The organism is Demequina sediminis, assembly GCF_039545075.1.
In the GTDB taxonomy this organism is placed as follows: domain Bacteria; phylum Actinomycetota; class Actinomycetes; order Actinomycetales; family Demequinaceae; genus Demequina; species Demequina sediminis.
In genome coordinates, this window is the sequence record NZ_BAABRR010000005.1 from 1 (window position 1) to 56,033 (window position 56,033).

A 56,033-nucleotide genomic window follows, 5' to 3' on the forward strand; every position below is an offset into this window, starting at 1 on the left:
CCGCTCACCCCCGCCCGACCGTGCCCGCTCGGCCGCGACCCAGCGCCCCAACAAGGCCTCACCCACGCCGATCTCACGCGCCACCGCGACGATCGTGCGCCCGGTATCGATCACCAGCCGCGCAGCCTCACGCCGATACTCCGGCGTATACGTCTTCCTCTTCTTCGTGCCCATCACGGACATCCTCCCCGACAGGCACTCGCTCACGCGAAACCCGTCTGGTCAGTGTCCGGAATCCGGGGTCAACCCCAGGGGACACCCACCGCGGCCACGGAGGGAGAGCCGAACGATGACGAGTACTGCGAGCTCGTGATCGGCGCCGTGACGCGGTACAACGATGCGCTCGCCACGTATGTCGAGGACGCCTTGGCTGCGGTGACCGCCGCGGGCCTCGCCGGCGACATGTCGGGGGTCAACGCCTTGGGCACGACCGTCAACGACCTCGGCCTCGACGCGCGCGATGCGCTGTACGACGCCGTCGAGCTCGCGGATGACCCGGCCGCGCGAGACGGCCTGGCGGGGATGATTGCCTACGTGGACTCCTACCTGTCCCCCGTCGCGCTCGTGATGATCGCGGCCACCGACTTCGCCTCGCTGAACGAGGATCTGGTGAGCCTCACCCAGTCACGCATGGACCTCATCGAGGCACAGTCGGGACACGCCGCTGCCGTCGAGGCCTACACCGAGGATCGCTGCGGAGTCGAGATCGACGTCATGACGGCCGCGTAGGCGTCGCGCCAGCCCGGTGCGGCGCGCATCGGTTGACCCTCATGCGGGACCACGTGCTATCACCGTCCTATGTCCCCTGCAGCGCGAGCGAACGAGCCGTCCGCCGCGGAGTACGAGAGCCTGCTCGCCCTGCTCTCGGAGGCGGCGGCCACCACGACCAGGCACGACTTCGGGGCGGTGGTGTGCGAGGGACTCCTCGGCCTGCTGGAGCCGGCGGTGTCGGTGTCCTACAACGAGATCGGCAACGACATCGACCGCACGGCGGCCGTCATCCGGCCGGACCCTGGACCGGACTGGTTCGCCGAGCACCAGGGCTTCTACGAGGCGCACATGCACGAGAATCCGCTCGTGGCCCTCGCTGCGACCGAGGGCCTGCCCGAGCCGCGTGACTGGGTGGACGTCGACCCAGACCGCCGCTTCGAGACCACCCCGCTCTTTCGAGGCTTCTATGCTCCGCTCGGCATTCGCAGCCAGCTGGCGTTTGCCTTCCCCGGCGACGGCACGATCGTCGGAATCGCCGTCAACCGCGACGGCACGCCCTTCTCGGACCGGGAGCGCAGGCTGATGGGCCTCGCGGCGCCGCTGATCGCGCTCGCGCATCGCCACGCCGTCGGGACCACCGCGCCGCTGCTACGCCCGGCGGGAGCCGGACTCGGGGACGCCTGGACGCCTGCGGATCAGGCGATCGACGTCATGGTGAGCCGGCTGCGCGGGCGCGGCCTGACGGACCGCCAGGCACTCGTGGTGGCGCACGCCGCCGTGGGCGCGACCACGCGACAGCTCGCGCGCACGCTCGGCATCTCGGATGGCACCGCGCGCAAGCACCTCGAGAATGCGTATGCACGGCTGGGGGTCACCAACAGGGTCGCCGCGGCCGCGGTCGCACTGGGGCACGCGGGTCACGAGCGCTCCGCGCCCTCTCACACCTGAAGCATGACCCACGCCAGCGCCGCGATGCAGAGCGCGGCCGTGCCGCCCGCCACCAGCGACTGCCTCACGAGCGCGTGACCGATTGCGGCGGGGCGGCGCAGGACGTGGCCGTGCTCGTCGATGGTCGCCACATACGCCGACACCGACGCGTGGACCGCGAGCGCGAGCCCCACCCCGGCGGCGCCGGCCGCGAGCATCCACCACCCGAAGTCATCGGTGAGCATCCTCGCGATGGCAAGCGCCGCGAGCGCCACCTGGAACGTCGTGCGGCGCCACGACAGGACCGTGAGGTCGACCGCGTACAGATTCTGACGCCTGACCCGCCTGCCCTTCACGTGAGCACCCAACCCACGAGCAACAGCATCACCGCACCCCCCACGCCCGCCGCGATCCACAGTCCCGATCTCAGCTCGGGAATCTCCTCGCCATTGCGCAGCGCGCGATCGTTCACGCGCCAGCTCACGAGGGCCTGAGCTGCGTTCGCGATCGCGAGGAGCAGCAGCACACCGGCGGCGGCAAGCCGCCACCCGATGTCGATCGGCAGGTCGAACGCGACCAGCGCGACCCCCGTGACCATCAGGGCGAGCGCAGTGCGTATCCAGGACAGGAACGTGCGCTCGTTGGATAGCAACACCTGCGCCTCGGCGGCGCGATCACGGTCCTCGTGGGGCATCGGTCCTCCCGGGGTGGAACTCCTCGTCTCGACCGTACTCCGACCGTCGCGGCTCGTCCCGGGCGCATCCGGACTAGAAGAGCGTCACCGGCTCGGCGTGGCGCGCCGCGATGTCCCCCGCCGTGTCGGGATCGGCCGCGCGGGTCCTCCGCCACTCCCCGTTGGCGTCTCGCGCGGTGGCGCGGGACGACACGGAGCCGGTGTTGGGGTCCTCGGCGGCGCGCTCGAGGCCGTGGGCCGCGATCAGCGGCTTGATGCGGTCGGCGAGCCACCGCCGGTATTCACGCGGCGCGTAGGAATCGTCTCCGTAGAGCTCGCGGTAGCGCGGGATGAGGTCGGGGCGGTTGCCGTGGAGCCACTGGGCGAACCATTCCTTGACGCCGGGGCGCAGGTGGAGGGCCGAGTAGGTCACCGAGGTCGCGCCCGCCTCCTTGATGCGCGCGAGGGCGGCGTCGAGGTGGTCCTCGGAGTCGGTGAGAAACGGCAACACCGGCATCATGAAGACCGCGACCGAGAAGCCAGCCTCCGCCGCCGCCGTGACCGTCGCGAGGCGCGCCTGCGTCGTGGGCGTCCCGGGTTCGATGGCCTGCTGGAGGGAGTCGTCGGCGATCGCGATGGACATCCCGAGATCCACGGGGATCGACCCCCGTGCGGCGGTCAGCAGCGGCAGGTCGCGGCGCAGCAGCGAGCCCTTGGTGAGGATCGACAGCGGGGTCCCCGCGTCGGCGAGCGCCCGGATGATGCCGGGCATGAGCCGATACCTACCCTCGCAGCGCTGGTACGGATCGGTGTTGGTGCCCAGCGCCACGTGTTCGCGATTCCACGACGGCCTCGCGAGGTCCTTGCGCAGCGCGTCCGCGATGTTGATCTTGACGATCACCTGCGAGTCGAAGTCGGCGCCCGCATCGAGCTCGAGGTAGCGGTGCGAGGGGCGCGCGAAGCAGTAGACGCACGCATGAGTGCATCCGCGATACGGGTTGACGGTCCACGTGAACGGCACCGCGCTGCCCGGTCCCACGCGGTTGAGCGCGCTCTTCGCGAGCACCTCGTGGAACGTGACGCCCGCGAACTCCGGCGTGGTCACCGTGCGCACCAGGTTCGACATCTTCGCGAGCGCGGGCAGAGCATTCTCCGCTGGCGCGCTCAGCGCCTGTCCCTCCCACCGCATGCGCCCATTCGAACACGTGTTCGAATACCGGTCAAGCGGGCGCGCCCGTCACCGCCAGTTCGATCGTCGGAATCGCGCCCGGATCGGCTTCGAAGAGGAAGGACATCACCACGAGGTCCCACTCCTCGGGACGGGGCACCGACCACGAGGCCGACTCCCCGCTCGCGGGGCCCAACCCCACCGACTCGTCACATGAGCCGACCATGACGAGGGGAGGCGCCGTCAAGGCCTCGCCCAGTGCGACGGAGGTCGCGGGCAGGGTTGTCGTACACGCACCCGTCGCCGGATTCGAGGCAAGCGACGCCCCATCCCCGCGCGCACCCGCGAACGCCACCGAAAGGTCCACCACCCCTGGCGCGTCATCGCGACCGTCCCACGGCCACCAGTAGTCGGAGCGCTCCGCCGTGCTCCACGCGGAGGTCACGAGCGCCACATACGCATCCGCCTGCGCGCTCGAGCCCGCCACGTCCCGATACAACTCGACGCACACGTCGACGGTGCCCGCGAAGCGTTGCGAGAGCGCCTGCCACGGGCGCGCATGCACGGACTCCCATGGAACATCCTCGCGGCAGTCGGTCGCCACCTGGTCGAAGTCTCCCGTGACGACCGGGAGCGGGGCGGCCTCGATCGCCCGCACCTCGGGAGCGGTGGCCACGGTGTCGCCGCGCCACCACAGCCAGCCGCCGATCGCAAGCGTGATCGCCAGCAGAGTGATCACCACGGTACGCATCGGCCCCCCTCGCGCCAGAGGGCCCATCACCAGGCCCGATGCGAGCATACGGCGCCTGCCGCCGCACGCGAAGGCGACGCGAGCATCGTCCCCTCACCATACCCGTGACCTACGTCCCTTTTACCCTTCCTTTGGGAAAGGCAGACTCACGCTGGAGGGAGCACCGCAGGCGTGCCCCCGTCCGCATGACGAAGGAGCCGAGCGTGACCGACACCTTGACGTACCTGGACCAGTTGACCCTCGCACCCGAGGTGCGCGCGCTCCTCGAAGCCGCGCCCTCGGTCACGGTGCCCGCGACGCGGGCGGAGCTCTACGCCCTCTCGCTCGGCCCCGAGGGGGGACCCGTGTTCTCCGTCGACTACGACGTCGACGGAGAGGTGGTCACCGAGGCCACCGTCACGCGCTGCCGCAACGGCATGGCGGTCAACTATCCCGAGGACTACATGCGCAGGCGCGACCCGCAGTGCATGGTGATCGCGGACGACCGCCCCACGGACAAGACGCGCTTCGTGGATCGCTTTGGCCACGGCTTCGCCGACACCCGCGCGGACACGCTCGCATGGCTCGCGCGCCAGGACCTCGTGGTCGTGCCGTTCAAGGCGGGTGGACTCACCTACGGCTCGCCGTCGCTCGCGATCGTGCCCGTCAACGCCGGCTTCTTCGCGACCGCGCTGGTGGACCTCCAGGGCTGGGTGACCTTCGAGGAGCTCGGGGCCTACGAGCCGCGCTCGATCCTCTACGTCGCGCCGCCGTTCCGGCACACGCACTTTGACGGCCGCCAGGTGGTGGTCCACGACCGCTCCGAGACGCTCCACGAGATCTTCGCCTACAACCTCTACCCGGGTCCGAGCGCCAAGAAGGGCGTGTTCTCGGTGTTGCTCGACATCGGCGAGCAGGAGGGCTGGATCACGGCGCACGCCTCCGCGGTGCGCGTCACGACTCCGTACGACAACGAGACCGTGATCATGCACGAGGGCGCCTCGGGAGGCGGCAAGTCCGAAATGTGCCAGGACCTGCGCCGCGAGGACGACGGCCGCATCCTGCTCGGTACCAATGTCGTGACCGACGAGCCCTACCTGGTGACCCTCTCCGAGACCTCGGATCTGTCCCCCGTGACCGACGACATGACGCTGTGCCATCCCGCCGTTCAGGATGGGTCGGGCCGCATGGTGGTCGCGGATGCCGAGGACGGCTGGTTCGTGCGCGTCGACAACCTCACGACGTACGGCGAGGACGTCCAGTTCGAGCGCGCCGTCATCCACCCCGACACGCCGCTCGTGTTCTTCAGCATCGACGGCGTCGCCGACGCGACCGCCCTGCCGTGGGAGCACACCCCCGACTCGACCGGCAAGCCGTGCCCGAACCCGCGGGTGGTGATTCCCCGTCGCATGATTCGCGGCGTGATCGACCAGCCCATGGGCGTCGACGTGCGCACGTTCGGCGTGCGCATGCCCGCGTGCACCAAGGACAACCCGACCTACGGGATCATGGGGCTCACGCACTTCGTGCCCCCCGCGATCGCGTGGCTGTGGCGTCTCATCGCCCCGCGCGGCGACAAGAATCCCTCGATCGGCGAGGCGGCCGATGCCGTGCGCACGCTCGAGCACGGCGGCATGGTGTCCGAGGGCGTGGGCTCATACTGGCCGTTCTCGACGGGAACCAAGGTCGAGGCGGCCAACCTGCTGCTGCGCCAGATCGTGGACTTCCACCACACGCGCTACGTCCTCACGCCCAACCAGCACGTGGGCGCCTACAAGGTCGGATTCTCGGCCGAGTGGCTCACGCGCGAGTGGCTCGCCCGCAAGGGTGCCGGCCGCATGAGGGCCGATCAGCTCGAGCCGGCGCGCTGCGCGCTGTTCGGCTACGCACCCAAGGAGATCACCCTCGACGGCCAGCCGGTGCGCCGCACGCTGCTGCGCCCGGAGCTGCAGTCGCAGGTCGGCACCGAGGCGTACGACGCCGGCTGTGCGATCCTCACCGGCTTCTTCAAGGAGCAGTTGCGTCAGTTCATGACCGAGGACCTCGACCCGCTGGGCCGCCAGATCATCGAACTGTGCCTGCGGGACGCGAGCGTCGAGGAGTACGAGGCGCTCACGCCCATGTACTACTAGGGGCCGTGCGAGAGGGGACGATGCCCCGCCCGGGTGGGTGGGGCATCGTCCCTTCTGCGTACGGCGGGCCGGGACTTCAGGGTGGTGCCCACGTCACGCGCGCCCGCTAGCGTGGCGGGGTGACTCAGGACATGCCCACCCCGGACCCCAGCCGCACCGAGTACGACAAGCTCCAGGCCGACGAGTGGTTCCGGTACCGCGCGGGCCCGGAGCTCGCGGACATGCAGCGCGCGACCCTCGCTCGCCTGCGCGACCTCAACGGCCGCTACTACGAGGACCCCGAGGGCTCGACCCGTGCGCTCTCGGAACTGGTCGGCGAGTGCGGCCCTGGGCTCGACTTCCGCCCCCCGGTGTACCTCGAGTACCGCGAGCGCGTGCGCTTCGGCGCGAACGTCTTCATCAACGCGAACCTCATGATCGTCGGCTCGGGCACCGTGACCATCGGCGACAACGCGCTGATCGGGCCCGACGCGCGCTTCTACACCGTCAACCACGTGCTCGACGTCGAGCTGCGCCGCGAGGGCTGGGAGCGCGGCCTTCCCATCACGCTCGAGGCCGACGTGTGGCTCGGCGGATCGGTCGTGATCTGCCCCGGGGTGACGATCGGCCGCGGGTCGGTCGTGGGCGCCGGCTCCGTGGTCACGCGCGACGTGCCGCCCGGCGTGGTGGTCGCGGGCAACCCCGCCCGCGTCATCAAGGAGATCTGAACCCGGGCATCGTCCCCGACCCGACCCGCCCCACCCTCCCGCCTCCGCTCAGGTGCGCAAGTCACACATCTGAGGCCACGTGCGACCGGATCCCCGTTCAGCGCCGCCACACCGGTCACCAGATGTGTGACTTGTGAAAGCTCAAGGTCGACGATGCCGGCCCAGCACACACCGCTCAGCGCGGGGTGGCCGCGATCACCCCGGCGTATGGGCCCAGGAACGGCGTGGGATCCGGAGCCCCCGACACCCACAGCTGCGAGATCTGCCCATCGAGATACAGCGCGTCCTCGACGCCGAGCTCGTCGCGGAACATCACGGCAAAGTCCCACAGGTTGACGTACGTCCTGGTGATGACCAGGTAGACCGTCCGCCCGTCGGGGCTCACGCCCACTCCCGACCGCAGCGCGGTGTTCGAGCTGCCCTCCGTGAACTGGGGGTGGACCTCGCCATCAAGCAGCAGCGCAGGGCCCGACTGGGTCGCCTGCTCGACGCCCGCGCCGGTGTAGGCCGTGGACTCGACGACCGCGGCCGTGCCGTCAGCGCGGACCTCGAACACCGCGTTGGGCATGAGGTGAAAGTTCCCCGCGCCCTCGGCCAGGTTGAGCGCACGCAGTTCCTCTCCATCGGACACCAACAGGCCGCCCGGCGACAGGTCCTCGCTGAAGATTCCCGCGTTGGTGAGCACCGCGACCTCGGGATGGGCCTCGAGATACTCCGCGAGGTCGGTGCCCTCCGGGTCCTGCGGCCAGTCGACCCGCACGTCCCACGCGTCGAGGTCGAGCTCGACCACTCCGTAGGAGCCCCGCTCCCCCAGATTCAGGACCCGAGTCGGCACGTCGACGGGCGGCGCGACGGTGGGAGGGGACGATGCCCCGGGCGCCGGAGTCGACGGCGCCACGGTGGTGGGCACGGCAGTCGAGGGCGCCGCGGTAGCGGGGATAGCGGCGGGCGAGGAGCCGACCGAGCACCCGACCACGAGGCCCGCCATCGCAACTGCGACGAGGACGAGGCGACGAGACACCCCTGCAGGCTACCCGCGGCGTAGCCTGGCCACGTGGACCATCACCTGAGGATCGCGACGGCCGCGGACGCGGAGAGCGCGGCGCGCCTGCTCGTGGACTTCAACCGAGAGTTCGACTCCCCCGCGCCCGAGGCGGCGCAGATCGCGCCGCGCCTCGCGGCGCTGCTCGAGTCCCAGCACACCTTCGCGGTGCTCGGCGGCGAACCACCCGCCGGCATCGCACTCGTCACGCTCCGGCCCAACGTGTGGTTCGACGGTCCCGTCGCGCTGCTCGACGAGCTCTACGTGCGACCCGACCTCCGCTCCCACGGCATGGGCACGGCCTTGGTCGACGCCGTCGTGACGCATGCCCGGTCCCACGGGGTCGCTCTCCTCGAGGTCAACGTCGACGAGTCCGACACGGACGCCCTGCGGTTCTACGACCGCCACGGCTTCGCGCTGCGCCAGCCCGACACGGGTGAACGCGCCTTCTACCTGTCGCGCGCGATCAGCTGACCATCACGCCAAGAATGGGCCACACGACCACCAGCGCGACCGCGGTGACCGCCGCTCCCACTCCCCACACCGCGCCGTTCGGCAGCCGTACCCGCATCGCCAGCCGGATCGCGACGGCGTAGACGCCCAGCGTCACCACTCCCGGAACCAGGAAGAGCCCGTTGTTCCACCCGCCGGAACTCGACATCGCGGCCGCGACCAGGCTGATCACGGCGGCACCACCCCACGCCCACCACGGCGACCATCGCAGGCGCCGCTCGGACCTGGTGTACACCACGGCGCGCACACCCGCGAAGGCTCCCAGCGCGAGCATGTGTAACGCAGTCACGACGATCCCGACCACGACGTAGACCAGCCCCAACCAGGCATCGGGCGGCTCCTGCTCGATCGTGGGCAGAATCAGCATGCCGGGAACCACCCATCCCAGGACCGATCCCAGCAGGAGACCGGCGGCCATGACCACCGTCTCGGACCCCAGGGTGGGACGCGCATCGTCGCTCATGAGGCAAGACTGCCGCACGGGACACCCATTCCTTGGCGCCACGCTTCACCTATACTCGTCGCCATGCCTGACGGTCATAGTCCCGAGCGCCGGCCCGGAGCAGCCCTGCTCCCCCCGGCGCCTGCCCCCGTCCGCCGCGCCCATGAGGGAGGCCTCTCGTGACAGAGGCATGGCTCCTCCTGCTGCTGGCGCTGCTCCTCATCCTCGCGAACGCGCTCTTCGTCGCCGCGGAGTTCGCCTTCGTGACGGTCGACCGCCCCACGGTCGACCGTGCCGCCGCGGGCGGCGACAGGCGCGCGCAGTCGCTCCAGGCCGGCCTCAAGAAGCTCTCGACGGAGCTGTCCGGCGCGCAGCTCGGCATCACGGTCACCTCGCTGCTCGTCGGCTTCATCGCCGAGCCTTCGCTCGCGACCCTGCTGCGCAGCCCCCTCTCCACGCTCGGTCTCCCCGAGGGCAGCACGGTGGCGGTGTCGCTGACCCTCGCCTTCGTCATCGCGACCGCCACCCAGATGGTGATCGGCGAGCTCATCCCCAAGAACTGGGCGATTGCCGAACCGCTGCGCGTGGGCCGCGCGGTCGCGGGCGCCCAGCGCGGCTTCACGTGGTTCATGGGGCCGCTGATCCGCTTCCTCAACGGCTCCGCCAACCGCATCGTCCGGTCGTTTGGCATCGAGCCGCGCGAGGAGCTTGCCTCGGCCCGCTCGGCCGGCGAGCTGCAGTCGATCGCGGAGCGCTCGGGCCAACAGGGCACCCTCGAGCCGCGCGTCGCGCAACGCCTCGCGCGCGCCGCGGAGATGCGCGACCGCACCGCGTCCGACGCGATGACCCCGCGCACGCGCGTGCACTTCGTGAGCGCCGATGCCCCGGTGGCCGAGGTCCTTGACCTCGCCTCCCGCACGGGTCACGCACGCTTCCCCGTCATGGGCGAGAGCGTGGACGAGATCGTGGGCGTGGCCCACTTCAAGCGCGCCCTCGCGCTTCCCGCGCGCCAACGCGCGACGACCCCGATCTCGGAGATCGCGATGCCCGTGGACTCCGTGCCGTCGACCATGCCGCTCAGCGCGGTGCTCGAGACGTTGCGCCAGGGCTCGCAGATCGTGGTCGTGGTCGACGAGTACGGCGGCACCGATGGCGTGGTCACGCTCGAGGACCTCGTCGAGGAGATCGTCGGGGAGATCGAGGATGAGCAGGACCGTCCCGTCAGCCGTCATCGCCGCCTCAGCGAGAACCGCTGGTCGCTGTCGGGCCTGCTGCGCCCCGACGAGGCGGGCGAGCTGATGGGCCTGGACCTTCCCGAGGGTCGCGAGTCCGACACCCTGGGCGGCTTCCTCACGGAGCGCCTCGAGCGCTTCCCCGTCGTGGGCGACACGGTCGACTTCGAGGCGCGCGACGAGGCACACCGCGACGAGGACGGCATCCCGGTGCCGGTCACCGCGCGCATGACCGTGGTGCGCCTCGACGGCCACCGCGTCGATCGGGTCCTGGTCGAGGTGGTCCCGCCGCCGGACCCCGATGCGGCATCCGAGCCGCGCTCCGACGCATCGTCCTCTCGGAAGGAGTCCGGCCGTGAGTGACCTCACCGCAATCCTCATCGCCGTCGCCCTGCTGGCAGGCAACGCATTCTTCGTGGGTGCCGAGTTTGCGCTGATCTCGGCACGCCGGACCCAGATCGAGCCGCTCGCCGCGGCGGGCTCGCGCCCGGCACGCATCACGCTGCGCGGCATGGACCGGGTCTCGCTCATGATGGCGGGAGCCCAGCTGGGCATCACGGCATGCTCGCTCGGACTCGGTGCGATCGGCGAACCCGCGGTCGCGCATCAGCTCGAGAAGCCGCTCGAGGCGATCGGCGTGACCGGCCCGTGGCTGCACGGCATCGCCTTCACCATCGCCCTGCTCATCGTGGTGTTCCTCCACATGGTCCTGGGCGAGATGGTGCCCAAGAACATCGCGATCGCCGGCCCCGAGCGCTCGGCGCTCATCCTCGGTCCCGTCCTCTACGGCATCGTCTGGATCCTCAAGCCCGTCATCTGGTCCCTCAACTGGATCGCGAACATCGGCCTGCGCCTCCTGCGCGTCGAGCCGCGCGACGAGGTCACCTCGACGTTCGCGGCCGAGGAGGTCGCGGGACTGCTCGCCGAGTCGCGTCAGGAGGGCCTTCTCGACGAGCACGAGCACCGCGTGCTCACGGGCTCGCTCACGCTGAGCTTCGAGACGGTGCGGGACGTCATGACGCCGCGCGAGGAGCTCGTCACGCTGCCCGTGGACGTCACGCCGCAGCGCGCACAGAAGGAGTGCGTGCGCACCGGCTTCTCGCGCTTCCCGCTCGTGGACGCCGCGGGTCACTTCGTGGGCTACCTGCACCTCAAGGACTTCGCCTCGGTGGCCAGGGGCCACGCCACCAAGCCCGTGCCGTCGACCGCGGTGCGCCCGCTCAGCGAAATCTCGCCCGAGGCCTCGCTTGAGGAGGCGCTCACCGCGATGCAGGCGCGCGGCACCCACCTCGCGCTGGTGCGGGATCCAGAGTCGGGGGAGGTGCTCGGCGCCGCGATGCTCGAGGACGTGATCGAGCGCCTCGTGGGCGAGGTCGTGGACGCGACACAGGCCGTGGGCGCGTAGGCGAGCGGACGGGACGGCACCCATGGACGAGCGCGGCTGGCTGCCGGAGGACGAGTGGCAGCCGGCACGCCGGCCGGTGCCGCCTCCTGCGCCACCCCAGGTGCCGCCGCCAACGCCCCGCCTGCCGGCGGCGGGCTGGCTTCCGGACCCCAGCGAGACCGGGCTCGAGCGCTACTGGGACGGCACCCGCTGGACCCGCCGCATACGGGACCGTGACACGAAGGTCGAGAGGGGCATCGTCCCTCCTGCCTACGCGCTGGCGGCGGCCGAGGCCGAGAGGGCGAGTCGCCGCGAGCGCCGCGGGCGTCGGTGGTTCGGCGCGACGCTGACGGTGCTGGTCCTGGTGCTGGCCTCGAGCTTCGCGAGCAGCGCGGGGCTATTGCCCGAATGGGGCAACCCCGGTGCCGCGGCCTCGGCGGCCCTTGCGCAGGCGATCGCGGAGGCGCCGCCGCTGCCCGAGGACGTCGCGTTCCCGGTGTTCGGATCCTCCGCCATGGTGACGAGCCTCGCCGCGGGGATGGTCGCCCAGCAGGACGACATCGACGTGACCGCGTGGGTGCGCGAGCAGGGTGACGCCGCGGTAGATGACGCGATGCGCGAGGCCCTCGCGCAGAACCCGTATGCGTTCGTCAACGGCTGGACCGTGACGGACTACGGCGCACGCGTCGAGATCTCCCCCGACTACACGTACGACGCGGCCGAGGCGGAACGGCGCCGCGAGCTGACGATGATCGGCGTCGAGGCGGGTCTCGCGGCCTCGGGAGCCCTCGAGACCACCGACCAGGCGGAGCGCGTGCGCCTCATCAACGACTACCTCACGGCGGTGGCCGTCTACGACGATGCCGCGTTCGAGGCGATCGACGCGTCCGGGCAGGCGCTGCCGGGCACCGAGGAGCTCGTGGCCCGCAGCCAAGAGGCCTACGGCATCCTCGTCGACGGCACGGCCGTGTGCAACGGATACGCGATGGCCTTCCTCGCGATGGCGCATGAGGCCGGTCTCGAGGCGGTGATCGCGACGGGATCCGACTCCGCGGGCGTGACAGGCGGGCTGCATGCGTGGAACAAGGTGCGGGTCGACGGCCGGTGGCTGCTCGTGGACGTGACGTGGAACGACGGCTCTCCGCCGAACGAGGACTACCTCCTCATCGAGGACGACTCCAGGGTGCTGGCGACGCGCACGTACGACGCGGAGTGGGTGGTCGACACCGCGCTCGGCAACTACTCGAGTGGGGCGTAGTCGGGCACCACGGTGTCCTCGCCGCCATCGGGCAGGTGGCCTGCCTCGGGCCGGCGTGCCAGGAACACGATCGACGCCACCAAGCCTCCCCAGATGATGGCCATCACCACGATCATCAGGACCAGGGCATCGGCATTCATCGCGGCCTCCCTTCGGGCTCGTACTCGTCGTGCGGATGGTCGGGAAGGCCCAACTGGGCCCGCGTGGGCCACACGTGGAATCGCGCGATGTTGCGGCGCCACCGCAGCAGCGGCATCGCGAGAGCGGCCGCCAGCAGGAACGCGAGCGTCCCCCACCCGAAGACGGCGAGATACCAGCCGGGATAGCCCTCATATCCGTCGTTGATGAGCGTGGTGGTCTTCTGCACGAACATGGAGAGGAGCAGCAGCGCCACGACGTTGACCAGGATCAGCCAGCCGCGCCCGGGACGCAGCGTCGACACCGCCGCGAGGTGGCGCTGAAGTTCGCTCGAACGACCCGCGAACCACAGCGACGCGGCGATCATCGCGACCGCTCCCGCCACGATCCCCAGCTGGTTGGACCACTGGTCGACCACGTCAAGCAGGAACAGCCCCGTCGTGGTGCCGAATCCGATCACCGAGAGCACCGCGGAGACGATACCCACCGCGACCGCGGAGCCTCGCGGGTGCCAGCCGAACTTGTCCTGCAGCGCGCTCGAGACGGCCTGCAGCACGGAGATGAGCGACGTGAGGCCCGCGACTACCAGCGAGCCGAAGAACAACGCGCCAAAGATCTGACCGCCGGGCATCTGGGCGATCACGGTGGGGAACGTGATGAAGGACAACTGCACGCCGGTGAGGCCCTCGAGGTCCGCGACCGCGATCCCCTGCTGGTGGGCGAGGAAGCCTAGCGTCGCGAACACCCCCACGCCGGCGAGGATCTCGAACGAGCTGTTGCCGAACGCGACGACCAGACCGGGCGCGGTGATGTTTGAGCGACGGCGCCGGTACGACGCGTAGGTGAGCATCACCCCGTACGCGAGCGACAGCGAGAAAAAGACCTGCCCGTAGGCCGCGATCCAGACCTGAGGGTCGCGCAGCGCGGAGAAGTCGGGAGTGAAGAGAGCCTCGACTCCCTCGGCGGCGCCGTCGAGCATGAGCGCACGCACCACGAGGATGCCGAACGTCACCACGAGCAGCGGGATGCCCACCACGTTGAGTCGCTCGACGCCGTTGTGCAGTCCGAGCGCGAGGATCACGATCGTCACCACCCAGACCGCGACGAGCGGGATGAGGACGCTCGGCACGAACGTGAGGCTCACCGTGCCCGGCTCCCCCAGCTGGAGGAAGTCCCGCGCGAAGAAGGTCGCCGGATCCTCGGCGTAGTCGAGGTTGAAGCTGAAGAAGAAGTAGCTGACGGCCCATCCGATGATGACGGTGTAGTACAGGCCGATCACGAAGCAGATCGCGACGTGGAACCAGCCCACGCCCTCGGCCCGCCGGGCGACGCGGCGCATCGCGAGCGGCGCGGAGCCGCGGAAGCGGTGGCCGATCGCGTTCTCGAGGAACAGGATCGGGATTCCCGCGGTGAGCAGCGCGATCACGTAGGGGATCATGAACGCTCCCCCGCCGTTCTCGTACGCCTGGCCGGGGAAGCGCCAGATGTTGCCCAGTCCCACCGCGGAACCGATGGCTGCCAGGATGAACGCGGTCTGCCCGCTCCAGTGCTCACGCTTCTCGTGAGTGCCGGGGGGCGTGGCTGGCTGCTCGCTCAAGGTGACCTCCGGGTGGGTGCGCCGATGCGCTTCACGCTAGTCCCGGCAGGAACGTCTCGCCTGGTGAGGAGGTCCCAAGGGTCGGGGACGATGCGCGGGTTGACTACACTCGAGGTGGCACCCGATGCCCCATGGTCCTCCTCGACGCCGAGGGGGGCCATTGCCTCATCCCCCGTCAGGAGAGCCCCCATGACCGCCCTGAGCGAGACCCTCATCCCCATCTTCGACGACGTCGTCAAGCGCAACCCTGGCGAGGACGAGTTCCACCAGGCCGTGCGCGAGGTGCTCGAGAGCCTGGGTCCCGTGGTGGCCAAGCACCCCGACTACGCGGACGCGGGTGTCATCGCGCGGCTGTGCGAGCCGGAGCGCCAGGTGATCTTCCGCGTGCCGTGGATGGACGACTCCGGCCGCGCCCAGTTCAACAGGGGCTTCAGGGTGCAGTTCAACTCGTCCCTGGGCCCATACAAAGGCGGCATTCGCTTCCACCCCTCGGTCTATTTGGGCATCGTGAAGTTCCTGGGCTTCGAGCAGATCTTCAAGAACTCCCTCACCGGACTGCCGATCGGTGGCGGCAAGGGCGGGTCCGACTTCGACCCGAAGGGCAAGAGCGATGCCGAGATCATGCGCTTCTGCCAGTCCTTCATGACCGAGCTGTCACGCCACGTGGGCGAGTACACCGACGTTCCCGCGGGAGACATCGGGGTGGGCGGACGCGAGATCGGCTACATGTTCGGCCAGTACAAGCGGATCACCAACCGTTACGAGTCGGGCGTGTTCACCGGCAAGGGACTCGCGTGGGGCGGCTCGCAGGTGCGCACCGAGGCCACCGGCTACGGCACGGTTTTCTTCGTGAACGAGATGCTGCGCACGCGGGGCGACTCTCTCGACGGCAAGCGCGTGGTCGTGTCGGGCTCCGGCAACGTGGCGATCTACGCGATGGAGAAGGTGCATCAGCTGGGCGGCACCGTGGTCGCGTGCTCGGACTCGGACGGATACGTGGTCGATGAGGCCGGCATCGACCTCGACCTGGTGAAGGAGATCAAGCAGGGCCGTCGCGGCAGGCTCAGTGAGTACGCCGAGTCCCGGGGCGCGAACCACCGCACGGGCGGTTCGATTTGGGACGTGCCGTGCGACATCGCGCTGCCGTGCGCCACGCAGAACGAGCTCAATGCGCGCGATGCGGCCACCCTCGCGGGCCACGGATGCGCGATCGTGGCCGAGGGCGCGAACATGCCCTCCACCCCCGAGGCGGTGCGTGTGTTCCGGGAGTCGGGCATCCGATTCGCTCCGGGCAAGGCCGCGAATGCGGGGGGCGTCGCCACCAGCGCGCTCGAGATGCAGCAGAACGCGTCACGCGACTCGTGGAGCTTCGAGCACACCGAGCGTCGCCTGCAGGACATCATGAGCGGCATTCACGACCGCTGCCTTACGACCGCCGACGAGTACGGGATGCCAGGCGACTACGTCGCGGGGGCCAACATCGCCGGCTTCACCAAGGTGGCTGACGCCATGCTCGCGCTGGGGCTCGTGTAGAGGCGTGAGGGGCGTGCGGAGCAGCCGCCGCACGCTCCGCCCGCTCCGCACGCTCCGCCCGCTCCGCACGTGCCCCCTATGGGACACCTATGGTCGGTTTGAGGAGTTCTCGGCGCGCTATGGGACACCCATGGTCGCGCGACCCACCCAGCCGCTCTAGGTCCTGCCTTCCCGGCGAAGCGACCCTCAGCGTCCCATGGCAGGCACACACCGACGTAAACCGACCATGGGTGTCCCATAGCGCGCAAGGTTGGTCAAGGCGAGCGCAAGGGTGGTCAAGGCGAGCGCGCGGGTGGGTAAGGGGGGCGCGCGGGCGCGCGGGCGCGCGCGGCAAGCGTGAGCCGAGCAGGCAGTGCGAACGTGCCGCGGCTTAGCGCAGCACCGCCCCGCACTTCTCCCCCGCCGCCGCGATGATCGCGCGCCGCACCTCGAGGACCTCCTCCGCGGTGAGCGTGTGGTCGAACGCGCGCATGCGGACGTTGATCGCGAGCGACTTCTTGCCCTCGCCCACCTGCGGACCCGAGTAGACATCGAACACGCGTGCGTCCTCGACCACGCCCTCACCCGCCGCAAGCACCGCCTCGACCAGGGCCCCGGCGGGCACCGCGGCGTCGACCACGAACGCGAAGTCCTCCTTCGCGAGCACTTGCTGCGACACGGGGGACGCCGTCACCAACACGCCCTCGGACACCGCGATCATCGGGTCGAGCAACAGCTCGAACGCCACGGTCCTGGCCGGCAGGCCCAGGTTCTCGCACACCTTGGGGTGCAGCTCGCCTGCCCCGCCCACGATCTGCCCCTCGAGGCGGTAGATCGCCACGCGGCCGGGGTGGAACGGAGAGGTCGAGAAGCGCTCGCCCGCGTCGGGAGAGACCTCAAGCACCACGCCGCATGCACGCTCGACGCGCTCGACCATCGCCAGGGCGTCGGTCCAGTCCCACGCCGTCGCGTGCCCGTTCCAACCTGCGGCGACCCTGTTGCCCGTCATGATGCCTGCGACGCGTCGCACCTGGCCGGGGATGGCCTTGTTGAGCGCCTCGACATCGTCCGGCGTGATCGATCCACCCGAGTAGGTGGCGGGCACCGCGCCCACGAGGCGACCCAGATACGCGCGCCCCGTCTCGTAGACGGCCACGTCCTGGGCACCGCGGCCCAGGTTGACGCGCACCGCGTCGACCAGGGTCTGCAGCAACGCGGTGCGCAGCAGCGGCTGCTCGGCGCTGAGGGGGTTGGCCAGGCGGATGACGTCGCGGCGCTGGTCGTAGGCGGGCAGCAGGACCTCGTCGAGACGCGCCTCCGAGATGAAGGGGTACGTGAGCACCTGCGTGAGGCCCGCCTCGGCGAGCGACCGCGCGACGGACTTCCGCGCGATCTGCGAGTGGGTGTAGCCGCGGCCAGGAGGGGCGACGGGCAGCACCGAGGGCAGCGCCTCGAGGCCCTGCAGGCGCGCGACCTCCTCGACCAGGTTGATGGGAGCCACCAGGTCGGCACGCCACGTGGGACGGGTCACCACGAGCACCTCGCCGTCGCGCTCGACCTCACACCCGACCTGCTCGAGGGCGTCGATGACCTGCTCGGCGGTGTACGGCACGCCCACGATTCGCGCGGGGAAGTCCACATCCATCTCGATGGGCTCGATCGCAGCGACGTTGTTCACATCCGTGTAGACGTCCTCGATCACGCCGCCGCCGTGCTCGACCAACAGTCGCGCGGCGCGCTCGACGGCGACCGGAGGCAGCGAGGTGTCGACCGCACGCTCGAAGCGCCGTGACGCCTCGGACCCGAGCCGGTGCCTGCGCGCCGTCCGCGCGATCGAGATCGGGTCGAAGTGCGCGCCCTCGAGGAGCACCTCGGTCGTGGCGTCGGAGACCTCAGTGAGGGCACCGCCCATGACACCCGCGATGCCGATTGCGCGCTCGCCGCGTCCGCCCTGCGAGTCCGCGATCACCAGGTCCTCGCCGTGAAGCACGCGAGTGACGTCGTCCAGCGTGACGATGCTCTCGGCCGGTCGCGCGCGACGCACGACGATCGGCTCGCTCACGCGTGCGAGGTCGTACGCGTGCAGCGGCTGACCCAGCTCGAGCATGACGTAGTTGGTGACGTCGACCGCAAGCGAAATCGAGCGCATGCCCGCCGCCTCGAGGCGCGCCTTCATCCAGGCCGGCGACGCGGCCGTGGGGTCGAATCCGCGCACGATGCGCGCGACGAACCGGTCGCACCCCACCGTGCCGCGCACGGGGGCCTGGTCCTCGATCTCGACGCCGAAGCCCGCGCCGGGAGCGCCCGACACGTCGATCGCCGCGGGGTCGCGGAAGGTCTGTCCCGTCGCGTGGGCATATTCGCGCGCGACGCCACGGATCGCGAAGCTGTAGCCGCGATCCGGGGTGACGTTGATCTCAATCGTCGACTCGTCGAGCCCCAGCAGCGCGATCGCGTCCTGTCCGGGCGAGAGGTCGGCCGCGGCGAAGCCCATCTCGGTCAGCACGATGATGCCGGTGTGGTCCTCGCCCAGGCCCAGCTCGCGCGCCGAGCAGATCATGCCGTCCGACCAGTGGCCATACGTCTTGCGCCCCGAGATCGGGAACGGCCCGGGCAGCTCGGCGCCCGGCAGCACCACCACGACGTAGTCGCCCTCGACGAAGTTATGCGCGCCGCAGACGATGCCGCGCGAGGGCGGGAAGGTCTCCTGGTGGTCGGGCTTGTGGCCACGCACCAGGCCATCCGGACCCGCGGGGTCGTTGAACTCCCCCACGTCGACGCGGCAGTAGTTGATGGTCTTGCCGTTCGACTGCGCCTCCTTGACGAGCGACAGGACGCGACCGACGACCAGCGGCCCCTTGACCGGAGGACCGTAGAGCCCCTCCTCCTCGAGGCCCACGCGCGCGAGCGCCGCCGCGACGTCCTCGGGGGACGAGCCGGGCACCAGGTCGACCGACTCCGCGAGCCAGCTAAGCGGAATCTTGGGCATCAGATCTCCATCCCGAACTGCTGTGAGAAGCGCACGTCGCCCTCGACCATGTCGCGCATGTCGGTGACACCGTGGCGGAACATCAGGGTGCGCTCGATCCCCATGCCGAACGCGAAGGCCGTGTAGCGCGTCGGGTCGATGCCCGCGGCCACGAGCACGTTCGGGTGCGTCATGCCGCACCCGCCCCACTCGATCCAGCCCGTGCCACGGCACGTCCGGCACGCGGCGTCCTCGCCGCCGCACACGAAGCAGCGCAGGTCCATCTCGGCGGAGGGCTCCGTGAACGGGAAGAAGGACGGGCGCAGGCGCGTCACGGCCTCGGGCCCGAACATCGCCTTGGCGAAGTGGTCGAGCGTGCCCTTGAGGTGCGCCATCGTCAGGCCCTTGTCGATCGCGAGGCCCTCGATCTGGTGGAACACCGGAGTGTGGGTCGCGTCGAGCTCGTCGGTGCGGAAGGTCTTGCCCGGACACACGACGTAGATGCCGCGGCCCTCGTTCTCGAGTGCCTCGCGACGCTCGAGCGCGGCGCGCACCTGCACGGGCGAGGTGTGGGTCCGCATCAGCAGTCCCGAGCTCGGCGGGTCGATGAAGAACGTGTCCTGCATCTCGCGCGCCGGATGATCGGGGTCGAAGTTGAGGGCGTCGAAGTTGAACCACTCCGCCTCCATCTCGGGGCCCTCGGCGACCTCCCAGCCCATGCCGACGAACACGTCGCACATGCGCTCCTGCATGGTCTCCAAGGGGTGGCGTGCGCCGGGCGCCTGACGCGAGACGGGCAGCGTGACGTCGACGGCCTCCTCGACCAGCACGCGTGCGTCGCGTTCGGCCTCGAGCTCCGCCGTCCGCGCCTCGAGCGCAGCGCCGATGCGTCCGCGCGCCGCGCCCATCGCCTTGCCCGCCGCGGCCTTGTCGGCGGGGGCCAGATCCTTGATACCGCGGTTGGCGAGCGTGAGAGCCGCCTTGTCGCCCGTGTGAGCCAGGCGCGCGTCCTTGAGCTCGTCGAGCGTCGTGGCCGCGGCGAACGCGGCGAGCGCTGACTCGACGGCGGACTCGACGCCCGCGGCGTCGAGCGGGGAAAGATCAGTCATGAGTGGCCCTTCGCAGCCTCGGAAACCTCCGGAAGTCTACCGGTCGCGCGGGGGGCGTCCTGAAGGAGTGAGGGGGGACGATGCAGGCGCGGCGGTCGCTGTCAGGCCCGGCGGTTCTCCCCGGGCCTAGATAAAGAAGCGCACGGCGGCGCGGCCTGGACGGCGGCGCGGGCTCGTGGACATGCCCCTCACCGTAGCAGGCGCCTCAGCCGTGGGCGCCCTCGTATGCCGCACCCTTCTCGGTGCGTCGCCCGGACACCATGGCGTGGTCGGCGGCACGCACGAGGTTCGACAGCCGGTACTCACCTCGCGACGTGTCGACCCACCCCGCGCTCACGCCCACGTCGAAGCGTTCCCCCACCGCCTCCTCGAGCAGGTCCTGCGCGCACGTGCGCATGCGCTCGACGTGCCTCTCGGCATCGTCGTGCGAGGCCATCCACAAGACCGCGGCAAACTCGTCTCCGCCCAGGCGCGCGACCACGTCGCGCGGACCGGACGCCTCGACGAGGCCGTCGGCAACGGCGCGCAAGGCGGCATCGCCGATCTCGTGACCGGCGCCGTCGTTGACTGACTTGAAATTGTCCAGGTCGAAGACGGCCACCACCACGCGCGCCGACCTTCGCCTGGCCGCCTGCAGCACGTCGTGGCCGCGCACCTCGAAGTGGTGACGGTTCGACAGGCCCGTGAGGGCATCGGTGCGTGCCCGGGCCGAGAGCTCGCCCGCCGGGAGCCGCAGCACCCACAGGATGAGGCCCAGCACAACCGCGAGCGTGAGGACAAAGATGACGAAGGTGAGCATGGTCCGCTCGAGCGTCGCGATCGTGGGGAGGACGGCGTCGCCCTCGACCTGCACCGCGAGCGTCCAGGGCAGCGACGCGTCGACGGGGCGTTCGTAGTAGACCGAGGTCCCGTGGGGGATCACCGCCCCCGAGCCTGTCGCAACCCGCGTCCCTGCGGGAGGCTCGACTGCGGAGTCGCCCGCGAGGAGCACGCCGTCACCCGTGACCGCCGCCGTCCCGAACCTCACCCCTGAGGACGCGGCGAGCGCGTCCTCGATCACTCTGGAGTCGGTCACCGCCACGACCGCGCCGACGACCTCGCCGGTGCGGTTGCGCGCGGCGAGTGCCGCGTGGAGGAGCGTGCGGCCGTCGTCGGCCACGACGGGCGCCGTCCACACCACCCCGGGCTCGGCGCGCGTGAGCGCGATCCACTGCTCGGGCGCGAGGGCCTGGCGCTGCGTCACGGCGATGTCTCCGCCGGCCTCACGCCGCACCTCCTGGACGGTGCCGTCCCGACCCCACACCTGAATCGCGTCGATCGAGGGATGCGAGGCCAAGGGCGGCCCGGCAAGAGCGAGCACGCGATCGGCGTGTGCGGCGAGCGACGCATCGGCCCCGAGGGATCCCGCGATTGTCCGCAGCGTCGCCTCGGCGGGGCGGGTGGCGCCGGCGACGAGCACCGCGGTGGCGTCGCCGACCACGGTCGCGCCCTCGACGGCGGCCGTCCGTGCATCGGCGACCACCGCGCCGCGGAGCACGAACGACGCGGCGCTGATCGCGACGAGTGCCACCAGCACCGCGCCGAAGACCCACGGCAGAGGATCTGCCGGGCTACGGACCGCGAGGCGGCGGGACACGCTAGAAGGGTGACCCGAAGAGCACCGTCAGGACCGCCGCCATGACCGCGGTGTTGACGAGCGGAAGGCCGATTCTCAGGGCTCGCGGGATCTGAGGATTCTTGACGACCATGACGTTAGTGAGAAACATCAGCACCGCGAGAATCGCGCCGACCCCGAGATACCACCAGAGGACCAGCGCCAGCGGGGCGAACATCGCCGCCCTCTCGGGCGCCTGCACGTGGGCGCCCATCTTGAGGATCGGCTTGCCATCGAGGTACAGGGTCTGGAAACCGGGGATCACGCCGCCCGACGTCAGCCGCGAGGTCGATCCGTTGCGCATCGGGATCGCCCAGCCACCCCTACCGCGCTTGATGACCGCGCCGTCGATCCTCACCTTGTACAGCAGCCCCAGGACGCCGTCGACCTCGACCTTTCCCCGTGAACCCGGGATGTCGAGCCGTCGCGTGTTGTCCATGAAGCCTCCTCAGCAGGCGTCGTCAAGCGACGTCGTCAGTTGCCGGGGAGGATATCAGCAGGCTCGAGGTCCTGGGGGGCGCAGTCGGGCCCGTACGTGCGGCCCTTCTCGACACGCTTGCCCGCCATGAGCGCGGTGTCGGCGTCCGAGACCATCGCCTTGAGGTCGTATCCCGAGTCGGCGCTCGTGGTGAAGCCCGCGGTCACGCCCGCGAGCACGCCGCCGCGGTGCGCGCCAGCCACCGCACGGGCGGCATCGTCGCGCAGACGGCGCGCCACCTCGGCCGCCGAGGCCCGCGAGTCGAGACGCATCACGACCACGAACTCGTCCCCGCCGAGCCGCGCCGCGACATCGCGCACGCGAACCGAGTCGAGCAACACACGGCCGACAGCCTTGATGACGGCGTCGCCCGCCTCGTGGCCGAACGAGTCGTTCACGGACTTGAGGTTATCGAGGTCGAGTGCCAGTACGAGCACATCGGCGCCATCCTCCGCGCTCGTCGCGACCAGCGCGCGTCCCCGGCGCTGCAACTCGTAGCGGTTCGCGAGGCCCGTCAGGGCGTCGGTGCTCGCACGGTCGCGCATCACCCGCACGGGTCGCCACAGGCGCACGAGCAGCATCACCGAGGCGACCAGGACGAGGACCGACAGCGCGGTCATCACGTAGGTCCCGATCTGCGTGCGATAGAGCCCCGGGGTGAGGTCCTTCGCGCGCGCCTCGAGGTGGAGCTCCCAGTCCACTCCCGTGGCGGAGTCGAGCTGGCGCACGAGCCTGACGTGGTCGCCCTCGAGGACCGGCGCGCCGGGCGGCGGAGCGATCGAGGGCAGGCCGATCGCGCCGCCCTCGGGAACCTCGGTGGAGCCGCCGACGGCGTCGCGGAGCACATCGCGCCGGCCCGAAGGCGCCGCCACCACGCGTCCATCCGACGTCAGGATGAAGGCGCGCGCCTCGTCTCCAATCGGAATGTTGTCCAACAACAGCGCGAGACGGTCGATGTCGAGCTCGGCGCCCAGGACGGCCTCGATCTTGCCGTCAATGGCGATCGCCTCGACCGGCGACACGGCGACGTCACCGGTCCTCGCGGAGATGTAGGGCTCGGTCCACGCGACCGTCACGGACGTCATCGCCCGCTCGAACCAGGGGCGCTCGAGCAGGTCGTACTCCGAGGCCTCGGTGAGGGAGGACCGCACGTCAAGCGACGCGGTGAGCTGAGTGCGCGTGATGAGGGTGGGTGCGCCATCGATGCCCAGCACGATGTCGAGCCGCAGGAAGCCGGTGCGCTGCTCGACCAGCATGGTCATGGCGCCGTCGAGATGGCCCACGAAGAGCGCGGACACGCTGTTCTCGCGGCTCACGCGATCCGCGAGCATCCGCGTCAGCGCATCGGTGTTGGGCATGACGCCATCGCGCTCGATCTCTTGCACGACTCCCGTGACCGTGTCGGCCGCGTTGTCCACGAAGTTGCCCACGCGCTCGTTCATGAGTTCGCCGATGTACGAGTAGGTGTCCTCGGCCGCGTCACGGTTGCCGCGGTCGGCCACGATCGCCCCGATGACGGAGACGATGATCTGCGCCGCGAGGATCGTCACCACGGAGAGCGCTACAAGGCGCATGCCGCGCGAACGCGACAAGTGCAGCCTCAGGCGACGAATCTTCATGTCCACCATTGTCCAGGGACATTCGGTGGTTCTCGAATCCCCGGTGGGTGGGGTTCGTCACACCCGCGAAGCCTCGTTGCGAGCCACGCCCGGTGGGGCGTCGCGCCTAGGCGCGCTGCGCCGCGGCGGACGCGTAGAGGCACACGGCGGCAGCGGTGCCCAGGTTGAGGCTCTCGGCGCTGCCGTAGATGGGAATGCGCACCACAGCATCGGCGAGCGAGAGCTCCTCGGGTGTGAGGCCCCAGGCCTCGTTGCCGAACACCCACGCCGTGGGCCCCGCCAGGGAGGCCGGATCGGCGGCGCCGTCCTCGCCCAGGACGTCGTCACCCGAGCCGTCGGCGGCAAGCACCGTGAGGCCAGCGCGCTGCAGCGCGGTCACCGCGTCCGCGAGCGGCGCCCGCGCGACGGGAACGTGGAAGAGGCTGCCCGCGCTCGCGCGGACGACCTTGGGATTCGTGGGATCGACCGAGTCTCCCGCCAACACCACGGCGTCCGCACCCGCGGCATCCGCGACGCGAATCGCGGTGCCGGCGTTGCCCGGATCACGCACGTTGGACAGCACCGCGACCAGGCGGGGGCCCGCCGCAAGGACGTCGTCCAGCGAGGTGCCCGTCGAGTCGACGACGGCGACCACACCCTGGGCGTCGCCACTCATCGCCGCGAGCACCTCGACGGTGCCGAGGTGCACGTACAGTCCGGCGGCCAGCGCCTCGCTCACGATGTCACCGTGGCGGGCGGCCGCCTCGTCGCTCAGGTAGACGTCGCGCACGCGGGGCGCGGCATGGCGCACCGCCTCACGAACGGACTGGGGGCCCTCCACCAGGAGGACGCCCGCACGCGAACGCGCGGAACGCCCCGCCAGGGCCGCGACTCTCTTGACCCGTTCCGCCTTCGCATTCGCGAGCGTCACGGTGAGGTCTGCAGGCCCGACGGGGCGTTCCGACATGGGGCGTGTCCTTACGCGGCGGGCGCGTTGACGTCGGCCGGGAGGGCCTTCTTGGCCGCCTCGACCAGGGTCGCGAACGCGGCCTCGTCGTTCACCGCGAGCTCGGCGAGCATGCGGCGGTCCACCTCGATGCCAGCGGCCTTGAGGCCCTGGATGAAGCGGTTGTAGGTGAGGCCGTGCGCACGAGACGCAGCGTTGATGCGCTGGATCCAGAGCTTGCGGAAGTCACCCTTGCGCTTGCGGCGGTCGTTGTAGCTGTAGACGAGCGAGTGAGTGACCTGCTCCTTCGCCTTCCGGTACAGGCGCGAACGCTGGCCGCGGTAGCCCGCGGCGCGCTCGAGGGTAGTCCGGCGCTTCTTCTGGGCGTTGACCGCCCGCTTGACGCGTGCCATTTCTAGGTCTCCTTAAGACGTGGGGGCGGGCTTACTTGCCCAGCAGCTTCTTGATCTTCTTCGAGTCGGCGTCCGACAGGATCGCGTCGACGGCAACGCGACGCTTGCGCGACGAGTGCTTCTCCTCGAACTTGTGCACGTTCATCGCGTGAGCGTGCTTCACCTTGCCGGTACCCGTGAGCTTGAAGCGCTTCTTGGCACCCGAGTGGGTCTTGTTCTTGGGCATTGCTGCCTCTCCTTACGTGGTCTGGCCGTACCCGGTGGGGCACGGCACGTGTCACGGGCGACTGGCGCCCGAAGCCTGGGGTCCTACTCGGCTGCCTGCTCGGTGTCCGTCTCGACCTCGGCCTCGGGGGCCTCGGACTCGTCGGCACGCTTGGGCGCCTTGCGCTCGTCGCGCGACGCGGCCGCAGCCGCCTTGCGCTCCTCACGCACCTTGCGCTGCTCCTCCATGGCCTCCGCCTTCTTCTTCAGCGGGCCAAGGACGAGCGACATGTTGCGCCCCTCCTGGTTCGGAGCGTTCTCGACGACGCCAAACTCCTCGACCTCCGCGGCCAGCTTCATCAGCAGGCGACGGCCCATCTCGGGGCGCGACTGCTCGCGGCCACGGAACATGATCGTGATCTTGACCTTGTCGCCGCCCTTAAGGAAGCGCACCACGTGACCCTTCTTGGTCTCGTAGTCGTGCTCGTCGATCTTGAGACGGAAACGCATCTCCTTGATCTCGGTGTTGGCCTGATTGCGCCGGGACTCACGCGCCTTGACGGCCGCCTCGTACTTGAACTTTCCGTAGTCCATGAGCTTGACCACGGGAGGGCGCGAATCCGGCGCCACCTCGACCAGGTCGAGCTCGGCGTCCTGCGCCAGACGGAGGGCATCCTCGATACGGACGATGCCAACCTGCTCGCCCTTCGGCCCGACAAGGCGGACCTCGGGAACACGGATGCGCTCGTTGATGCGCGGCTCGTTGATAGCGGCTCCTTCTGTTGCGTGATGCGACCGCCGCACAAGCACCACCCCAGAAACGAGGAAAGGCCCCTGCCCGAATGCGAGCAGAGGCCACCGAGGCACCGGCGCCCGGCCGCACGAGTGCGACGAACGCCGAAACCGAGACCCTGGTCCTTGGCGGTCCGAGGGTGGGAGGTGGACTCCACTTGCGCGTTGCGGCACGTGCCACAACCGGTCGATGCACCAGAATAGCAAGCATGAGCGCGAATGACCAGGAAGCACGTCCCGAGTCCCCCGGCGAGTTCCCCACGCCCCCTCCCCGAGGAGACGATGCGGGGGCCGCCCGCGACCTTGCCGACGTCAGTGCGGTGGAACTTATCACGACGGTGAGCGTTCATCTTCTGAGTGCCGCCGCGCTGCGGTGCGGCCTGGCAGAGGAGGGTGACGAGTACACCGACCTCGACGAGGCGCGCACGATCATCACCGCTCTCGCGGGGCTGGTCACGGCCGCCGCGCCCGACCTTGGCGACACTCATGCCCGCGCCCTGAGGGACGGGCTGCGGAGCGTACAGTTGGCATTCCGGGAGGCCTCGGCCGTCCCGGATCGGCCCGGAGACGGGCCCGGCGAGAAGTTCACGGGGGCGGTCACGTAGTGGCATCTGGGGAGGACAAGGACGCGCGCGGCGCCACTCACGGCGACCTCGCCACCGACGCGAGCGCGCGCGACGCCGTGCCGCGCAGTCGGTCACTCTTCCCCCCCGTCTCGACCCCCGCATCGTCCCCTCGCGAGGACGCCCGTGCCGCGGATCCCACGCACCGCGACATCACCGACACCGACGAGTTCGAGGCGGTCTCTGACGCCGCCGTTCCGGTCGACGAGGCTCACCGCTATGGCGAGGACGACGACGCCGACCCCGTGGTCGACGTCGCGGACCCCGACGACGTCGAGCCCGAAGCGGTCCACCATCGACCGCGCTCCGCGGGGCTCATCGTCACCGTCGCGATCATGACGGCGCTGCTGATTGCGGCCGCGGCGTTCGTCGCCTACCTGTGGCGCGTGTCCGAGGCGTGGGAGCTGCGCGTCGCCGAGCTCACGCAGATCGGATACGACCTGGGCGAGCAGCTCGCGGGGGAGCGCGCCGCGCTCGCCGAGGCGAATCAGCAGATCGATCTCCTCGACGACCAGCTCACGGCCTCCAAGGACACCGTCCTGAGGCTGCAGGCGCAGAACGCGCAATGGGGCGACGACGCCGCGTACGCGCAGGAGCAGATCCTCGCACTCGAGGAGCTCACGGTCGAGGCGTCGTCGGTGGCGAACTCCCTCAGTCGGTGCATCGAGGGTCACGAGCAGCTCGTCACCTACCTGCAGACGCCCGACGACTACGAGCCCGAGGAGCTTGAGAGCTTCCGTGCGAGCGTCGACGAGCTCTGCACCGCCGCGACGGACGCTCACCTCGACTTCCAGCAGTCGGTGGCCCCGTGAGGCGCACGCGTCAAGCGACCGTTGCCGCGGCCGTCGCCGCGGCTCTCGCGCTCGCCGGGTGCGCGTACGTTCCCGCCGAGCCCGGCGAGCTGCCCTCCGACTTCGTCCCGTCCCCGACCGCCTCCCCTGGGGACGGACCGGGCGCGCTCTCCCCCGACGGCTTCACCGCGGCGCAGCGCATGACGGTGCGCGTGCGCAACGTGGGGTGCGGCTTCATCTCCACCGGCACGGGATTCGCGCTCGACGCCCACACGCTCGTGACCAACCGCCACGTGGTCACCAACTCGAAGCTCATCACCGTGACCACGTACGACGGACGCACCATCACGGCAACCGCGGCGGCCGCGACCACGGTCGCCGACATCGCGATCATCACGACCGAGGAGTCGCTGGGCAACGCCTTCGCGCGACGGGCCCAGGAGGACCCCGCCGAGGGCGACGTCATCACGGTGGTCGGCTACCCGAACGGCGGGCGCCTCACCACGACGACCGGAGTGGTCCTGGGTCCGACCACGGATCCGCTCGGCGGCGCGGTCGGCACGGTCTTCGCCACCAGCGCGAGCGTCGAGCAGGGCTCCTCCGGATCGCCCGTCCTGGACGAGTCCGGCGACGTGGTGGGCGTGATCTACGCGAAGAACTTCTCGAATCAGAGCTTCATCGTGCCCGTGTCGACCCTCAACACCCTGCTGGAGGAGAACGCCTTGCTCGTGCCCGAGACCCCCTGCTCGAACACGCCCATGGGCCTCACGTGAGCGACCCGGTCGCCCCCTGGGCGCCCGAGCCGGTTCCCGCCGAACCACCGCTCCCGTCCGCGGTCGCCCCTTCCCGGGCGCGCTCGCGCCGCGGCCTCACGGTCGCCCTGGTCCTTAGCCTGGTCGGCGTCGTCGGTCTCGCGGTCGCGCTGACGATGCTCGCGCTCGCGCGGTCCTCGTGGGAGGCGCAGAATGCGCAGCTGCGCGAGCGCGTCGAGGCCCTGACCGACGAGGCGAGCGTGCTGAACGCCCGGGTCGCCGAGCTCGAGGAGGCAAGCGCTCAACTCGCGACCCTCAAGGAGGAGTACTCGGCGGCGGTCAACCAGGGAGCCCAGGGCACCGAGTCCGTCGTCGAGCTCGAGTCGATCGTCGACGGGTACCAGGAGTGCGTCACCGCGCAGACCGAGCACTTCGAGGTGCTGCGCTACGCGGACCGCTACGTCGCGTCGAGCATCGTCGAGTCGGAGGCCTCGATCCTCGACTTCTGCACCGAGGTCTCCGCCGCCTACGTGGAGTTCCGGGCCCGCAATGACTGAGCGACGCACCGCGGCGACCCTCGCGCTGGCGTGTGCGGCCGCCGTGACGGTGCTGGCCGCGTGCGTGCCTCTGTCGCCCCCGCCGTACGCGACGCCCTCGCCGGTGCGGGCCACCCCCATGGCCGATGCGGGCAACGGCTTCTCTCACGCCGAGCGTCTCTCGCTGCGGGTCTGGGCGACGACGTGCACGTCGTATCGCAACGGCAGCGCGTGGATGCTCGACGAGACGCACGCGGTCACCAATCGGCACGTGGTCGAGGGAGCCTCGGTGATCGAGCTGACCGACTACAGGGGCACCGAGTATCACGGGACCACCGCGGCGTACTCGGACGAGGACGACCTCGCGATCGTCACGATCGACGGCGCGTTCCCCGAGGCGGCAACGATCGCGGAGGAGGCGCCCGAGATCGGTGAGGCGTTGACGGTCACGGGCTACGCGCTCGGGGGCCCTCTCGAGGCGCTCACCGGGCCGTATGTCGCGCTGCGGGAGAACGACCTCGATCCCGAGGGAGCGCACGTGTACTACATCGAGGTCGAGGCACGCGAGGGCAACTCGGGGTCGCCGGTCACCACCACCGACGGCGAGGTCGTCGGCGTGGTCTTCTCCTCCGACGGCGAGGAGTTCGCCGGCGCCGTCACTCTCGAGCGGTTGCGCGCCTTCCTCGACGCCGACGACGACCGTGTCCCGGTCGACGGGACCTGCTGACGGCGCCTACGCCTGGGCGAGCCTCAGCTCGACGCTGTCGATACGCTGCGCGACCACGCTCGACTGCGCGAGCTGGTGTTGGACGCGCTCGACCACGGCGTCGAGCTCGGGTCGCGTGAGCCCCTCGACCAGCCGCAACACGATCGCGACCTCGGCTCCCCTGCCCGGCACGGCATCGACCGCGCGGAGCGACTCGTCTACCTCGACGGCCTCGGTGATCGCCTCCCTGATGTCAAGCGCCACGGCACCATCGACGATCGCCGGACGCCACGGCTCGCCCTGACCCAGGGCCCAGACCGCCGGTCGCGGGATGAGGACCGTCTCCATGCCGGGGTTGAGCACGAGCGCGCTCCACCCCTCGGCGACGGCGGCGAGAGCGGCGCGCGGCCCCTCCGCGGGAATGGGACGGGCGTGCTCGCTCCATGCCTTCATCGCGTCGACGTCGGTGAAGACGGGCAGCGCGGTGCGCCCGTCGGGCATCTCGACCGCGACGACTCCCGTCGACGCGACCTCGTCCTGCTCGAGGCCGTGACGGCCCACATGACGCTGCTCGCCCGAGGCCACCACGGGAATCAGCACGCGCGCATACGCGAGCGCATCGACCACGTCCGCGAGCGACGTATGCCCGTGCGAGAACTTGATGAGCGCCTGCGCGAGGCGCGCGTCGGCGCTGCCGTCATCGTCGGAGAAGATCGACTCGGGGATCTCCTTGAGGGGCTCGTCCTCGCTCATGACACCAGAGTAGGCCCGCCCTCCGACGGTTCAGGTCCCGGCGAGCCGGTCAAGCTCCGCGATCACGCCGTCGGGCGTCGCGAGCAGCCCGTCCTCGCCCTCGACGCGGGCCCACCGACACCCGTACGCGTCGATGACGATGCGCGTGAGCTCCTCACCCGTGGCGAGGGTGAGCACGTACTCGGGACCCAGCTCCATGGTGCACGGCGACATGAGATCGGCCGGAGCGAGCGCGTCAACCAGGACACGCACCGCCTCGAGGTCCTCGATGGGCGCCGGTCCGTCCGCGAGCGTCCACTCCTCGCCCAGCGTGTACACGCACAGCCAGGCGGCGTCGAACTCGCGGATCTCGGGGGCGCGCGCGGCCGCGGTCGCGTCGCCGCGCGCCGGAGCGAGCGTCTCCGCGCAGGCCGGGGCCGCCACCCGCGCGGTCGGATCCGCGCCACCCGCATCGTCCGCGGGAGCGCACGCCGACATCAACGCGACCACCGCCGCCATCCTCACCGCAGCGCGCATCGTTCCTCCCTCACTGCCAGAGTAGACGCGCGCCGCCACGCGGGGGTGGTCCTACGGACGTCCCGCGACGTCGAGCGCCTGCGGAAGCGTGAAGTTGCCGTTGTAGAGGGCCTTGCCCACGATCGCGCCCTCGATGCCGGCGGGCGTGAGCGTGCGCAGCGCGGCGATGTCCTCGAGAGAGCTGATGCCGCCCGACGCCACCACCGGCGCGGACGTGGCCTCGCAGACCTGGCGCAGCAGGTCGAGGTTGGGACCGGAGAGCATGCCGTCCTTCTTCACGTCGGTCACGACGTAGCGCGCACAGCCCGCCGCGTCGAGGCGAGCGAGCACCTCCCACAGGTCCCCGCCGTCCTGGGTCCAGCCGCGTGCCGCCAGGGTCGTGCCGCGCACGTCGAGTCCCACCGCGATGCGGTCGCCGTGACGGTCGATCGCCGATGCCGTCCACTCGGGGTTCTCCAGCGCGGCCGTGCCCAGGTTGACCCGCGCGCAGCCGGTCGCGAGCGCGCGCTCGAGCGACTCGTCGTCGCGGATCCCTCCGCTCATCTCGACCTTGACGTCCACCGCCTTGACCACGGCGGCGAGCAGGTCGGCGTTCGAGCGACGACCGAAGGCCGCGTCGAGGTCCACCAGGTGGATCCACTCCGCGCCGCCCGTGACCCAGTCGAGCGCGGCGGCCAGCGGGTCGCCGTAGCCGGTCTCCGACCCTGCCTCACCCTGCGTGAGACGCACGGCCTGGCCGTCGGCGACGTCGACGGCGGGCAGGAGCTCGAGGCGGGGGGTCTGGGTCATCGGGGATCCTCTCGATTGGGACGGAGACGGCGGCGCCAAGTCTCCCACAGGCCCGGCGGCGCCCTCTACAGCGAGAGCACCCAGTTGCGCAGGAGCGCGAGCCCGGCTTCGCCCGACTTCTCGGGGTGGAACTGCGTCGCGCTCAGCGGCCCGTTCTCGACGGCGGCCACGAAGCGGTCCTCGCCCTCGCCGGTCCCCGCGGTCGACCACGTGACGCGCGGCGCGGTGAGGCGCCCGGTGTCCTCGGTGGTGCCGAGCGGGAACTCGCGCGCGCCGTACGAGTGGACAAAGTAGAAGCGCTCGTCCTCGACGCCGGCGAACAGCGTCGAGCCGGATGCCGCCTCGACGTGCGCCCACCCCATGTTGGGCACCACCGGCGTCTGCAGGAGCTCCACCGTGCCGGGCCACTGGTCGAGGCCCTCGGACTCGACGCCGTGCTCGACGCCGCGCTCGAACATCACCTGCATGCCTACGCAGATCCCCAGCACGGGACGGCCGCCGGCGAGGCGGCGGCCCACGATCTGGTCGCCGCGCACCGCGCGCAGTCCCTCCATCACCGCGGCGAACGCACCCACGCCGGGCACGACCAGGCCGTCGGCGCTCTCCGCCGCGGCGCGATCCGCGGTGAGGGTGACGTCGGCACCGACGTGCTCGAGGGCACGGACCGCCGAGCGCACGTTGCCGAACCCGTAGTCGAGGACGGTGACGGTAGGGGTGCTCACGCCTGGTTCCTCCTCAGCGCCTTGGCCTCCTTGAGGAGCTCGCGGTAGGCCGCGAACCTGCTCATCTTCGTCGAGTGCACCTTGTCGGCGTGCGTCGAGGCCACGTCGTCGATGCTCTGCGCGCCCGTGAGCAGCGTCGTCACGACGCCGGGAGCGTCCGCGAGCGCGAGGCCGGCGGGCAGGTCACGCACCGCGACGCCGCCCTTCCACACCTCGACCTTGGCCTGTCCGTCCCTGGTCACGGCGAGCAGGAACTCGGCCTGCTTGACGAATCCCGACACCGTGCGCGTCGCGGAGTTCACCGCCGCCGGGCTCGCGTCCTCGAACACCGCGAGGGGTCCGCCGCTGGTCTCGAGCACGCGCCCACGCACCTTGTTGAGCGCCAAGAGCGCGGTGAGGAAGCGCGCGCTGGGGATGGGCGTGAGGAGCAGCGCGACGTCAGGTGAGGACGATGCCGGGGTGCCTTCCGTCACAGGGCGCCCTTGGTCGAGGGGATGCCCTGGACGCGGTCGTCGGTGGCGACGGCGGCGCGCAGCGCACGCGCGAGTGCCTTGAACTGCGCCTCCACGATGTGGTGAGGGTCGCGACCCGCGAGCACCCGCATGTGGACGCAGATGCCGGCGTGGTGCGCGATCGACTCGAGCGCGTGGCCGGTGAGCGAGCCGGCGAAGTTGCCGCCGATCAGGTGAGTGGCCTGGCCGATCGGCTCGCCGGTGTGGACAAAGTAGGGGCGTCCGGAGACGTCCACCACGCACTGCGCGAGGGCCTCGTCGAGAGGCACGAGCGCGTCGCCGAACCGCGAGATGCCCGCCTTGTCACCCAACGCCTGGCGCAGCGCCTCGCCGATGCAGATCGCGACGTCCTCCACGGTGTGGTGCGAGTCGATGTGGATGTCACCCGTCGCGCGGACGGTGAGGTCCATGAGCGAGTGCTTGCCCAGCGCCGTGAGCATGTGGTCGTAGAACGGCACTCCCGTGCTGATCTCCGTGCGTCCCGATCCATCCAGATCGAGCTCGACAAGCACCGACGACTCACTCGTGGTGCGCTCGATACGTCCCGTGCGGCTCATGCCGTGACCTCCAGCAGCGCGCTGCGGAACAGCGCCATCTCCTGCGGCGTGCCGATCGACACGCGCAGCCAACCCTCGGGCCCCGTCACGCGGATCAGCACACCGCGCGCGAGCAGGCCCTGGAATACCCTCTCACGATCCTCGAACGGGCCGAACAGCGCGAAGTTCGCGTCGGTGTCGGCCACCGTGTATCCCTGGTCGCGCAGCCAGGCGACGGTATCGTCGCGCTCGGCGCGGATCTCGTCGACCTGCGCCTGCAGGTCGCGGTGGTGCGCGAGAGCCGCCCTGGCGGTCGCCTGCGTGACGGCGCTCAGGTGGTACGGCAGGCGCACGACGCGCAGCGCATCGATGACCTCCTCGTGCGCGGCGAGGTAGCCCAGCCGGCCCCCCGCGAGCGCGAAGGCCTTCGACATCGTGCGGCTGACGGCGAGGTGAGGGTGCGCGGGGATGAGAGAGGCGGCGCTCGGCACGCCGCGCCGGCGGAACTCCGCGTACGCCTCGTCGATCACGACAAGGCACCCGCCGGGCACGTCGGCGGCCGCCGCGAGGAGCGCCTCGACGTGCACGAGCGGCAGCGCCGTGCCGGTGGGGTTGTTGGGGCTGGCGACAATCACCATGACGGGAGCCACGTCGCGGATGGCGGCCGTCGCGGCGTCGATGTCGAGCGTGAAGTCGGCGCGGCGCGGGAGCGTCACGAAGTCGGTGAGCGTGTCCCTCGCGTACTCGGGGTACATCGAATACGTGGGGGCGAAGCTCAGCACCTTGCGCCCTGGCCCACCGAAGGCCTGGTGGAGGTGAAGCATGACCTCGTTCGAGCCGTTCGCGGCCCAGATGTTGCGCGGCTCGAGGAAGTCGACATGACTCTCGGCGGCCAGGTAGGCCGCGAGGTCCCCGCGCAGCAGCAGGAAGTCGCGGTCGGGATAGCGGTTGAGACCCTCGGCCGCCTTGCGCACGGCCGCGGCGATGGCGTCCACCACGGCGTCCGGCGGCGCATAGGGGTTCTCGTTGACGTTGAGGCGCGCGGTCACGTCCAGTTGGGGCGCACCATACGGCTCGAGCCCGGCCAGTTCGGGGCGGATCGGCAGAGTCATGGGGAGATTCTAGTGAGACGCGCCGGAGCGTCCGCGACGCTACACCTGTCCCGAGAAGGTCAGCGCGAGCAGCGCGATGTTGAGCGCCACGATCAGTGCGACCACGGTCCATGCCACGACCTGCGTGGGGCGCGAGTTGACGTGCTCCCCCATCACCGTGCGGTCCGAGGTCAGCCGCACGAGCGGGATCACCGCGAACGGGATGCCGATGCTCAGCACGACCTGCGAGATCACCAGCGCCCACGTCGGGTTTGCGCCCGCACCGAGGATGACGAGCGCGGGGATGAGCGTGATCGACCGGCGGATCCACACCGGAATGCGCCGATGCAGCAGACCTCCCATGATGGCGGCGCCCGCGTAGCAGCCCACCGAGGTCGAGGCGAGTCCCGAGGCGAGCAGGCCCACCGCGAAGGCGGCGGCGATCACGGGTCCGAGCGCCGACTCGATCGCGCCGTGCGCCCCCTCGATCGAGTCCGTGCCTCCCACTCCCCTGAGGCTTCCGGCGGCGAGCAGCAGCATCGCGATGTTGACCGACCCCGCGATGACGAGCGAGAGCGCGACGTCCCACTTCGTGACGTGGAGCAAGTGGCGCAGGCGCGGCGCGTCGTGACCCGCGCCGTGACGGTCGCGCGACAGCGAGCTGTGCAGATAGATCACGTGCGGCATGACGGTCGCGCCCAGCATCGACGCCGCGAGCAGGACAGTTCCGGGGCCGTCGAATCGCGGCACGAGGCCGCCCGCGGCCTCGCCCCACTGCGTGTCGGAGACCACCAACCCGGCCACGAACCCGATCGCGATGACGGCGAGCAGGCCCATGATGACGAACTCGAACGGCCGCTGACCGCGCCGCGACTGCACCGCGAGCAGCCCGAGCGAGACGAGTCCCACGATGAGGCCGCCGAGCACGAGCGGGACGTCGAACAGCAGGTAGAGCGCGAGCGCGCCGCCGATCACCTCGGCGAGATCGGTCATGGCCGCGACCACCTCGGCCTGTCCCCAGTACGCCAGGCGCCCCCGCGTGCGCAGCCGGCCGCGCAGCAGCTCGGGCATGCTCTGGCCGGTCACCAGCCCCAGCTTCGCGGACGTGTACTGAATGAGCACGGCCATGAGGTTCGACACCACGAGGACCCAGACCAGGAGATAGCCGTGCTCGGCCCCGGCCGTCAGGTTCGCGGCGACGTTGCCGGGGTCGACGTACGCGACGGCCGCCACGAACGCCGGTCCGAGCAGGGTGACGATGCGCCGGAAGGGTCCGCGGGCGCGCTCGGCCCGTTCGCGGTCGACCTCCACCAACGCGTTTGCCATCGCTCGTCCCCTTCCACGGCGCGGCGAGGGCGCCGCGCCGACAGAAAGTTAGGGTAGCCGAACTTTTCCGTCGACGGCGCCTCGTGCGCGGCGGTGTCGGACCGCCCACCTACCATCGCCGGATGGACTCCACCCCGGCATCGTCCCCCACCTCACTCCGCCACGAGGCGGAGGAGGCCCTGCGCGCGCTCGTGGGCCGGGGCGACGCCCGGCTGCGCGACGACCAATGGACCGCGATCTCCGCTCTCGTCGAGCGGCGGGCCCGCGCGCTCGTGGTGCAGCGCACCGGCTGGGGGAAGTCCGCGGTGTACTTCGTCGCGACCGCTCTCCTCCGGGCGCGCGGGGCCGGTCCCACCGTGATCGTGTCGCCGCTGCTCGCGCTCATGCGCGATCAGATCGGCGCCGCCTCGCGGGCCGGGATCCGCGCGGCCACGGTCAACTCCGCGAACGTCACCGAATGGGAGGCGGTCCACGCCGGGATCGCGGCGGGAGAGGTCGACGTGCTGCTGTGCTCGCCCGAGCGCCTCAACAACCCGCGCTTCCGCGACGAGGTCCTGCCCCGCCTCGCGGCCGATGCGGGACTCGTGGTGATCGACGAGGCTCACTGCATCTCGGACTGGGGACACGACTTCCGTCCCGACTATCGGCGCATCAGGACGCTGCTCGCCGATCTCCCGCCCGGCATTCCCGTGCTCGCGACCACCGCCACCGCGAACGAGCGCGTCACCGCGGACGTCGCGGAGCAGCTCGGGGTGACGAGCGGAGCGCCGGGAGAGGTGCTGGTCCTGCGCGGCGCGCTGGACCGGGAGTCGCTCCACCTGGCGGTGGTCCCGTTGCCCGATCCCGCGACGCGGGTCGCGTGGCTCGCGCGTGCGCTGCGCGACATCGAGGGCTCCGGCATCGTGTACTGCCTCACGGTGTCGGCGGCGGAGGAGGTCGCGCAGCAGCTGCGTGCCGCGGGGCTCGAGGTCGGGGCGTACACCGGCCGCACCGACCCCGCCGAGCGCGAGCGCCTCGAGGAGGACCTCAAGGACAACCGCGTCAAGGCGCTCATCGCGACCTCGGCGCTCGGCATGGGCTTCGACAAGCCGGACCTGGGTTTCGTGGTGCATCTGGGGGCGCCCGCGTCCCCCATCGCGTACTACCAGCAGGTGGGTCGCGCGGGACGAGGCGTCGACCGCGCGCTGGTCGCGCTCTTGCCGGGCCCGGAGGACCGCGCGATCTGGGAGTGGTTCGGCGCGCAGTCCTTTCCCGACGAGACCCGGGTGCGCGCCGCGCTCGACGCGCTGAGCGTCGACACCCCGACCTCGGTCGCATCGCTCGAGACCGCGGTCGACCTCAAGCGCGGCCGGCTCGAGTCGATGCTCAAGGTGCTCGACGTCGACGGCGCGGTGCGCCGCGTCGAACGCGGGTGGGTCGCGACGGGCGCCGCGTGGGAGTACGACGCCGAGCGCTATCGCAGGGTCGCCGCGACGCGCGTCGCGGAACAGGAGGCGATGATCGCGTACGAGCGCACCACGGATTGCCGTATGGCCTTCCTGCGCCGGGCGCTCGATGATCCCGACCTCGCCGAGGGCTGGCGCTGCGGACGATGCGACACGTGCGGAGGCGTGTCGCTCCCCGACGCGCCCGACGCCGCCGCGATCGAGTCCGCACGCTCCGACCTCGACCGCGTGGGCGTCGAGATCATGCCCAGGCCCCAGTGGCCGTCGGGGCTCGACGCTCTGGGCCTCGACCTGCGCGGACGGATTCCCGCGGGAGAGATGGCGGAGACCGGCAGGGCCGTCGCTCGACTCGACGGGCTGGGCTGGTCGGGGCCGCTGCGCGAGCTCTTCGCCGCGGTGGACGAGGACGGATCACCGTGGGACGGCGAGACGCCGGCGCCGCTGCGCACCGCCGCGGTGCGCGCCCTCACCGACTGGGATGAGCTGTGGGGCGACGACGACGGCGAGCGCCGCCCGCGCGTGGACGGCGTGATCGCGGTGCGCTCGACCACGCGGCCGCGGCTGGTCGAGCACCTCGCCGGCGGCCTCGCGGGGTGGTTGGGCGTGCCGCTCGTGGGCACGGTCGGCCCCGTGCCGGGCAGGGAGGAGCCGGACCGTCACGACGTCAACTCCGCGATTCGCCTCGCGGGGGTCGCGCGCCGGCTGGCGCTCGAGCTCTCGCCCGCGGCCGCCCACGGGCTCGCGGGACGCGCGGTGCTGATCGTCGACGACGCCACGGACTCGGGCTGGACACTCACGGTCGCGGCGCGGCTCGTGAGGCGCGCCGGGGCAGGCGCAGTCCACCCCTTCGTGCTCGCGGTGCGCTAGGCCGAGACCGCCGCGGCCGTCGCCGTCGCCGCTACCGCCGTGCGGCCGCGACTCAGCGCTCGAGCCGCGCCCTGATCGCCTCGCCGTGCGCGGGGAGATCCTCGGCGTTTGCGAGGGCCACGACCTTCTCGCCCACCTGAGCCAGGGCATCGGCGCTGTAGTCGATGTAGGAAACCGCCTTGAGGAAGGCGGTCACGCCGAGCCCGGACGCGAAGCGCGCCGTGCCACCGGTCGGGAGCACGTGGTTCGATCCCGCGAGGTAGTCACCCAGCGGCACCGGCGAGTGCTCGCCTACAAACACCGCGCCCGCGTTGCGGATGCGCGCGGCCACGTCGCGAGCGTCAGCGGTGTGAATCTCGAGGTGCTCGGCGCCATAGGCGTCGGCGACGGCGACCGACTGATCGATGCCCGACGTCAGGATGATCGCGCTCTGGCGACCCGTGAGCGCCTCCTTGGTCCGCGCCAGGTGCGTCGTCGCGTCGACCAGAGCACCGAGCTCGCGCTCGACGGCATCGGCGAGGTCGACGGAGTCCGTGATGAGGACGGAGCCGGCCATGGGGTCGTGCTCGGCCTGGCTCAGCAGGTCGGCCGCGACAAAGCGCGGGGTTGCCGTGGAGTCGGCGATGACCGCGATCTCGGTGGGACCCGCCTCGGAGTCGATGCCCACGAGCCCGTTGACCGCACGCTTGGCCGCGGCCACGTACACGTTGCCTGGCCCGGTGATGACGTCCACCGGATCGCACAGATCGTCGACCCCGTGCGCGAGCATCGCGACCGCCTGGGCGCCACCCACCGCGTAGACCTCGGTCACGCCCAGGAGTGCGCACGCGGCGAGGATCGTGGGGTGTGGCAGCCCGCCGAATGCGCGCTGCGGGGGGCTCGTCACCGCGATCGAGGGAACCCCGGCCGCCTGCGCGGTGACCACGTTCATGACGACCGAGCTCGGGTAGACGGCGAGGCCGCCCGGCACGTACAGGCCCACGCGGCCCACGGGCACCCAGCGCTGGGACACGATCGCGCCGGGGGCGAGCTCGACGTCGACCGGCGGCGGCACGGTCGCGCGGTGGAAGCGACCCACCCGGTCGATCGCCTCCTCGAGCGCGTCACGCACCGCGGGGTCGAGGCCCTCGAGGGCGCGCGCGATCTCCTCCTCAGGGACGCGCAGATGTGCGGGCGCGACGCCGTCGAAGCGCTCCCCGAGTTCGCGGAGGGCCGCCTCGCCGCGCACCCGCACGTCCTCGATGATGGGCTCGACGACGGCAAGGGCGTCGCCCACGTTGATGTCGGCGCGGGGCACCACCGCGAGCAGCTCGCGCGCGGTGAGCTCCCGCTCACGCAGATCGATCCTGGTCAGCACGGAGACCACTCTAGTGCGGCGCGGTCGTGCGACCATGGCGTCATGGAGTGCGTCGAGTGGGAGGAACGGGCCCGCGCGCAGTCGCCCGCGGCGGCCGTGCGCGCGCGGCGCTCACGTCGCGTGCTGCTGGCGGCGGTCGCGGCCGCCGCGGTCATCGCCGCTGCGGTCCTGTCCGCGATGTAGCGCGCGGCGGGACTCACCCGTCAGCGGCCGGTCCGCGCAGCGTCAGCACCTCCGCGCCCTCCTCGGTGATGGCAATGGTGTGCTCGCTGTGAGCCGTGCGGCATCCGGTCGCGCTACGCAGGGTCCACCCGTCCGCGTCCGTCACGAGCATGGCGGTGTCCAGCATCGCCCACGGCTCCAGCGCGAGCAGCAAGCCGGGACGCAGGAGATAGCCGCGGCCGGGCCGCCCGGTGTTGGCGATGTGCGGATCCTGGTGCATCGTCGACCCGAGCCCGTGACCCCCGAACTCGGTGTTGATCGGGTAGCCGGAGCCGGCCAGCACCGCACCGATCGCGTGCGCGATGTCGCCCACCCGCGCGCCTGGCCGGGCCGCGGCGATTCCCGCGGCGAGCGCGCGCTCGGTCGCGTCGATGAGTGCCGCATCCTCCGCGGATCCCCGACCCCCCACGAGGAAGCTCACCGCGGAGTCCGCCACGATCCCGTCGAGAGAGACGGCGAGGTCGAGCGTGAGGAGGTCGCCCCCCCTGAGCACGACGGCGGACGGCCGACCATGCAGCACGGCGTCGTTCACGGAGGTGCAGATGGAGTGGCCGAAGGGCCCCCGCCCGAAGGACGGCGCGTAGTCGACGTAGCACGACTCCGCCCCCGCGGCCTCGATCATCTGCTTGGCCCACGCGTCGATGTCGAGCAGCGTGACTCCCGGCTCCACGCGCCGCCTCAGCGTCTCGAGGATGCGCGCGACGAGCGCGCCGGTCGCGCGCGCACGGTCGATCTCGCGAGGTGTGAGGATCTCGATCATGCGTCGCCCCTTCGGAGTCCAATAACTATCCCGGCCATAGTATCCCGGTATTAGTATTGGGTCATGGTGCGCCTTCCCCTCACCCCCGACGAGATCGAGCGCGGGCAGCGGCTGGGCTCGCTGTTGCGCACGGCACGGGGCGAACGGCCGATGCTGATGGTCGCCCTGGAGGCGCGGGTGTCGCCCGAGACGCTGCGCAAGATCGAGTCAGGACGGGTCGCGACCCCCGCCTTCCCCACCGTCGCGGCGATCGCGCAGGTGCTGGGGCTCTCGCTCGACGAGGTGTGGGCGCAGATCAACGGCGCGACCGGCGCGGAGGATCCCCGCGCGGGCGCCTCGTCACTTGTCGCGGGCTGAGGCGCGTCCGATCCACCCCAGGTGGGTGTGCTGGAAGTCGTCGTCGTGCTTGAGCCCATAGCCAAGCGCGCGGTCCACGCCCACGTGGAAGAGCCACGCTGCCGCCACGACGAGCACGGGCGTCTGCGAGCCGGGCGCGCCCCACGCCCCGATCGCGATGGCCCACCCCGCCAGCGCGGCCGGGCCCCAGTACGAGTGGACCAGGTTGTAGACGAACGCGCCCTCGCGCGGATCGCGCAGATAGCCGAGTGCGCTCAGGTCGAACGCCAAGAAGAGCGCGAGGGGCCACCACCACGCCCCGAGCGCGGCCGCCCCGATCAGCGCGAGCACGGCACATGCGGCGCCCTCGAGGCGCTGCCAGCGGACGGGGTTCATGCGAGCACCCTAGGCCGCGGCGACCGTCAGCGTCCCATGCGGCGCGCAGAGTTCGCGAAAGCGACAACCAGCGTCCCATAGCGCGCCGCCGCGGTGGGAGGGGTGACGATGGGGGCGCGGAGTGGGGGGTGCGGGGGCGGGGCCGCCCTACGCACCCGCGAGGCAGCTGGGACCCAGCGCGGCCTTGAGATCCCCGTACAGCGCCGACGAGCGCGACACGCGGAACTCGTCACCCAGGCGCATCACGAGCGGCTTGTCGGGGCCCGTGAGCACCATGCGCACCTCGATGGATCCCGGATGAGAGCGCAGGATCCCCTTGACCTGCTCGACCAGCGGCGGCGTCACGCGCGCCGCGGGCACCGTGATCGCCACGGGCGACGTGTCCTGCACGTTGAGGTTGGGGATCTTGACGTCGACCGCGGAGAACTGGAGTCCCCCGTCGCCGCGTTCGCGGCAGCGCACCTTGATCGCGAGCACCGCATCCTCGGCCAGGTCGCGCGCGAAGGTGTCGTAGACCTTGGCGAAGAACGACACCTCCGTCTCGCCCGTCATGTCCTCAAGGGTCACGATCGCGTAGGGGTTGCCCGACTTCGCAATGCGCCGATCGACGCGCGTCACGAGACCAGCGAGCACGATCTGTGAGCCCTCCGCGACGCCGTGCGCCGGGGTGGCGGACAGCACCTGGTGAGTCGCCTCGGAGCGAATCACGTGATCGAGTCCCGACAGCGGGTGGTCCGAGACGTAGAGGCCGAGCATGTCCCGCTCGAGGTTGAGCTTGGTCTTCTTGTCCCACTCATCGAGCGTGGGCACCTCGACGGTCACTCCCCCGCCCAGGTCCTCGACGTCGGCGAACAGGTCGAACTGTCCGGTGGCCTCCTGGCGCTTGACGCCGATCACGGAGTCGATCGCCTGCTCATGCACCGCGTTGAGCGAGCGGCGCGAGTAGCCCATCGAGTCGAAGGCACCCGCCTTGATGAGCGAGTCGATGGTGCGCTTGTTGCAGACCGTGGCGGGCACCTTGTCGAGGAAGTCGGCGAACGACGTGAAGGCACCCTTCTCGGTGCGCGCCTGCACGATCCCGGCGACCACGTTCGCGCCCACGTTGCGCACCGCGGTGAGCCCGAAGCGGATATCGGTGCCGACCGCGGAGAACGTGCCCTTGGACTCGTTGACGTCGGGCGGCAGCACTGTGATGCCCATGCGGCGACACTCGGCGAGGTAGAGCGCGGACTTGTCCTTGTCCGTGCCGACCGAGGTGAGGAGCGCCGCCATGAACTCGGTCGGATAGTGCGCCTTGAGATACGCGGTCCAGAAGGACAGCACGCCGTAGGCGGCGGTGTGGGCCTTGTTGAACGCGTAGTCGGCGAACGGGAGCAGCGTGTCCCACAGCGCCTTGATGGCCGCGTCGGAGTACCCGTTGGCCTTCATGCCGGCCTCGAAGGGCTCGAACTCCTTGTCGAGGATCTCCTTCTTCTTCTTGCCCATCGCGCGACGCAACAGGTCGGCCGCACCCAGCGTGTAGTTGGCGACGATCTGCGCGATGCGCTGCACCTGCTCCTGGTACACGATCAGGCCGTAGGTGATCCCCAGGACCTCCTTGAGCGGCTCGTCGAGCTCGGGGTGGATGGGCTCGATCGGCTGGCGCCCGTTCTTGCGCTCCGCGTAGTTGGTGTGCGAGTTCATGCCCATCGGGCCGGGGCGGTACAGCGCCAGAACGGCGGAGATGTCCTCGAACGTGTCGGGCTTCATCTGGCGGAGCAGCTGACGCATCGCGGTGCCGTCCAACTGGAACACGCCGAGCGTGTCGCCACGCCCCAGCAGCTCGAACGCGCCCTCGTCGGCGAGCGGGAGGTCCTCGAGGACCAGCGGCTCCTTGCCGTTGTCGACGATGTTCTCGAGCGCGTCGTCGAGGATCGTGAGGTTGCGCAGACCCAGGAAGTCCATCTTGACCAGCCCCAGCGTCTCGCACGTGGGGTAGTCGAACTGCGTGATGACGGCGCCGTCCTGCTCGCGGCGCATGATCGGGATGATGTCGATGAGCGGGTCGCTCGACATGATGACGCCCGCCGCGTGAACGCCCCACTGGCGCTTGAGTCCCTCGAGCCCCTGCGCGAGGTCAAAGACCTGCTGCGCGTCGGGGTCGGCCTCGAGCACCGCGCGGAAGTCCTGGCCCTCGTGATGGCGAGGGTGAGCCGGATCCGTGACGCCGATCAGCGGCATGTCCTTGCCCATGATCGCCTCGGGATAGGCCTTGGTGAGCTGCTCTCCCAGCGAATAGGGCTTGCCGAGCACGCGCGTCGAGTCCTTGAGCGCCTGCTTGGCCTTGATCGTGCCGTACGTGACGATCATCGACACGCGATCCTGGCCGTACTTGTCGGTCACGTACTGGATGACCTCGCCGCGCCTGCGCTCGTCGAAGTCCACATCGAAGTCGGGCTTGGACTCGCGCTCGGGGTTGAGGAAGCGCTCGAAGTAGAGCTGGTGCTCGAGGGGGTCGATGTCCGTGATCTTCATCGCGTACGCGGCCATCGATCCGGCGCCGGAACCACGCCCCGGCCCCACGCGGATGCCGTTGTCCTTCGCCCACTGGATGAAGTCGGCGACCACCAGGAAGTACCCGGGATAGCCCTTGTCCGCGATGACCTCGATCTCGAAGTTCGCGCGCTCCTGGACGTCCGACGGGATGTGCTCTCCGTAGCGCTCGTGCAGTCCCGCCTGCACCTCCTTGACGAACCACGAGTGCTCGTCCTCCCCGGGCGGGCACGCGAAGACCGGCATGTAGTCGGCCTTGGTGTTGAACTCGACCTCGCACTGCTCGGCGATCGCCAGCGTGTTGGTGAGCGCCTCGGGGTAGTCGCCCCACAGCCGCCACATCTCCTCGGCAGACTTCACGTAGTAGCCGTCACCGGAGAAGGCGAAGCGCTTGCCGCCCTGGTCGTACGTGGGTTCGCTCAGCGTCGAGCCCGACTGCACGCACAGCAGCGCCTCATGCGCCGTCGCGTCCTCCTTCTTGGTGTAGTGGAGGTCGTTGGTCGCGACCAGGGGCGCACCGATCGCCTTCGAGATCCGCAGCAGGTCCTCGAACACGCGCTTCTCGATGTCGAGGCCGTGATCCATGAGCTCGACGTAGTACGCGTCCTTGCCGAAGATGTCCTGGAACTCGGCCGCGGCCCGCAGCGCCTCGTCGTACTGCCCCAGCCGCAGTCGCGTCTGCACCTCTCCCGACGGGCAGCCCGTGGTCGCGATGATGCCCTTCGAGAAGCGCTGCAGCAGGTCGCGGTCCATGCGCGCCTTGTAGAAGTGCCCCTCGAGCGACGCATACGACGCGAGCCGGAACAGGTTGTGCATGCCCGCCGTGTCGCGCGCCCACATGGTCGCGTGGGTGTACGCGCCGCCCGCGCTGACGTCGTCGTTTTCCTGGCCGCGCTCGCCCCATCGCACGCGCGTGCGGTCGCCGCGCGCGGTTCCCGGCGTGAGGTAGGCCTCGAGGCCGATGATCGGCTTGATGCCCGACTGCTGGGCCTTCGACCAGAACTCGTACGCGCCGAAGAGATAGCCGTGGTCGGTGGTCGCCATGGCGGGCTGGCCGAGGCGCTCGGCCTCCTTGAACAGGTCGCCGATCTTCGCCGCACCGTCCAGCATCGAGTACTCGGTATGGACGTGAAGGTGGACGAACTCCTGGACGGGCATGGTGACGATTCTAGGAGCCGCCGCAGACATCGAGGGGACGATGCCCCGGCACGGTCGGCGATGCCCGTGGGACTTGGGAGAATGTCCGGGTGAGTGACGAGTCCCTGCCCGCGCGCGGCCCCCGCCGGGGTGTCGGCGGCGGCGCGGGCGCCGGCGCCGGAGGCGGCAACCGCCGCGCCGCCAACGGTCGCCGCGGGACCCAGCCCCGGCATCGTCCCCGCGTCAATCCCCGCGCGCTCGAGCGTGCCGCCGCGGCGCGCGCGGCCGTCGAGTTGCCCCCACTCACCTATCCGCCCGAGCTGCCCGTCTCGGCGCGGCGCGAGGACATCGCCGCCGCGATTCGCGACCACCAGGTGGTCATCGTCGCGGGCGAGACCGGCTCGGGAAAGACCACGCAGATCCCCAAGATCTGTCTCGACCTGGGACGCGGTCGTGCCGGGCAGATCGGCCACACCCAGCCGCGCAGGATTGCCGCGCGCGCGGTCGCGGAGCGTGTCGCGGAGGAGATCGGCACGCCCCTGGGTGAGACGGTCGGCTTTCAGGTGCGCTTCACCGACACCTCGAGCGAAAGCACCCTCGTCAAGGTCATGACGGACGGCATCCTGCTCGCGCAGATTCAGCGCGACCCCGAGCTGCTGGCCTACGACACGCTCATCATCGACGAGGCGCACGAGCGCAGCCTCAACATCGACTTTCTGCTGGGCTACCTCACCAACCTGCTGCCGCGACGCCCCGACCTCAAGGTCATCATCACGTCAGCGACCATCGACTCGGAGCGCTTCGCCGCGCACTTCCGGCCGGGTGGCAGGGACGCGGGGGACGATGCCCCGCTCGCGCCGGTGGTCGAGGTCACCGGCCGCACCTACCCGGTCGAGGTCCGCTACCGCCCGCTCGAGGGCGAGGACAAGGGCGACGAGCGCGACCTCATGACGGGCATCGTCGACGCGTGCACCGAGCTCATGACCGAGGGGGACGGCGACATCCTCGTGTTCCTGTCGGGGGAACGCGAGATCCACGACGCCGCCGACGCCCTCGAGGCTCACCTGGGCGACCGCGCCCGCGACCCCCGCCACCCGCGGCGCGTCGAGATCCTGCCGCTGTTCTCACGACTGTCGGCGGCCGAGCAACACCGCGTCTTCGAGCGGCACACCGCGCGCAGGATCGTGCTCGCGACCAACGTCGCGGAGACCTCGCTCACCGTGCCGGGCATCCACTACGTGGTCGACCCCGGCACCGCGCGCGTGTCGCGCTACTCGAAGGCGACCAAGGTCCAGCGCCTCCCGATCGAACCCATCTCTCAGGCCAGCGCGCGCCAGCGCTCGGGCCGCGCGGGACGACTCGCGGACGGCATCGCGATCCGGCTGTACTCCGAGGACGACTTCGAGGCGCGGCCGGCCTTCACCGAGCCCGAGATCCTGAGGACGTCGCTCGCGAGCGTGCTGCTGCAGATGATCTCGGTTGGAGTCGCCTCGTCTCCCGACGAGGTGGCGCGGTTCCCGTTTGTCGAGCCGCCCGACACGCGCGCGATCCGCGACGGCGTGCAGCTGCTCACCGAGCTCGGGGCGATCGCGGTCCGCGAGGGCTCCGCCGGGCCCTCGACCACCGTACTCACCGAGACCGGACGCATGCTCGCGCGACTTCCCATGGATCCGCGCCAGGCACGCATGATCGTCGAGGGCTCGAGGCGCGGTGTCGCGCGCGAGGTCGCGGTCATCGCGGCCGCGCTGAGCATCCAGGACCCGCGCGAGCGCCCGACCGAGCGCCGCGACGAGGCCGACCTCCTCCACCGCCGCTTCGCGGATCCCGGTTCCGACCTGCTCGCGTACCTCAACCTGTGGGAGCACGTGCGCGAGCGCCAGCACGCGCTCTCGGGCAACCAGTTCCGCCGCATGTGCAAGGCAGAACACCTCAACTTCCTGCGCGTGCGGGAGTGGCAGGACCTGGTCCAACAGATCAGGGAGGCCGCCAAGGGGCTCGGCATCGAGATGCCGTATCGCGCACCCTCCCCCGTCGAGGACCCCGAGGGCTCCGGCGCGCTGCGCCATCTGTGGAACGAGGACGCGATCCACCGCAGCGTGCTCGCGGGCCTGCTGTCGCAGATCGGGGCGCAGGACGTCCTCCAGCTCAAGGCGTCGAGCTTCTCGCACCTCAAGGGCGAGGCGCGCGCCAAGGAGATGCGGCGCGCACGCAAGCGCGCCTCGAACGAGTTCATCGGCGCGCGCGGGATCCGCTTCGCGATCAACCCGGGTTCGCCGCTGTCGAAGAAGCCACCCGAGTTCGTGATGGCGGCCGAGCTGGTCGAGACCAGCAGGCTGTGGGCGCGCGACGTCGCGCGGATCGACCCCGCGTGGGCAGAGGAGCTCGCGGGCGACCTTGCCAAGCGCACCTATTCCGAGCCGCACTGGAGCACCAAGCGTGGCGCCGCGATGGCGACCGAGAAGGTGCTGCTGTACGGCGTGCCGATCGTCGCCGAGCGACCCGTGCTGTGGGCCAAGGTCAACCCCGAGGAGGCGCGCGACCTGTTCATCCGCCACGCGCTCGTCGGCGGCGAATGGACCACGCACCACCACTTCTGGCGCGACAACCAGCGCGTGCTCGAGGAGGCGGCCGAGATCGAGGCGCGTTCGCGCACGCGCGGCGTCATCGCCGACGACGAGACGCTGTTCGCGTTCTACGACGCCCGCCTCCCCTCAGGAATCGTGTCGGCGCGCCACTTCGACCGCTGGTGGAAGGACGCCAGGCGCGACACTCCGCAACTGCTGACGCTCACGCTCGAGGAACTGGTACCCGAGAGCGCGGCCGTCGACGCATCGGCCTTCCCCGACGCCTGGCCGCAGCTGGACCTCGAGCTGCCGCTCACCTACCAGTTCGAGCCCGGCACCGATGCCGACGGCGTGACGGTCCACATCCCGTTGGGGGTCCTGCCGCGCGTCGTTCCCGAGGGCTTCGACTGGCTGGTCCCCGGCCTGCTGCCCGAGCTCGTGCTCGCCACGATCCGCGCGCTGCCCAAGGCCGTCAGGCGGCTGCTCGTGCCGGCGCCGGACGCCGCGAGGGAGATCGTCGCGTGGCTCTCGGCACACACTCCCGCGTGGGCGGACGTGGTGCGGGCGGGCGACATGGCCGAGCCGTTCCGCGTCGCCTTCGCGCGCGCGGTGCGTGACCTGCGCGGCGTCGACATCCCCGCGGACGCGTGGGACGGGCTCGACGAGCGTCTGCCCGCACACCTGCGCATGTCCTTCCGCGCCGTCGAGGTGCAGGGCGGGCGCGAGCGCGTGCGCGGAGAGGAGCGCACGCTCGAGGCGCTGCAGCGCGCCCTCGCGCCACAGGCTCAGGATGCGGTGCGCACCGCGGTGCATCGCGCCGCCGAGGCCGCGTCGCGTCCGCGAGCGGGCGCCGATGCCCGAGCCGGGTCCCGCGCGCCGCTCGCCGCGCCGACTGCGCCGACCGCGCGGCCCACGAGTGCCGCGGTGGCCGAGGTCGACGCACTCGCCACGTGGCCCGACATGGACGTGCTGCCCACCGAGGTCGAGGGGACCGTGCACGGAGTGGTGGCCCGCGGCTACCCCGCACTGGTCGAGGAGCGCGCCGGAGGCGTGGCCCGCGCCGCACTCCGCGTGCTCGCGACGGCCACGGACGCGCGGGCGCTCCACGCCAGGGGCGTGCGCCGCCTGCTGCTCACCGAACTCGCGCTGCCCGTCAAGCGCGTCACGACGCGCTGGTCCCCCGCCGAGTCGCTCGCGCTGGGTGCGTCGCCCTACCGCACCACCGAGGCGCTCGTGGACGACCTCCAGCTCGCCGCCGTCGCGGTCCTCACGCCGGCCGCGGCGAGCGTGCGCGACCGCGCGGCGTACGAATCGCTTCGCGCCGACGTGCGCGCGCGCCTCGAGGACGAGGTGCTCGCGACCGCTCGCCTCGCCGCGGCGGCTCTCGCGGCAGCTCGCGACCTCGACTCGCGGGTGCGCGCCGCCACCTCGATGTCGCTGCTCGCGACCCTCCAGGACCTGCGCGAGCAGTCCGCCGCGCTTGTCGGCGAGGGCTTCATCGCCGCCACCCCGCCCGACCGCCTGCGACACCTGCCGCGCTACCTCGCGGCAGCGATGCGCCGCCTTGAGAAGGCCCAGGCCGATCCCTCGCGCGACGCGCAGCTCGCGTGGCAGGTGGGCCAGGCCGTCGAGGCCTACGAGGCGGTCAGGGACGCGCGCGCCGCCGGCCGCCCGGATCCCGAGGTCTCCGCGTCCCTCGAGGCGGTGCGCTGGATGATCGAGGAGCTCAGGGTGTCGCTGTTCGCCCAGCAGCTCGGCACCGACGGCCCCGTGAGCGAGCAGCGCGTGCGCAAGGCGCTCGCCGCACTCGGCTAGAGGCCGCGCAGCGTTTCGAGAGCGGCCGCGAGGTCCGCCGGGTAGGTCGACGTGACACGCACCTCGCCGCCCCGCGTGGGGTGCTCAAACGCGAGCTCCTGCGCGTGCAGCCACTGTCGCGACAGGCCCAGGCGCTTCGCGAGCGTCGGGTCGGCGCCGTACGTGAGGTCGCCCGCGAGCGGGTGCCGCATGGCCGCCATGTGCACGCGGATCTGGTGCGTGCGTCCCGTCTCGAGATGAACCTCGAGCAGCGAGGCGGACGGGAACATCTCGAGCACCTCGTAGTGCGTGACGGACGGCTTGCCGCCCTCGACCACCGCGAACTTCCAGTCCGAATTCGGGTGGCGGCCGATCGGCGCGTCGATCGTGCCCGCGGTCGGATCGAGGTGTCCCTGCGCGACCGCGTGGTAGATCTTCTCGACCGTGCGCTCCTTGAAGGCGGCCTTGAGCGCGCTGTACGCCGGGATGGTTCGCGCCACCACCATGAGACCCGAGGTGCCGACGTCGAGGCGGTGAACGATGCCCTGGCGCTCGGGCGGGCCGGCCTCGGCGAGGCGGTGGCCGGCGGAGGCGAGAGAGCCCACCACGGTGGGCCCTGTCCAGCCGGGCGACGGATGAGCCGCGACGCCGACCGGCTTGTCGACCACGACGACGTCCTCGTCCTCGTATGCGATCGTGAGGCCGCCGGGGATCGGCGGCTCCGGCGCCGCGGGACGCTCGTCGGGAAGGTCGACGGCGAGCACGCCGTCGCTGAGGCGATCCGAGCGGCCCACCGGGCGCCCGTCGAGCACGACCGCGCCCGCGTCGAGGAACTCCGCCGTCTTGGTCCTGGACATGCCCAACAGGCGCGCCAGGGCGGCGTCTGCGCGCTCCCCCACGAGGGCGTTGGGAACGGGCAGGTAGCGGGTGTCAGCCACGCTCACCCGCGCCGTTCTCGGCGGCGGTGACCTCGTCGCCCGACTCCGCCGGGGCATCGTCCCCCTCCGCGGGCCCGCCATCGAGCACGGGGAGCGAGAAGATCCCCGCGATCACGAGCGCCGCGGCGGCGCCCACGATCGCGATGTCGGCGACGTTCCCGACGAACTGATTGCCGTAGTTGATCATGTCGACCACGTGACCCTGGCCAAACGACGGGTCGCGGAAGAGCCGGTCGATGAGGTTGCCGACCGCACCTCCCAGCCCGATGCCGAAGACCACGGCCGCCCAGCTCCGCTGCGCGCGCCTGCCATAGAACACGATCCCGGCCGTGACGAGCAGCGCGACCACGGTCAGCACCCACGTGAACTCGCTGCCGAGACTGAAGGCAGCGCCGGAGTTGAACACCAGCTGGATCGACAGCAGGTCACCCAGCAGCGGGTGCTGCTCGTACGGCTCGAGGGCCGAGAGGGCCCACTGCTTGGTGGCCTGATCGAGGAGGACGACGCCCGCGGCGGCGAGCCAGAACGCCGGCCTCCAGGTCAACGACGCTCCTCGCGCTGCTTGCAGGCGACGCACAGGCTCGCACGCGGGAACGCCATGAGGCGCGCGCGTCCGATCCCCTGGCCGCATGACTGGCATTCGCCGTACGTGCCGGCGGTGATGCGGCGCAGCGCATCGACACTCTGCTCGAGCATGTCGCGGGTGTTGTTGACGATCGACATCTCCTGCTCGCGCTCGAGAGCGGTCGAGCCGGCGTCGGCCTGGTCGTCGCCCGCACCCTCGGAGGTGTGGAGCAGGTCATCGAGCTCGTGCTCGGTGACGCCCAGCTCGGTCACGAGCCGCTCGACGTCGGAGTTGAGAAGCTCGACGATCTGCCGGAGGTCCGCGATCTTCCAGGCCTCGTCGCCCTCGCGCACGGGAAGCTTCTTCGCGTCCGCCGGCTTCAGCTCGGCGGGGTCGACCACCACGATGGTCACATCGGTGCTGCTCATGACTGTCCTCGTCTCTGCCTGGTGAAAGGAGGGTAGTCCCGTTCCGGCGACATAGCAAAGCGCCGCGCCCATCGGCGCGGCGCCCTGCTGGTGGTCGGGATCAGGCGCGCTGGTCGCCCTCGTCCTCCGCGGGCTTGGCCCAGGGATTCTGCGGCGCATACGGCGTGCCGAACTGCGTCGATTGCGGCTGGTAGGCGGGCTCCGCGAGGGTCGGCGTCACGCCCGTGACCGGGGCGAACGGCGCAGCGGGGGCCTGCTGCTCGGGCTCGGCGTCCTCCTGTGCCGCGTCCTCCGTCTCGTCGTGAGACCCGTCGTGAGACTCGTCGTGAGACTCGTCGTCGGACGCGTCGCTCGCCTGCGGCGCGGCACCCCACACGGGCGCCTGGTCCTCGTGCTCGGTGGCGGCCTGCGGCTCGGAGTCGTCCTCGGACACGGCCTCGTGCGCCTGAGCACCCCACACGGGCGCGGCGGCCTCGGGCTCCGGCGTCTCGGCCGAGTCGGAGCCGTCGAGCAGCTCCTCGCCCACGAACGTCGCGACGGGCGCGGGAGCGGTGCCCTCGGCGTGGTCGAGGTCGCCGAGCAGGTTCGACAGGTACGACTTCAGCCGCGCGCGGTAGTCACGCTCGAAGCGGCGGAGGTCATCGATCTTGGTCTCGAGCAGCGAGCGCTCGGACGAGAGCTGATCCATGCGCGCCTTCGCGTCCTGCTCGGCACGCTCGACGATCGACTCGGCCTTCGCCTTGCCCTCCTCGACCAGGCGCTCCTTCTCGGCCTCGCCCGCCTCGACGTACTCGTCGTGGAGCTTCTGCGCCATCGCGAGCATGCCGGTGGGTGTCGGCGGGTTGGGGTCGGTCGCGGCCTGCAGCAGCCCCGTGTCGGGCGACGCCTCCGTGGCCGGGGCCGGTGCGCCGCCGCCCTCCTGGAGCCGCGCCGCGAGCTCGTCGCGCTCGGCGGTCAGCTGCGAGATGGTCGCCGCGACCTCATCGAGGAAGTCGTCGACCTCGTCCTGGTCGAATCCCTCGCGGTACTTGGTCTTGGAGAAGGCCTTGTTGAGCACGTCCTCGGCGGTGAGCATTGACATGTCGACTTGCACCTCGCGTCTGCGTCAGGGCCGGTTGTTCGGCCATACGGATAATTTGTCACTCTACCGACTCACTTATCGGCACGCACTTGAGCGGCCGTGAGCCGGTCTCGTCAGCGGAACGCGTTCAGCGCGACCGACAGGAGCTGCACTCCCAGGAAGACGATGATGAAGGCGAGATCGATGCGCACCTGGCCGAGCGACAACGGCGGTACGACGCGGCGCACCGCCTTGATCGGCGGATCGGTGACGGTGAAGACGCCCTCGACGGCCACGAGACCGGCGCCTGTCGGGCGCCAGTCACGCGAAAACGCCATGACCAGGCTGATCACGACGCGCGCCAGCAAGGCGAGCATGAAGAGGAAGAGGAGGAACTGCAGCGCTCCAATGATGAATGGCACCAGGAGAGCCTAACCTGCCCCTCAGGCCTGGTTGTAGAACGCCTGGTCGTGCTGAGGCTCGTCGTCGATTCCGATCTCGACGTGCGCGGGCGACAGCAGGAACACCGACGTCGTCACGCGCTCGATCGAGCCGTGCAGGCCGAAGGACAGCCCGGCGGAGAAGTCGACGAGGCGCTTGGCGTCGGCATCGGTCATCTCGGTGAGGTTCATGATGACGGGCACGCCCTGGCGGAACGCCTCGCCGATCAGTCGCGCGTCGTTGTAGCTGCGCGGCTTGATGGTCTGGATGCGGCGGAGGTCCGCCGCGGGTGCGGTCGCCGGCGCCGCCTCGCGCGGTGCGCGGGCGTGACGGGAGGCGCTCGCCTTAGTGGCGCTCGCCTGCTTGACCTCGGAGACGTCGTGCAGGTTCGTCACGGGCGCGAGCTCGGGCTCGGCGTACTCGTACTCCTCCTGCTCGTTGACGTCGAAGCCGAGGTACTGGATCGCCTTGCGCAGTGCGCTCATTCTGACCCCCTGGGTGTGATGCGATTGATCGTCTTCACGTTAGGGCCGTCCCCGCGGCCGGTCAGGGACCGACACGCCGCACACCACCACCCCGGCCTGGCGACCGGTCACCCCGTCGCGGCGGTGCGAGAACAGGCGGGGATCCTCGGCGGTACAGGACCGATGCCTGAGCACGGTCGAGAAGCCCAACTCGCCCAGTCGGACCTCCGCCGCGCGCGCGAGGTCGAGCGCCGGCGAGCCCGTGCGGGTGACGGCGCGGGCGGCGGGATGGCGCGCCGCTACCTCCTCGCGCATCGGGGCGGGAACCTCGTAGCAGCGCCCGCAGATGCCGGGGCCGATGCTCGCGGAGAAGTCGCCGCGCGCGCGAGGGCCTCGCAGGTCGAGCAGCGCCGCCACCGCCGCGTCGATCGCGCCGCGGCGCAGTCCCTCGCGCCCGGCGTGGACCGCGGCGACGGCGCCCGACGCGGTGTCGTGGAGGAGGATCGGCAGGCAATCCGCCGCGATCGCGGCGAGAGCGACACCGGGAACGCACGTCACGAGGATGTCGCCGGGCCCCGGCTCCTCGCCGGGCGACGTGACCTCGACCACGCCGATCCCGTGGACCGCGGTCAAGAAGGACACGGGAGCGCCCGCGGCGGCGGAGACGGTCGCGCGATTGAGCGCGACCGCCTCCTGCGCGTCGCCCACATGAGTGGCGACGTTGAGCGACGCGTACGGAGCCACCGACACCCCTCCCTCACGGGTGGTGAAGAAGGCGCGAACGGGAAGCCCGGCGTCGAGCACCCCGTGTTACCGCAGGAACTCGGGAACGTCGAGGGTGTCGGCCCCCTCGCGCGGCGCGGGCCTCGTAGGGATCGCGTCCGTGGCGGGCGCGGGCTCGGTCGCGTAGGGGCTCGCGGGCAGCACGTCGGTCTCGACGGGTGCGTCCACGGGCTCGAGCTCCTCCGCCTTGGGTGCGGGTGCGGACTCGATCGTGCCCAGTGCGCCCGCGTGCGTGCGGTGCGTGGGGGCGCCGCCGTCGAAGCCTGCCGCGATGACGGTGATGCGCAGCTCGTCGCCCAGCGAGTCGTCGATTACCGTTCCGAAGATGATGTTCGCCTCGGGGTGAGCCGCCTCGCGCACCAGGCGCGCGGCCGTCTCGACCTCCTTGATGCCCAGGTTCGAGCCACCGGAGATCGACAGCAGCACGCCGTGCGCGCCCTCGATCGAGGCCTCGAGCAGCGGGGACGCGATCGCGCCCTCGGCCGCCTCGAGCGCGCGGGACTCGCCGCGTGCGCTGGCCACGCCCATGAGCGCGGTACCCGCGCCCTGCATGACGGACTTGACGTCGTTGAAGTCGACGTTGATGAGGCCCGGCGTCGTGATGAGGTCGGTGATGCCCTGCACGCCGCCCTGGAGCACCTGGTCTGCGGCCGCGAAGGCCCCGAGCACGCTCAGTTGAGCGTCCGAGATGTCGAGCAGGCGGTCGTTGGGGATGACGATCAGGGTGTCGACCTCGTCGCGCAGGTTGGCGATTCCCGACTCGGCCTGGTCGGCGCGGCGACGGCCCTCGAAGCCGAACGGGCGCGTCACCACTCCCACCGTGAGCGCGCCGATCGCGCGCGCGATGCGCGCCACGACGGGCGCGCCGCCCGTGCCGGTGCCGCCTCCCTCACCCGCGGTGACGAAGACCATGTCGGCACCGCGCAGCGCCTCCGCGATCTCGTCCTCGTGGTCCTCGGCCGCCTTGCGGCCCACCTCGGGGTCGGCTCCCGCGCCGAGGCCGCGCGTCAGCTCGCGGCCGATGTCGAGCTTCACGTCCGCATCGGACATGAGCAGCGCCTGGGCGTCGGTGTTGATCGCGATGAATTCGGCGCCCTTGAGGCCGACGTCGATCATGCGGTTCACGGCGTTCACGCCGCCGCCGCCCACGCCGACGACCTTGATGTGCGTGATGTAGTTCTGCGGTGCGGCCATGTGCCAGTCCCTTTCAACCTTAACCCTCAAGTTGAGGGTTATAGTTATGTCAAGTCGTTCACTGTCGAAGGTACGGGCAGGGGTCGCTCATGACGGCCCGACACGCGCGGCGCGGCGCGAATTATCGGCGCACGCGCAACCGCAGCGGGGAGTCTGCTACTTCTTGGTGGTCGGCAGCGTCGGGGCCGAGACGTCGATGACGGACGCGTCGCGCGCCTGGCCCGAGTCGAGCAGCACCTGCAGGACGCCGGCCTTGAGCGCGGAGTCCTCGGCGCTGCCCCACTCGACGCGTGGTCCGTCGCGCAGTTCGAAGGTCACCGTGTCCTCGGTGGACGCGCTGACGTCGCTCACGCGCTCGCGCAGCGCGACGGGCAGTTGGTTCACCACCCCCAGGACGGACTCGAGCACGCGCACGTGGTCCTCCCCCACCGGCACGGTGACCACCGGCAGCGACTCCTGCGCCTCGCCCGCGCGGCCCACGCGCGTGGCCTCGGCGTCGACCAGCCAGAACCCACCCTCGCCGTCCGGTACCGCCGCGACGGGCTCGCGCGACGTGAGCTCGACCAGCAGCCCGCGCGGCCACACGCGCTCGATGGTCGCGTCGCGCACGCCTGGCACCTCCCTCAGCGCGTCGGCGAGGCGCGACGTCGCGAGCGTCGCGAGCGAGGTGCCCTCGTACTCCGCGATCACCGCATCGACGTCGGCGGGGTCGACCACGGTGCCAAAGCCGGACACCTCGGCCTGCTCGGGATCGAGCGCGAGGACGGGC

The 56,033-nt window shown here is 70.9% G+C and carries 57 protein-coding genes (1 of these 57 running past the window's edge); 18 read left to right on the forward strand and 39 right to left on the reverse strand.

What is annotated here, in order from left to right; genetic code table 11:
• On the reverse strand, positions 1-174 hold a 174-nt coding region (locus tag ABEA62_RS05535; RefSeq protein WP_425557985.1), incomplete at its 3' end, for a transposase.
• A 51-nt stretch (positions 175-225) separates the two neighbouring features.
• Here ABEA62_RS05535 and ABEA62_RS05540 point away from each other — a divergent pair.
• Complete coding sequence (locus tag ABEA62_RS05540) at positions 226-729, forward strand: hypothetical protein (RefSeq protein ID WP_286216255.1); 504 nt, start codon at positions 226-228, stop codon at positions 727-729.
• 69 nt (positions 730-798) lie between these two features.
• A complete protein-coding gene (locus tag ABEA62_RS05545; protein WP_286216256.1) occupies positions 799-1,659 on the forward strand; it encodes a helix-turn-helix transcriptional regulator in 861 nt (286 codons plus the stop codon).
• On the opposite strand, the gene ABEA62_RS05550 is transcribed toward ABEA62_RS05545, so the two are convergent.
• The 4 genes from ABEA62_RS05550 to ABEA62_RS05565 all read right to left on the reverse strand — a co-directional run bounded on the left by ABEA62_RS05550 (position 1,650) and on the right by ABEA62_RS05565 (position 4,230).
• Positions 1,650-1,994 (reverse strand): hypothetical protein, encoded by a 345-nt coding sequence (locus ABEA62_RS05550; RefSeq protein ID WP_286216258.1) that lies wholly within the window; start codon positions 1,992-1,994, stop codon positions 1,650-1,652. The genes ABEA62_RS05545 and ABEA62_RS05550 overlap by 10 nt on opposite strands.
• A complete protein-coding gene (locus ABEA62_RS05555; protein WP_286216260.1) occupies positions 1,991-2,332 on the reverse strand; it encodes a YidH family protein in 342 nt (113 codons plus the stop codon). Before ABEA62_RS05555 ends, ABEA62_RS05550 begins: the two co-directional genes overlap by 4 nt.
• 73 nt (positions 2,333-2,405) lie before the next feature.
• A complete protein-coding gene (locus tag ABEA62_RS05560) occupies positions 2,406-3,500 on the reverse strand; it encodes an Rv2578c family radical SAM protein (RefSeq protein WP_286216261.1) in 1,095 nt (364 codons plus the stop codon).
• A gap of 31 nt (positions 3,501-3,531) precedes the next feature.
• Positions 3,532-4,230, reverse strand: a complete 699-nt coding sequence (locus tag ABEA62_RS05565) for a hypothetical protein (protein WP_345379021.1) — start codon at positions 4,228-4,230, stop codon at positions 3,532-3,534.
• A 203-nt stretch (positions 4,231-4,433) separates the two neighbouring features.
• Here ABEA62_RS05565 and ABEA62_RS05570 point away from each other — a divergent pair, with 203 nt between their 5' ends.
• Together ABEA62_RS05570 and ABEA62_RS05575 are read left to right on the forward strand one after the other, a co-directional pair.
• Positions 4,434-6,341 carry a DUF4914 family protein gene (locus tag ABEA62_RS05570; RefSeq protein WP_286216263.1) on the forward strand — a complete coding sequence of 636 codons (1,908 nt, stop codon included), beginning with the start codon at positions 4,434-4,436 and terminating at the stop codon, positions 6,339-6,341.
• Positions 6,342-6,460: 119 nt separating this feature from the next.
• Complete coding sequence (locus ABEA62_RS05575; RefSeq protein WP_286216264.1) at positions 6,461-7,048, forward strand: sugar O-acetyltransferase; 588 nt, start codon at positions 6,461-6,463, stop codon at positions 7,046-7,048.
• A 175-nt stretch (positions 7,049-7,223) separates the two neighbouring features.
• Here ABEA62_RS05575 and ABEA62_RS05580 read toward each other — a convergent pair whose 3' ends face one another.
• A complete protein-coding gene (locus tag ABEA62_RS05580) occupies positions 7,224-8,069 on the reverse strand; it encodes a phosphodiester glycosidase family protein (protein ID WP_286216265.1) in 846 nt (281 codons plus the stop codon).
• Positions 8,070-8,102: 33 nt separating this feature from the next.
• Here ABEA62_RS05580 and ABEA62_RS05585 point away from each other — a divergent pair, with 33 nt between their 5' ends.
• The gene (locus tag ABEA62_RS05585) at positions 8,103-8,564 is read left to right on the forward strand and encodes a GNAT family N-acetyltransferase (protein ID WP_286216267.1); all 462 of its coding nucleotides are present in this window, start codon (positions 8,103-8,105) and stop codon (positions 8,562-8,564) included.
• Here the strand turns inward: ABEA62_RS05585 and ABEA62_RS05590 are convergent.
• Entirely contained in the window at positions 8,557-9,066 is a 510-nt protein-coding gene (locus tag ABEA62_RS05590) for a hypothetical protein (protein WP_286216269.1), read from the reverse strand. The genes ABEA62_RS05585 and ABEA62_RS05590 overlap by 8 nt on opposite strands.
• A gap of 158 nt (positions 9,067-9,224) precedes the next feature.
• On the opposite strand from ABEA62_RS05590, the gene ABEA62_RS05595 reads away from it, so the two are divergent.
• Genes ABEA62_RS05595 through ABEA62_RS05605 form a run of 3 tightly spaced genes read left to right on the forward strand, consistent with a single transcriptional unit; the run spans position 9,225 to position 12,919 of the window.
• Positions 9,225-10,640 (forward strand): hemolysin family protein, encoded by a 1,416-nt coding sequence (locus ABEA62_RS05595; protein WP_286216271.1) that lies wholly within the window; start codon positions 9,225-9,227, stop codon positions 10,638-10,640.
• Positions 10,633-11,682: a hemolysin family protein gene (locus tag ABEA62_RS05600; RefSeq protein WP_286216272.1), complete on the forward strand. Its 1,050-nt coding sequence runs from the start codon at positions 10,633-10,635 to the stop codon at positions 11,680-11,682. The genes ABEA62_RS05595 and ABEA62_RS05600 overlap by 8 nt, the downstream gene beginning before the upstream one ends.
• Before the next feature lie 22 nt (positions 11,683-11,704).
• Entirely contained in the window at positions 11,705-12,919 is a 1,215-nt protein-coding gene (locus ABEA62_RS05605) for a DUF2510 domain-containing protein (protein ID WP_286216273.1), read from the forward strand.
• On the opposite strand, the gene ABEA62_RS05610 is transcribed toward ABEA62_RS05605, so the two are convergent.
• Together ABEA62_RS05610 and ABEA62_RS05615 are read right to left on the reverse strand one after the other, a co-directional pair.
• Positions 12,901-13,059: a methionine/alanine import family NSS transporter small subunit gene (locus tag ABEA62_RS05610; protein ID WP_286216275.1), complete on the reverse strand. Its 159-nt coding sequence runs from the start codon at positions 13,057-13,059 to the stop codon at positions 12,901-12,903. The two genes, ABEA62_RS05605 and ABEA62_RS05610, sit on opposite strands and share 19 nt — an antisense overlap.
• On the reverse strand, positions 13,056-14,654 hold the full coding sequence (locus ABEA62_RS05615; RefSeq protein ID WP_345379028.1) for a sodium-dependent transporter: 1,599 nt from the start codon (positions 14,652-14,654) through the stop codon (positions 13,056-13,058). The genes ABEA62_RS05610 and ABEA62_RS05615 overlap by 4 nt, the downstream gene beginning before the upstream one ends.
• 189 nt (positions 14,655-14,843) lie before the next feature.
• Here ABEA62_RS05615 and gdhA point away from each other — a divergent pair, with 189 nt between their 5' ends.
• On the forward strand, positions 14,844-16,187 hold the full coding sequence (gene gdhA, locus ABEA62_RS05620; RefSeq protein WP_345379030.1) for an NADP-specific glutamate dehydrogenase: 1,344 nt from the start codon (positions 14,844-14,846) through the stop codon (positions 16,185-16,187).
• 370 nt (positions 16,188-16,557) lie between these two features.
• Here gdhA and pheT read toward each other — a convergent pair whose 3' ends face one another.
• The 9 genes from pheT to infC all read right to left on the reverse strand — a co-directional run bounded on the left by pheT (position 16,558) and on the right by infC (position 26,340).
• Positions 16,558-19,155, reverse strand: a complete 2,598-nt coding sequence (pheT, locus tag ABEA62_RS05625; protein ID WP_286216276.1) for a phenylalanine--tRNA ligase subunit beta — start codon at positions 19,153-19,155, stop codon at positions 16,558-16,560.
• A complete protein-coding gene (gene pheS / locus ABEA62_RS05630; RefSeq protein WP_286216278.1) occupies positions 19,155-20,243 on the reverse strand; it encodes a phenylalanine--tRNA ligase subunit alpha in 1,089 nt (362 codons plus the stop codon). The genes pheT and pheS overlap by 1 nt, the downstream gene beginning before the upstream one ends.
• A gap of 205 nt (positions 20,244-20,448) precedes the next feature.
• Positions 20,449-21,879 carry a GGDEF domain-containing protein gene (locus tag ABEA62_RS05635; protein ID WP_286216280.1) on the reverse strand — a complete coding sequence of 477 codons (1,431 nt, stop codon included), beginning with the start codon at positions 21,877-21,879 and terminating at the stop codon, positions 20,449-20,451.
• Between the two features lies 1 nt (position 21,880).
• Entirely contained in the window at positions 21,881-22,336 is a 456-nt protein-coding gene (locus ABEA62_RS05640; protein WP_286216283.1) for a hypothetical protein, read from the reverse strand.
• Between the two features lie 35 nt (positions 22,337-22,371).
• Positions 22,372-23,994, reverse strand: a complete 1,623-nt coding sequence (locus tag ABEA62_RS05645) for a GGDEF domain-containing protein (RefSeq protein WP_286216285.1) — start codon at positions 23,992-23,994, stop codon at positions 22,372-22,374.
• Between the two features lie 106 nt (positions 23,995-24,100).
• On the reverse strand, positions 24,101-24,940 hold the full coding sequence (locus tag ABEA62_RS05650) for a TrmH family RNA methyltransferase (RefSeq protein WP_286216286.1): 840 nt from the start codon (positions 24,938-24,940) through the stop codon (positions 24,101-24,103).
• Between the two features lie 11 nt (positions 24,941-24,951).
• Positions 24,952-25,332: a 50S ribosomal protein L20 gene (gene rplT / locus ABEA62_RS05655; protein WP_286216287.1), complete on the reverse strand. Its 381-nt coding sequence runs from the start codon at positions 25,330-25,332 to the stop codon at positions 24,952-24,954.
• A gap of 31 nt (positions 25,333-25,363) precedes the next feature.
• Positions 25,364-25,558 (reverse strand): 50S ribosomal protein L35, encoded by a 195-nt coding sequence (gene rpmI, locus ABEA62_RS05660; RefSeq protein WP_062384610.1) that lies wholly within the window; start codon positions 25,556-25,558, stop codon positions 25,364-25,366.
• Positions 25,559-25,641: 83 nt separating this feature from the next.
• A complete protein-coding gene (gene infC / locus ABEA62_RS05665) occupies positions 25,642-26,340 on the reverse strand; it encodes a translation initiation factor IF-3 (RefSeq protein WP_286216289.1) in 699 nt (232 codons plus the stop codon).
• A 197-nt stretch (positions 26,341-26,537) separates the two neighbouring features.
• Here infC and ABEA62_RS05670 point away from each other — a divergent pair, with 197 nt between their 5' ends.
• The 5 genes from ABEA62_RS05670 to ABEA62_RS05690 are packed head-to-tail and all read left to right on the forward strand — an operon-like array spanning position 26,538 to position 29,757.
• Complete coding sequence (locus ABEA62_RS05670) at positions 26,538-26,933, forward strand: DUF1844 domain-containing protein (RefSeq protein WP_286216290.1); 396 nt, start codon at positions 26,538-26,540, stop codon at positions 26,931-26,933.
• Entirely contained in the window at positions 26,933-27,763 is an 831-nt protein-coding gene (locus tag ABEA62_RS05675) for a hypothetical protein (protein ID WP_345379041.1), read from the forward strand. The genes ABEA62_RS05670 and ABEA62_RS05675 overlap by 1 nt, the downstream gene beginning before the upstream one ends.
• Positions 27,760-28,515: a S1 family peptidase gene (locus ABEA62_RS05680; protein WP_286216295.1), complete on the forward strand. Its 756-nt coding sequence runs from the start codon at positions 27,760-27,762 to the stop codon at positions 28,513-28,515. The genes ABEA62_RS05675 and ABEA62_RS05680 overlap by 4 nt, the downstream gene beginning before the upstream one ends.
• On the forward strand, positions 28,512-29,051 hold the full coding sequence (locus tag ABEA62_RS05685; protein WP_286216297.1) for a hypothetical protein: 540 nt from the start codon (positions 28,512-28,514) through the stop codon (positions 29,049-29,051). Before ABEA62_RS05680 ends, ABEA62_RS05685 begins: the two co-directional genes overlap by 4 nt.
• On the forward strand, positions 29,044-29,757 hold the full coding sequence (locus ABEA62_RS05690) for a trypsin-like peptidase domain-containing protein (RefSeq protein ID WP_286216298.1): 714 nt from the start codon (positions 29,044-29,046) through the stop codon (positions 29,755-29,757). Before ABEA62_RS05685 ends, ABEA62_RS05690 begins: the two co-directional genes overlap by 8 nt.
• A 6-nt stretch (positions 29,758-29,763) precedes the next feature.
• Here the strand turns inward: ABEA62_RS05690 and ABEA62_RS05695 are convergent, their stop codons facing one another.
• From ABEA62_RS05695 to ABEA62_RS05730, 8 genes are all read right to left on the reverse strand, one after another.
• The gene (locus ABEA62_RS05695; RefSeq protein ID WP_286216299.1) at positions 29,764-30,489 is read right to left on the reverse strand and encodes an SseB family protein; all 726 of its coding nucleotides are present in this window, start codon (positions 30,487-30,489) and stop codon (positions 29,764-29,766) included.
• Between the two features lie 30 nt (positions 30,490-30,519).
• Positions 30,520-31,005 (reverse strand): hypothetical protein, encoded by a 486-nt coding sequence (locus ABEA62_RS05700; protein ID WP_286216300.1) that lies wholly within the window; start codon positions 31,003-31,005, stop codon positions 30,520-30,522.
• Between the two features lie 51 nt (positions 31,006-31,056).
• Complete coding sequence (priA, locus tag ABEA62_RS05705) at positions 31,057-31,794, reverse strand: bifunctional 1-(5-phosphoribosyl)-5-((5-phosphoribosylamino)methylideneamino)imidazole-4-carboxamide isomerase/phosphoribosylanthranilate isomerase PriA (RefSeq protein ID WP_345379046.1); 738 nt, start codon at positions 31,792-31,794, stop codon at positions 31,057-31,059.
• 65 nt (positions 31,795-31,859) lie between these two features.
• Positions 31,860-32,516 carry an imidazole glycerol phosphate synthase subunit HisH gene (gene hisH, locus ABEA62_RS05710; protein ID WP_286216301.1) on the reverse strand — a complete coding sequence of 219 codons (657 nt, stop codon included), beginning with the start codon at positions 32,514-32,516 and terminating at the stop codon, positions 31,860-31,862.
• A complete protein-coding gene (locus ABEA62_RS05715) occupies positions 32,513-32,989 on the reverse strand; it encodes a hypothetical protein (RefSeq protein ID WP_286216302.1) in 477 nt (158 codons plus the stop codon). The genes hisH and ABEA62_RS05715 overlap by 4 nt, the downstream gene beginning before the upstream one ends.
• Positions 32,986-33,585 (reverse strand): imidazoleglycerol-phosphate dehydratase HisB, encoded by a 600-nt coding sequence (gene hisB / locus ABEA62_RS05720; protein WP_286216303.1) that lies wholly within the window; start codon positions 33,583-33,585, stop codon positions 32,986-32,988. Before hisB ends, ABEA62_RS05715 begins: the two co-directional genes overlap by 4 nt.
• Positions 33,582-34,676, reverse strand: coding sequence for a histidinol-phosphate transaminase (locus ABEA62_RS05725; RefSeq protein WP_345379049.1), 1,095 nt, complete (start codon positions 34,674-34,676; stop codon positions 33,582-33,584). Before ABEA62_RS05725 ends, hisB begins: the two co-directional genes overlap by 4 nt.
• 39 nt (positions 34,677-34,715) lie before the next feature.
• Positions 34,716-35,981 carry an Nramp family divalent metal transporter gene (locus ABEA62_RS05730; RefSeq protein WP_286216304.1) on the reverse strand — a complete coding sequence of 422 codons (1,266 nt, stop codon included), beginning with the start codon at positions 35,979-35,981 and terminating at the stop codon, positions 34,716-34,718.
• A 122-nt stretch (positions 35,982-36,103) separates the two neighbouring features.
• Between ABEA62_RS05730 and ABEA62_RS05735 the strand changes: the two genes are divergently transcribed.
• Positions 36,104-38,293 carry a RecQ family ATP-dependent DNA helicase gene (locus ABEA62_RS05735; protein ID WP_345379051.1) on the forward strand — a complete coding sequence of 730 codons (2,190 nt, stop codon included), beginning with the start codon at positions 36,104-36,106 and terminating at the stop codon, positions 38,291-38,293.
• A 52-nt stretch (positions 38,294-38,345) separates the two neighbouring features.
• On the opposite strand, the gene hisD is transcribed toward ABEA62_RS05735, so the two are convergent.
• On the reverse strand, positions 38,346-39,650 hold the full coding sequence (gene hisD / locus ABEA62_RS05740; RefSeq protein ID WP_345379052.1) for a histidinol dehydrogenase: 1,305 nt from the start codon (positions 39,648-39,650) through the stop codon (positions 38,346-38,348).
• Between the two features lie 42 nt (positions 39,651-39,692).
• On the opposite strand from hisD, the gene ABEA62_RS05745 reads away from it, so the two are divergent.
• Positions 39,693-39,833 carry a hypothetical protein gene (locus ABEA62_RS05745; protein ID WP_286216305.1) on the forward strand — a complete coding sequence of 47 codons (141 nt, stop codon included), beginning with the start codon at positions 39,693-39,695 and terminating at the stop codon, positions 39,831-39,833.
• Positions 39,834-39,846: 13 nt separating this feature from the next.
• Here ABEA62_RS05745 and map read toward each other — a convergent pair whose 3' ends face one another.
• On the reverse strand, positions 39,847-40,632 hold the full coding sequence (gene map, locus ABEA62_RS05750; RefSeq protein ID WP_345379053.1) for a type I methionyl aminopeptidase: 786 nt from the start codon (positions 40,630-40,632) through the stop codon (positions 39,847-39,849).
• Between the two features lie 63 nt (positions 40,633-40,695).
• On the opposite strand from map, the gene ABEA62_RS05755 reads away from it, so the two are divergent.
• The gene (locus tag ABEA62_RS05755; RefSeq protein WP_286216307.1) at positions 40,696-40,989 is read left to right on the forward strand and encodes a helix-turn-helix domain-containing protein; all 294 of its coding nucleotides are present in this window, start codon (positions 40,696-40,698) and stop codon (positions 40,987-40,989) included.
• On the opposite strand, the gene ABEA62_RS05760 is transcribed toward ABEA62_RS05755, so the two are convergent.
• Positions 40,972-41,364 carry a DUF4260 domain-containing protein gene (locus ABEA62_RS05760; RefSeq protein ID WP_286216310.1) on the reverse strand — a complete coding sequence of 131 codons (393 nt, stop codon included), beginning with the start codon at positions 41,362-41,364 and terminating at the stop codon, positions 40,972-40,974. The two genes, ABEA62_RS05755 and ABEA62_RS05760, sit on opposite strands and share 18 nt — an antisense overlap.
• 147 nt (positions 41,365-41,511) lie before the next feature.
• Positions 41,512-45,054 carry a DNA polymerase III subunit alpha gene (dnaE, locus tag ABEA62_RS05765; RefSeq protein WP_286216312.1) on the reverse strand — a complete coding sequence of 1,181 codons (3,543 nt, stop codon included), beginning with the start codon at positions 45,052-45,054 and terminating at the stop codon, positions 41,512-41,514.
• 89 nt (positions 45,055-45,143) lie between these two features.
• On the opposite strand from dnaE, the gene hrpA reads away from it, so the two are divergent.
• Entirely contained in the window at positions 45,144-49,412 is a 4,269-nt protein-coding gene (hrpA, locus tag ABEA62_RS05770; RefSeq protein ID WP_425557981.1) for an ATP-dependent RNA helicase HrpA, read from the forward strand.
• Here the strand turns inward: hrpA and ABEA62_RS05775 are convergent.
• The 9 genes from ABEA62_RS05775 to ABEA62_RS05815 form a co-directional block, all read right to left on the reverse strand.
• Positions 49,409-50,329 carry an RluA family pseudouridine synthase gene (locus tag ABEA62_RS05775; RefSeq protein WP_345379056.1) on the reverse strand — a complete coding sequence of 307 codons (921 nt, stop codon included), beginning with the start codon at positions 50,327-50,329 and terminating at the stop codon, positions 49,409-49,411. The genes hrpA and ABEA62_RS05775 overlap by 4 nt on opposite strands.
• A complete protein-coding gene (gene lspA, locus ABEA62_RS05780) occupies positions 50,322-50,873 on the reverse strand; it encodes a signal peptidase II (RefSeq protein WP_286216313.1) in 552 nt (183 codons plus the stop codon). The genes ABEA62_RS05775 and lspA overlap by 8 nt, the downstream gene beginning before the upstream one ends.
• Positions 50,870-51,322 carry a TraR/DksA family transcriptional regulator gene (locus ABEA62_RS05785; protein WP_286216314.1) on the reverse strand — a complete coding sequence of 151 codons (453 nt, stop codon included), beginning with the start codon at positions 51,320-51,322 and terminating at the stop codon, positions 50,870-50,872. The genes lspA and ABEA62_RS05785 overlap by 4 nt, the downstream gene beginning before the upstream one ends.
• A gap of 100 nt (positions 51,323-51,422) precedes the next feature.
• Positions 51,423-52,403 carry a DivIVA domain-containing protein gene (locus ABEA62_RS05790; RefSeq protein ID WP_286216316.1) on the reverse strand — a complete coding sequence of 327 codons (981 nt, stop codon included), beginning with the start codon at positions 52,401-52,403 and terminating at the stop codon, positions 51,423-51,425.
• 113 nt (positions 52,404-52,516) lie between these two features.
• Entirely contained in the window at positions 52,517-52,804 is a 288-nt protein-coding gene (locus tag ABEA62_RS05795; protein ID WP_286216318.1) for a YggT family protein, read from the reverse strand.
• Between the two features lie 21 nt (positions 52,805-52,825).
• Positions 52,826-53,308: a cell division protein SepF gene (locus tag ABEA62_RS05800; RefSeq protein WP_286216319.1), complete on the reverse strand. Its 483-nt coding sequence runs from the start codon at positions 53,306-53,308 to the stop codon at positions 52,826-52,828.
• 39 nt (positions 53,309-53,347) lie between these two features.
• Positions 53,348-54,091, reverse strand: a complete 744-nt coding sequence (locus tag ABEA62_RS05805) for a purine nucleoside phosphorylase YfiH/LACC1 family protein (RefSeq protein ID WP_286216321.1) — start codon at positions 54,089-54,091, stop codon at positions 53,348-53,350.
• Between the two features lie 6 nt (positions 54,092-54,097).
• Positions 54,098-55,264, reverse strand: a complete 1,167-nt coding sequence (gene ftsZ, locus ABEA62_RS05810) for a cell division protein FtsZ (protein WP_286216322.1) — start codon at positions 55,262-55,264, stop codon at positions 54,098-54,100.
• A 156-nt stretch (positions 55,265-55,420) separates the two neighbouring features.
• On the reverse strand, positions 55,421-56,033 hold the 3' portion of the coding sequence (locus ABEA62_RS05815; protein ID WP_345379062.1) for a cell division protein FtsQ/DivIB. Its footprint extends 401 nt past the window's final position; 613 of the gene's 1,014 nt are visible here — the last part of the coding sequence; the start codon falls outside the window, past its right edge — the gene reads right to left on this strand; the stop codon is at positions 55,421-55,423.

What these genes read in the sequence shown, in the direction of transcription:
- ABEA62_RS05545 (WP_286216256.1), top strand. Translation starts at nt 799, where the DNA reads ATGTCCCCTGCAGCGCGAGCGAACGAGCCGTCCGCCGCGGAGTACGAG.
- ABEA62_RS05555 (WP_286216260.1), bottom strand. Translation starts at nt 2,332, where the DNA reads ATGCCCCACGAGGACCGTGATCGCGCCGCCGAGGCGCAGGTGTTGCTA.
- ABEA62_RS05560 (WP_286216261.1), bottom strand. Translation starts at nt 3,500, where the DNA reads ATGCGGTGGGAGGGACAGGCGCTGAGCGCGCCAGCGGAGAATGCTCTG.
- ABEA62_RS05565 (WP_345379021.1), bottom strand. Translation starts at nt 4,230, where the DNA reads ATGCGTACCGTGGTGATCACTCTGCTGGCGATCACGCTTGCGATCGGC.
- ABEA62_RS05590 (WP_286216269.1), bottom strand. Translation starts at nt 9,066, where the DNA reads ATGAGCGACGATGCGCGTCCCACCCTGGGGTCCGAGACGGTGGTCATG.
- ABEA62_RS05605 (WP_286216273.1), top strand. Translation starts at nt 11,705, where the DNA reads ATGGACGAGCGCGGCTGGCTGCCGGAGGACGAGTGGCAGCCGGCACGC.
- ABEA62_RS05610 (WP_286216275.1), bottom strand. Translation starts at nt 13,059, where the DNA reads ATGAATGCCGATGCCCTGGTCCTGATGATCGTGGTGATGGCCATCATC.
- gdhA (WP_345379030.1), top strand. Translation starts at nt 14,844, where the DNA reads ATGACCGCCCTGAGCGAGACCCTCATCCCCATCTTCGACGACGTCGTC.
- pheT (WP_286216276.1), bottom strand. Translation starts at nt 19,155, where the DNA reads ATGCCCAAGATTCCGCTTAGCTGGCTCGCGGAGTCGGTCGACCTGGTG.
- pheS (WP_286216278.1), bottom strand. Translation starts at nt 20,243, where the DNA reads ATGACTGATCTTTCCCCGCTCGACGCCGCGGGCGTCGAGTCCGCCGTC.
- ABEA62_RS05640 (WP_286216283.1), bottom strand. Translation starts at nt 22,336, where the DNA reads ATGGACAACACGCGACGGCTCGACATCCCGGGTTCACGGGGAAAGGTC.
- ABEA62_RS05645 (WP_286216285.1), bottom strand. Translation starts at nt 23,994, where the DNA reads ATGAAGATTCGTCGCCTGAGGCTGCACTTGTCGCGTTCGCGCGGCATG.
- ABEA62_RS05650 (WP_286216286.1), bottom strand. Translation starts at nt 24,940, where the DNA reads ATGTCGGAACGCCCCGTCGGGCCTGCAGACCTCACCGTGACGCTCGCG.
- rplT (WP_286216287.1), bottom strand. Translation starts at nt 25,332, where the DNA reads ATGGCACGCGTCAAGCGGGCGGTCAACGCCCAGAAGAAGCGCCGGACT.
- rpmI (WP_062384610.1), bottom strand. Translation starts at nt 25,558, where the DNA reads ATGCCCAAGAACAAGACCCACTCGGGTGCCAAGAAGCGCTTCAAGCTC.
- ABEA62_RS05670 (WP_286216290.1), top strand. Translation starts at nt 26,538, where the DNA reads ATGAGCGCGAATGACCAGGAAGCACGTCCCGAGTCCCCCGGCGAGTTC.
- ABEA62_RS05690 (WP_286216298.1), top strand. Translation starts at nt 29,044, where the DNA reads ATGACTGAGCGACGCACCGCGGCGACCCTCGCGCTGGCGTGTGCGGCC.
- ABEA62_RS05695 (WP_286216299.1), bottom strand. Translation starts at nt 30,489, where the DNA reads ATGAGCGAGGACGAGCCCCTCAAGGAGATCCCCGAGTCGATCTTCTCC.
- ABEA62_RS05700 (WP_286216300.1), bottom strand. Translation starts at nt 31,005, where the DNA reads ATGCGCGCTGCGGTGAGGATGGCGGCGGTGGTCGCGTTGATGTCGGCG.
- priA (WP_345379046.1), bottom strand. Translation starts at nt 31,794, where the DNA reads ATGACCCAGACCCCCCGCCTCGAGCTCCTGCCCGCCGTCGACGTCGCC.
- hisB (WP_286216303.1), bottom strand. Translation starts at nt 33,585, where the DNA reads ATGAGCCGCACGGGACGTATCGAGCGCACCACGAGTGAGTCGTCGGTG.
- ABEA62_RS05725 (WP_345379049.1), bottom strand. Translation starts at nt 34,676, where the DNA reads ATGACTCTGCCGATCCGCCCCGAACTGGCCGGGCTCGAGCCGTATGGT.
- ABEA62_RS05730 (WP_286216304.1), bottom strand. Translation starts at nt 35,981, where the DNA reads ATGGCAAACGCGTTGGTGGAGGTCGACCGCGAACGGGCCGAGCGCGCC.
- ABEA62_RS05735 (WP_345379051.1), top strand. Translation starts at nt 36,104, where the DNA reads ATGGACTCCACCCCGGCATCGTCCCCCACCTCACTCCGCCACGAGGCG.
- ABEA62_RS05745 (WP_286216305.1), top strand. Translation starts at nt 39,693, where the DNA reads ATGGAGTGCGTCGAGTGGGAGGAACGGGCCCGCGCGCAGTCGCCCGCG.
- map (WP_345379053.1), bottom strand. Translation starts at nt 40,632, where the DNA reads ATGATCGAGATCCTCACACCTCGCGAGATCGACCGTGCGCGCGCGACC.
- ABEA62_RS05755 (WP_286216307.1), top strand. Translation starts at nt 40,696, where the DNA reads ATGGTGCGCCTTCCCCTCACCCCCGACGAGATCGAGCGCGGGCAGCGG.
- ABEA62_RS05760 (WP_286216310.1), bottom strand. Translation starts at nt 41,364, where the DNA reads ATGAACCCCGTCCGCTGGCAGCGCCTCGAGGGCGCCGCATGTGCCGTG.
- dnaE (WP_286216312.1), bottom strand. Translation starts at nt 45,054, where the DNA reads ATGCCCGTCCAGGAGTTCGTCCACCTTCACGTCCATACCGAGTACTCG.
- ABEA62_RS05785 (WP_286216314.1), bottom strand. Translation starts at nt 51,322, where the DNA reads ATGAGCAGCACCGATGTGACCATCGTGGTGGTCGACCCCGCCGAGCTG.
- ABEA62_RS05790 (WP_286216316.1), bottom strand. Translation starts at nt 52,403, where the DNA reads ATGTCAATGCTCACCGCCGAGGACGTGCTCAACAAGGCCTTCTCCAAG.
- ABEA62_RS05800 (WP_286216319.1), bottom strand. Translation starts at nt 53,308, where the DNA reads ATGAGCGCACTGCGCAAGGCGATCCAGTACCTCGGCTTCGACGTCAAC.
- ftsZ (WP_286216322.1), bottom strand. Translation starts at nt 55,264, where the DNA reads ATGGCCGCACCGCAGAACTACATCACGCACATCAAGGTCGTCGGCGTG.